General features: G+C 73.8%; 48 protein-coding genes and 1 pseudogene (1 of these 49 only partly in view). 15 read left to right on the forward strand and 34 right to left on the reverse strand.

Annotation, left to right across the window (positions count from 1 at the left end):
- The 17 genes from carA to ACFI33_RS00585 all read right to left on the reverse strand — a co-directional run.
- Positions 1-1090, reverse strand: the 5' portion of a protein-coding gene (gene carA / locus ACFI33_RS00505; RefSeq protein WP_036336598.1) for a glutamine-hydrolyzing carbamoyl-phosphate synthase small subunit. Its footprint begins 95 nt before the window's first position; 1090 of the gene's 1185 nt are visible here — the first part of the coding sequence; the start codon lies at positions 1088-1090; its stop codon lies beyond the left edge, outside the window.
- Entirely contained in the window at positions 1087-1713 is a 627-nt protein-coding gene (locus tag ACFI33_RS00510; protein WP_145950604.1) for a PH-like domain-containing protein, read from the reverse strand. The genes carA and ACFI33_RS00510 overlap by 4 nt, the downstream gene beginning before the upstream one ends.
- The gene (locus ACFI33_RS00515) at positions 1710-3089 is read right to left on the reverse strand and encodes a dihydroorotase (RefSeq protein WP_036313718.1); all 1380 of its coding nucleotides are present in this window, start codon (positions 3087-3089) and stop codon (positions 1710-1712) included. Before ACFI33_RS00515 ends, ACFI33_RS00510 begins: the two co-directional genes overlap by 4 nt.
- Positions 3086-4069 (reverse strand): aspartate carbamoyltransferase catalytic subunit, encoded by a 984-nt coding sequence (locus ACFI33_RS00520; RefSeq protein ID WP_036313715.1) that lies wholly within the window; start codon positions 4067-4069, stop codon positions 3086-3088. The genes ACFI33_RS00515 and ACFI33_RS00520 overlap by 4 nt, the downstream gene beginning before the upstream one ends.
- A gap of 3 nt (positions 4070-4072) precedes the next feature.
- Entirely contained in the window at positions 4073-4681 is a 609-nt protein-coding gene (gene pyrR / locus ACFI33_RS00525) for a bifunctional pyr operon transcriptional regulator/uracil phosphoribosyltransferase PyrR (RefSeq protein WP_036313707.1), read from the reverse strand.
- Between the two features lie 169 nt (positions 4682-4850).
- Positions 4851-5303: a transcription antitermination factor NusB gene (gene nusB, locus ACFI33_RS00530; RefSeq protein ID WP_119217262.1), complete on the reverse strand. Its 453-nt coding sequence runs from the start codon at positions 5301-5303 to the stop codon at positions 4851-4853.
- The gene (gene efp / locus ACFI33_RS00535; protein ID WP_002857030.1) at positions 5296-5859 is read right to left on the reverse strand and encodes an elongation factor P; all 564 of its coding nucleotides are present in this window, start codon (positions 5857-5859) and stop codon (positions 5296-5298) included. Before efp ends, nusB begins: the two co-directional genes overlap by 8 nt.
- Positions 5860-5979: 120 nt before the next feature.
- Positions 5980-7149 (reverse strand): 3-dehydroquinate synthase, encoded by a 1170-nt coding sequence (gene aroB / locus ACFI33_RS00540; protein WP_095346497.1) that lies wholly within the window; start codon positions 7147-7149, stop codon positions 5980-5982.
- Positions 7146-7757, reverse strand: a complete 612-nt coding sequence (locus ACFI33_RS00545; protein ID WP_240967061.1) for a shikimate kinase — start codon at positions 7755-7757, stop codon at positions 7146-7148. Before ACFI33_RS00545 ends, aroB begins: the two co-directional genes overlap by 4 nt.
- 89 nt (positions 7758-7846) lie before the next feature.
- Positions 7847-9082 (reverse strand): chorismate synthase, encoded by a 1236-nt coding sequence (aroC, locus tag ACFI33_RS00550; protein ID WP_170747795.1) that lies wholly within the window; start codon positions 9080-9082, stop codon positions 7847-7849.
- 79 nt (positions 9083-9161) lie between these two features.
- Entirely contained in the window at positions 9162-10085 is a 924-nt protein-coding gene (locus ACFI33_RS00555) for a shikimate dehydrogenase family protein (protein ID WP_095353348.1), read from the reverse strand.
- On the reverse strand, positions 10085-11353 hold the full coding sequence (gene mltG / locus ACFI33_RS00560; RefSeq protein WP_041103688.1) for an endolytic transglycosylase MltG: 1269 nt from the start codon (positions 11351-11353) through the stop codon (positions 10085-10087). The genes ACFI33_RS00555 and mltG overlap by 1 nt, the downstream gene beginning before the upstream one ends.
- Positions 11350-11919, reverse strand: a complete 570-nt coding sequence (ruvX, locus tag ACFI33_RS00565; RefSeq protein ID WP_041103686.1) for a Holliday junction resolvase RuvX — start codon at positions 11917-11919, stop codon at positions 11350-11352. Before ruvX ends, mltG begins: the two co-directional genes overlap by 4 nt.
- Entirely contained in the window at positions 11879-14590 is a 2712-nt protein-coding gene (gene alaS, locus ACFI33_RS00570; RefSeq protein ID WP_152743867.1) for an alanine--tRNA ligase, read from the reverse strand. Before alaS ends, ruvX begins: the two co-directional genes overlap by 41 nt.
- The gene (locus tag ACFI33_RS00575; RefSeq protein ID WP_036336611.1) at positions 14587-14976 is read right to left on the reverse strand and encodes a hypothetical protein; all 390 of its coding nucleotides are present in this window, start codon (positions 14974-14976) and stop codon (positions 14587-14589) included. The genes alaS and ACFI33_RS00575 overlap by 4 nt, the downstream gene beginning before the upstream one ends.
- A 171-nt stretch (positions 14977-15147) precedes the next feature.
- On the reverse strand, positions 15148-15774 hold the full coding sequence (rpsD, locus tag ACFI33_RS00580; RefSeq protein ID WP_020621561.1) for a 30S ribosomal protein S4: 627 nt from the start codon (positions 15772-15774) through the stop codon (positions 15148-15150).
- A gap of 303 nt (positions 15775-16077) precedes the next feature.
- The gene (locus tag ACFI33_RS00585; RefSeq protein ID WP_036336613.1) at positions 16078-17475 is read right to left on the reverse strand and encodes a replication-associated recombination protein A; all 1398 of its coding nucleotides are present in this window, start codon (positions 17473-17475) and stop codon (positions 16078-16080) included.
- 52 nt (positions 17476-17527) lie between these two features.
- On the opposite strand from ACFI33_RS00585, the gene ACFI33_RS00590 reads away from it, so the two are divergent.
- Entirely contained in the window at positions 17528-18118 is a 591-nt protein-coding gene (locus tag ACFI33_RS00590) for a DUF1697 domain-containing protein (RefSeq protein WP_036336615.1), read from the forward strand.
- Between the two features lie 280 nt (positions 18119-18398).
- Positions 18399-18851: a D-aminoacyl-tRNA deacylase gene (gene dtd / locus ACFI33_RS00595; protein ID WP_036336617.1), complete on the forward strand. Its 453-nt coding sequence runs from the start codon at positions 18399-18401 to the stop codon at positions 18849-18851.
- 140 nt (positions 18852-18991) lie between these two features.
- Here the strand turns inward: dtd and aspS are convergent, their stop codons facing one another.
- Complete coding sequence (gene aspS / locus ACFI33_RS00600; protein WP_036336619.1) at positions 18992-20806, reverse strand: aspartate--tRNA ligase; 1815 nt, start codon at positions 20804-20806, stop codon at positions 18992-18994.
- 145 nt (positions 20807-20951) lie between these two features.
- Between aspS and ACFI33_RS00605 the strand changes: the two genes are divergently transcribed.
- Positions 20952-22253 (forward strand): APC family permease, encoded by a 1302-nt coding sequence (locus ACFI33_RS00605; protein WP_060973791.1) that lies wholly within the window; start codon positions 20952-20954, stop codon positions 22251-22253.
- Positions 22254-22312: 59 nt separating this feature from the next.
- Here the strand turns inward: ACFI33_RS00605 and hisS are convergent, their stop codons facing one another.
- Positions 22313-23689, reverse strand: a complete 1377-nt coding sequence (gene hisS, locus ACFI33_RS00610; protein ID WP_095694636.1) for a histidine--tRNA ligase — start codon at positions 23687-23689, stop codon at positions 22313-22315.
- Between the two features lie 174 nt (positions 23690-23863).
- Between hisS and ACFI33_RS00615 the strand changes: the two genes are divergently transcribed.
- Both ACFI33_RS00615 and ACFI33_RS00620 read left to right on the forward strand, forming a co-directional pair.
- Positions 23864-25402 carry a DUF349 domain-containing protein gene (locus ACFI33_RS00615; RefSeq protein WP_095694637.1) on the forward strand — a complete coding sequence of 513 codons (1539 nt, stop codon included), beginning with the start codon at positions 23864-23866 and terminating at the stop codon, positions 25400-25402.
- 85 nt (positions 25403-25487) lie between these two features.
- Positions 25488-26105, forward strand: coding sequence for a hypothetical protein (locus ACFI33_RS00620; protein WP_336574970.1), 618 nt, complete (start codon positions 25488-25490; stop codon positions 26103-26105).
- 11 nt (positions 26106-26116) lie between these two features.
- Here the strand turns inward: ACFI33_RS00620 and ACFI33_RS00625 are convergent, their stop codons facing one another.
- The 8 genes from ACFI33_RS00625 to ACFI33_RS00660 form a co-directional block, all read right to left on the reverse strand.
- Entirely contained in the window at positions 26117-28396 is a 2280-nt protein-coding gene (locus tag ACFI33_RS00625) for a RelA/SpoT family protein (RefSeq protein ID WP_036340297.1), read from the reverse strand.
- A 136-nt stretch (positions 28397-28532) separates the two neighbouring features.
- Positions 28533-29573, reverse strand: a complete 1041-nt coding sequence (gene secF / locus ACFI33_RS00630; protein ID WP_036317952.1) for a protein translocase subunit SecF — start codon at positions 29571-29573, stop codon at positions 28533-28535.
- Positions 29570-31396 (reverse strand): protein translocase subunit SecD, encoded by a 1827-nt coding sequence (gene secD / locus ACFI33_RS00635; protein ID WP_336574971.1) that lies wholly within the window; start codon positions 31394-31396, stop codon positions 29570-29572. Before secD ends, secF begins: the two co-directional genes overlap by 4 nt.
- 70 nt (positions 31397-31466) lie before the next feature.
- Positions 31467-31904, reverse strand: a complete 438-nt coding sequence (gene yajC, locus ACFI33_RS00640; RefSeq protein WP_144862042.1) for a preprotein translocase subunit YajC — start codon at positions 31902-31904, stop codon at positions 31467-31469.
- Positions 31905-31964: 60 nt separating this feature from the next.
- Positions 31965-32987, reverse strand: a complete 1023-nt coding sequence (gene ruvB, locus ACFI33_RS00645; RefSeq protein WP_095353336.1) for a Holliday junction branch migration DNA helicase RuvB — start codon at positions 32985-32987, stop codon at positions 31965-31967.
- Positions 32984-33628: a Holliday junction branch migration protein RuvA gene (ruvA, locus tag ACFI33_RS00650; protein ID WP_144879621.1), complete on the reverse strand. Its 645-nt coding sequence runs from the start codon at positions 33626-33628 to the stop codon at positions 32984-32986. The genes ruvB and ruvA overlap by 4 nt, the downstream gene beginning before the upstream one ends.
- A gap of 80 nt (positions 33629-33708) precedes the next feature.
- Positions 33709-34344, reverse strand: a complete 636-nt coding sequence (ruvC, locus tag ACFI33_RS00655) for a crossover junction endodeoxyribonuclease RuvC (protein ID WP_036317938.1) — start codon at positions 34342-34344, stop codon at positions 33709-33711.
- Between the two features lie 47 nt (positions 34345-34391).
- Entirely contained in the window at positions 34392-35153 is a 762-nt protein-coding gene (locus ACFI33_RS00660; protein ID WP_049147641.1) for a YebC/PmpR family DNA-binding transcriptional regulator, read from the reverse strand.
- A 99-nt stretch (positions 35154-35252) separates the two neighbouring features.
- Here ACFI33_RS00660 and ACFI33_RS00665 point away from each other — a divergent pair, with 99 nt between their 5' ends.
- Positions 35253-37346: a M3 family metallopeptidase gene (locus ACFI33_RS00665; protein ID WP_098092623.1), complete on the forward strand. Its 2094-nt coding sequence runs from the start codon at positions 35253-35255 to the stop codon at positions 37344-37346.
- Between the two features lie 6 nt (positions 37347-37352).
- On the opposite strand, the gene ACFI33_RS00670 is transcribed toward ACFI33_RS00665, so the two are convergent.
- Positions 37353-38753, reverse strand: a complete 1401-nt coding sequence (locus tag ACFI33_RS00670; protein ID WP_020627847.1) for an alpha/beta hydrolase family protein — start codon at positions 38751-38753, stop codon at positions 37353-37355.
- 87 nt (positions 38754-38840) lie between these two features.
- Here ACFI33_RS00670 and msrB point away from each other — a divergent pair, with 87 nt between their 5' ends.
- From msrB to ACFI33_RS00690, 4 genes are all read left to right on the forward strand, one after another.
- Positions 38841-39356: a peptide-methionine (R)-S-oxide reductase MsrB gene (gene msrB, locus ACFI33_RS00675; RefSeq protein WP_020627848.1), complete on the forward strand. Its 516-nt coding sequence runs from the start codon at positions 38841-38843 to the stop codon at positions 39354-39356.
- 75 nt (positions 39357-39431) lie between these two features.
- The gene (locus tag ACFI33_RS00680) at positions 39432-40046 is read left to right on the forward strand and encodes a DUF3000 domain-containing protein (protein WP_020627849.1); all 615 of its coding nucleotides are present in this window, start codon (positions 39432-39434) and stop codon (positions 40044-40046) included.
- Between the two features lie 71 nt (positions 40047-40117).
- Positions 40118-41368, forward strand: coding sequence for an HRDC domain-containing protein (locus tag ACFI33_RS00685; RefSeq protein ID WP_049147646.1), 1251 nt, complete (start codon positions 40118-40120; stop codon positions 41366-41368).
- A gap of 76 nt (positions 41369-41444) precedes the next feature.
- On the forward strand, positions 41445-43616 hold the full coding sequence (locus ACFI33_RS00690; protein WP_049147647.1) for a 3-hydroxyacyl-CoA dehydrogenase NAD-binding domain-containing protein: 2172 nt from the start codon (positions 41445-41447) through the stop codon (positions 43614-43616).
- A 41-nt stretch (positions 43617-43657) separates the two neighbouring features.
- Here the strand turns inward: ACFI33_RS00690 and ACFI33_RS00695 are convergent, their stop codons facing one another.
- The gene (locus ACFI33_RS00695) at positions 43658-44314 is read right to left on the reverse strand and encodes a hypothetical protein (protein ID WP_036382836.1); all 657 of its coding nucleotides are present in this window, start codon (positions 44312-44314) and stop codon (positions 43658-43660) included.
- Between the two features lie 94 nt (positions 44315-44408).
- On the opposite strand from ACFI33_RS00695, the gene ACFI33_RS00700 reads away from it, so the two are divergent.
- A complete protein-coding gene (locus ACFI33_RS00700; protein ID WP_020627853.1) occupies positions 44409-44921 on the forward strand; it encodes a Rieske (2Fe-2S) protein in 513 nt (170 codons plus the stop codon).
- 7 nt (positions 44922-44928) lie between these two features.
- Here the strand turns inward: ACFI33_RS00700 and ACFI33_RS00705 are convergent, their stop codons facing one another.
- The 4 genes from ACFI33_RS00705 to dxs are packed head-to-tail and all read right to left on the reverse strand — an operon-like array spanning position 44929 to position 48766.
- The gene (locus tag ACFI33_RS00705) at positions 44929-45258 is read right to left on the reverse strand and encodes a PLD nuclease N-terminal domain-containing protein (RefSeq protein WP_020627854.1); all 330 of its coding nucleotides are present in this window, start codon (positions 45256-45258) and stop codon (positions 44929-44931) included.
- The gene (locus ACFI33_RS00710; protein ID WP_049147649.1) at positions 45258-46232 is read right to left on the reverse strand and encodes an aldo/keto reductase; all 975 of its coding nucleotides are present in this window, start codon (positions 46230-46232) and stop codon (positions 45258-45260) included. Before ACFI33_RS00710 ends, ACFI33_RS00705 begins: the two co-directional genes overlap by 1 nt.
- A gap of 3 nt (positions 46233-46235) precedes the next feature.
- On the reverse strand, positions 46236-46754 hold the full coding sequence (locus tag ACFI33_RS00715) for a hypothetical protein (RefSeq protein WP_036382832.1): 519 nt from the start codon (positions 46752-46754) through the stop codon (positions 46236-46238).
- Positions 46751-48766 (reverse strand): 1-deoxy-D-xylulose-5-phosphate synthase, encoded by a 2016-nt coding sequence (gene dxs / locus ACFI33_RS00720; protein WP_049147652.1) that lies wholly within the window; start codon positions 48764-48766, stop codon positions 46751-46753. The genes ACFI33_RS00715 and dxs overlap by 4 nt, the downstream gene beginning before the upstream one ends.
- Before the next feature lie 501 nt (positions 48767-49267).
- Between dxs and ACFI33_RS00725 the strand changes: the two genes are divergently transcribed.
- The 4 genes from ACFI33_RS00725 to ACFI33_RS00740 all read left to right on the forward strand — a co-directional run bounded on the left by ACFI33_RS00725 (position 49268) and on the right by ACFI33_RS00740 (position 53233).
- Positions 49268-49855, forward strand: a complete 588-nt coding sequence (locus tag ACFI33_RS00725; RefSeq protein WP_036382830.1) for a YdhK family protein — start codon at positions 49268-49270, stop codon at positions 49853-49855.
- 89 nt (positions 49856-49944) lie between these two features.
- Positions 49945-52080, forward strand: a complete 2136-nt coding sequence (locus ACFI33_RS00730; protein ID WP_462623642.1) for a heavy metal translocating P-type ATPase — start codon at positions 49945-49947, stop codon at positions 52078-52080.
- Positions 52081-52091: 11 nt separating this feature from the next.
- Positions 52092-52427: a metal-sensitive transcriptional regulator gene (locus tag ACFI33_RS00735; protein WP_270618289.1), complete on the forward strand. Its 336-nt coding sequence runs from the start codon at positions 52092-52094 to the stop codon at positions 52425-52427.
- A gap of 182 nt (positions 52428-52609) precedes the next feature.
- On the forward strand, positions 52610-53233 hold the full coding sequence (locus ACFI33_RS00740; protein ID WP_044659994.1) for a CueP family metal-binding protein: 624 nt from the start codon (positions 52610-52612) through the stop codon (positions 53231-53233).
- Positions 53234-53569: 336 nt separating this feature from the next.
- On the opposite strand, the pseudogene ACFI33_RS00745 reads toward ACFI33_RS00740, so the two are convergent.
- Positions 53570-54332, reverse strand: a pseudogene (locus ACFI33_RS00745) (transposase); the annotation flags it as partial.
- Positions 54333-54452 lie beyond the last annotated feature (120 nt).

Genomic DNA, 54452 nt, shown 5'->3' on the forward strand with positions numbered 1-54452 from the left:
CCGCGGACTCCGGGTGGAACTGCACGGAGAAGGCGGGCCGGTCGAGCAGGCGCAGGCCCTCGACGACCTGGTCGTTCAGGGACCAGTGGGAGACCTCGACGCGGCCGAAGCGCGACTCCGGCGCCTCGATCGGCTCGCCGAGGGGGGCGGCCACGGCGAAGCCGTGGTTCTGGGAGGTGATGGCCACGCGGCCCGTGGCCTTGTCCAGCACCGGCTGGTTCGGGCCGCGGTGGCCGAACTTCAGCTTGTAGGTGTCGAAGCCGAGCGCGCGGCCGAAGATCTGGTTGCCGAAGCAGATGCCGAAGAACGGCAGGCCGGCGTCGAGGACCTCGCGCAGCAGCTCCACCTGGGCGTCTGCCGTGGCCGGGTCGCCGGGGCCGTTGGACAGGAAGACGCCGTCCGGGTCCACGGCGCGGATGCCGGCCAGGTCCGTGGCCGCGGGCAGCACGTGCACGCGGATGCCGCGGGAGGCCAGGTGCCGCGGCGTGGCGGCCTTGATGCCGAGGTCGAGGGCGGCGATCTCGGCGATCGGCTCGCCCTCCCAGCCGTGCTCGGCCGGCTCGATGACGTACGGCTGCTCCGTGGTGACGGACTCCGCGAGGCGGGCGCCGGCCATCGACGGCTGGGCGCGCACCTCCGCCAGCAGCTCGGCCTCCGGGCGGGCGGCGTGCTCGCCGGAGAACACGCCGGCGCGCATCGAGCCCTCGGTGCGCAGGCGGCGGGTGATGGCCCGGGTGTCGACCTCGCGGATCCCGACGACGCCGAACGCCTCGAGCTCCTCGTCGAGGGTGCGCTCGGCGCGCCAGTTGGACGGACGCCGGGCCGCGTCGCGGACCACGTAGCCGGCGGCGAAGATCGCCCGCGACTCGCGGTCGGCGTCGTTGACCCCGGTGTTGCCGATGTGCGGGGAGGTCTGCACGATGATCTGCCCCGCGTAGGACGGGTCGGTGAGGGTCTCCTGGTAGCCGGTCATGCCCGTGGTGAACACGGCCTCGCCCAGGGTGCGGCCGCGGGCGCCGTAGGCCCGGCCGCGGTGGACGGTGCCGTCCTCGAGGACGAGCAGGGCCAGGTCGTCGGTGGGGGTGCTCATCGGGGGTCTCCTTCTCCTGCGCGGCCGGCCGGGTCGGCCGGGGCGGGGTCGATGATGGTCTGCAGGGCGGCGAGGAGCCGGTCGCGGTCCTCGGGGCGGTCGGGGCGGAAGGCGGAGGTGAGTTCGACGTCGCCGAGGCGCCAGCCCCAGGCGACGAGCCCGCCCGGCTCGACGAACTTGCCGGCGATCCCGCCGGACAGGCCGGCCTCGACGAGGTCGTCCGCGGGGATGAACAGGTTGGCGGCCCCGGGGCGGAGCACGAGCAGGCCGCGGTGGGTGCCGGCGTCGTGGACCTCGAGGACGGCGCGCGAGCGCAGGCCCAGGCCGTGCACCGCCACGCGGTCCAGTCGGTCCTCGCCGCGCACCGTGCCCACGTGCATGCCCTCCGAGGACAGCGTCGGCTCGGCGTCGTAGAGGGCCGTCGGCACGGGGGCCGGGGCCGGGATCCCGGCCTGCGCCCGGCGGCGGGCCCGCCACCCGAGGGCCAGCAGGCCGAGCAGCACGAGGACGACGGCCAGGGTGCCCAGGGTCACCGGCAGCCACACGTCCGCGTAGTCCTTCGTCGGGGTCCGCGGCGGGACGGGACGGGCCGCCAGGGCGGCGGCCAGGGAGGTGATGCTCACGCGCGCTCCCCCGTCTCCGTCAGGGCCGGGTGGCGGTACGGCCGGGCGGGGGCGCCGTCGGCGACGACGCGGGCGCCGCGGTAGACCGTGTGGCGTACCGCGCCCGGCAGCTCCATGCCCCGGTACGGGCTGTTGCGGGACTTGGTCAGGTGCTGCTCGGGGTCCACGGTGCGGCGGGCCTGCGGGTCCACGAGCACGAGGTTGGCCACGGCGCCGACGCGCGGGACGCCGCGCTCGTCGGCCTGGCCCTGGTCGGTCAGGCCGGCGATCCGGGCCGGCGCCGTGGACATCACGCGGGCGACGCCGGCCCAGTCCATCAGGCCGGTGTCCACCATCGCCTGCTGCACCACGGACAGGGCGGTCTCGAGGCCCGTCATGCCCATCGCCGCGACCGTCCACTCGCACTGCTTGGTCTCGGCGGTGTGTGGGGCGTGGTCGGTGCCCACGGTGTCGATGGTGCCGTCGGCCAGCCCGGCGCGCAGGGCCATCACGTCGGACTCGCGGCGCAGCGGCGGGTTGACCTTGAACACGGGGTCGTAGGAGCGGACGAGCTCCTCGGTGAGCAGCAGGTGGTGCGGGGTGACCTCGGCGGTCACGGCCACGCCCTGGGCCTTGGCCCAGCGGATCAGCTCGACGGAGCCGGCCGTGGAGACGTGGCACACGTGCAGGCGGGAGTCCACGTGCTGGGCCAGCAGCACGTCACGGGCGATGATGGCCTCCTCCGCCACGGCGGGCCAGCCGGCCAGGCCGAGGACGCCGGAGAGCTCGGACTCGTTCATCTGGGCGCCGGCGGTGAGGTTCGGCTCCTGCGCGTGCTGGGCCACGAAGCCGCCGAAGGACTTCACGTACTCGAGCGCACGGCGCATCAGCACGGCGTCGTGGACGCACATGCCGTCGTCGGAGAACATCCGCACGCGGGCCTGCGAGTCGGCCATCGCGCCGAGGTCGGCCAGGGCCTCGCCGGCCAGGCCCACGGTCACCGCGCCCACGGGGTGCACATCGCACCAGCCCGCGTCCCGGCCCAGCCGCCACACCTGCTCCACCACGCCGGCGGTGTCGGCCGTCGGCGTCGAGTTGGCCATCGCGTGGACCGAGGTGAAGCCGCCCATCGCGGCGGCGCGGGTGCCGGTCTCGACCGTCTCCGCGTCCTCCTTGCCGGGCTGGCGCAGATGGGTGTGCAGGTCGACGAGCCCGGGCAGCAGCACCAGGCCGGCGCAGTCGACCTCCTCGGGGGCCGGGTCGAGGCCGGCGGCGTGGGTCGCGGCGTCCGGGCCGAGGGCGGCGATCCGGCCCTCGGCGACGAGCACGTCGGCGGTCTCGCCCGTGGTCAGGCGCGCGCTGCGCAGCAGCAGGGGGGCGGGGCTGGGGGCGCTCACGGGCGGACCTCCTGGTCGTGGTTGAGGACGAGGTGCAGGACCGCCATGCGGACGGACACGCCGTTGGCGACCTGCTCGAGGGCGGTGTTGCGGGGCGAGTCCGCCGCCGCCGGGCTGATCTCCAGGCCGCGGTTCATCGGGCCGGGGTGCATGACCACGGGCTCGTCGAGCAGGGCGCCCCGGCCGGCGGTGAGGCGGGCGAAGCGGTCATCGGTCAGCCCCCAGGTCCGGGTGTACTCCCCTGCGGACGGGAAGAAGGCGCCGCCCATTCGCTCGGCCTGGACGCGGAGCATCATGACGGCGTCGGGGCCGGCGTCGAGGGCCTCGTCCAGCGAGTAGGTGACCTGGCACGGCCACGCGGCCACGCCCACGGGCAGCAGGGTGGGCGGGGCGGCCAGGGTGACCTGTGCGCCCAGCGTGCTGAGCAGCCACACGTTGGACCGGGCCACGCGCGAGTGCAGGATGTCCCCCACGATCACCACGCGCATGCCGGTCAGGTCCCGGCCGACCAGGTCCTCTCCCGTCGCCGCGGCGAGGCGCCGGCGCAGGGTGAAGGCGTCCAGGAGGGCCTGGGTGGGGTGCTCGTGGGTGCCGTCGCCGGCGTTCACGACGGCGGAGCGCACCCAGCCGGAGTCGGCCAGCTGGCGGGCCGCGCCCGAGGACCAGTGGCGCATCACGATGGCGTCCGCGCCGATGGCCTCGAGCGTCTGGACGGTGTCCTTGAGCGACTCCCCCTTGGAGACGGACGACCCCTTCGCGGAGAAGTTGATCACGTCCGCGGAGAGCCGCTTGGCGGCGGCCTCGAAGGAGATGCGGGTGCGGGTGGAGTCCTCGAGGAAGAGGTTCACCACGGTGCGGCCGCGCAGGGCGGGCAGCTTCTTGACCTCGCGCTGGTTGACGGCGGCCATCTCCTCGGCGGTGTCGAGGACGGCGAGGGCGTCGGCGCGGGAGAGGTCGGCGGTGGACAGCAGGTGGCGCACGGCTCAACCCTCCCGGGTCGCGACACGGTCGACGATGCTCACGGCGTCCTCAGTGACCTCGCCGGTGCCCTCGGGGCCGTCGACCTCCATGAGCCGGACCTGGACGCGCTCGGCGGTGGAGGTCGGCAGGTTCTTGCCCACGAAGTCGGCCCGGACGGGCAGCTCGCGGTGCCCGCGGTCCACGAGGACGGCCAGGCGCACGGCGGCGGGGCGGCCCAGGTCGGCGATCGCGTCGAGGGCGGCCCGGACGGTGCGGCCGGAGAAGAGGACGTCGTCCACGAGCACGACGACGGCGCCGTCGAGGGGGACCTCGGGCAGGCGGGTGGGCATCGGGGTGCGGGCCGTGCCGCGGCGGAGGTCGTCCCGGTAGAGCGTCACGTCCACCTCACCGACGGCGGCGGTGGGGTCGAAGGCCGGCTCGATGCGGGCCAGCAGGGCGCCGAGCCGCCGGGCCAGGGGGGCCCCGCGGCGCGGGATCCCCATCAGGACGAGACCCTCGGCGCCCTTGTTGGACTCGAGGATCTCGTGGGCGATCCGGGTCAGCGCCCGGTCGATCTCGGACGTGGACAGCACGGTCCGGGCAGCACGAGGTGCGGCGGGGTCAGTTCCCATGCCGGCGCCTCCTTCCCCGCCTCACAGGACGGCTCTTAAAGGATGCGTGGTTCGTCCCGGGGCGCCGGTGGGCCCCCGCGCGGGACGTCGCCGACTCTACCAGCGAGGCCCGCCCCACGGCGCGGATGACGCGGTGCGGGACGGGCCTCGTGACGGAGCTCTCGGCGGCTCAGGCGAGCAGCGTCGGCTTGACCTGCTGCAGGCGGCCGAGCAGACCGTTGACGAACTCGGGCGAGTCGTCCGTGGACAGCTGGGCGGCCAGGGCGACGGCCTCCGAGATGGCGACAGCGTCCGGCACATCGTCCTGGAAGAGCAGCTCCCAGGCCCCCACGCGCAGGATCGCCCGGTCGACGGCGGGCATGCGGTCCAGGGACCAGCCGCGGGAGTAGGAGCTCAGGGCCTCGTCGATCCGCTCCTGGTCCGCGATGACGCCCTCCACGAGCCGCTGGGTGTAGTCGTTCACTTGCAGGTCGGTGCTCTCGCGGCGGGTGCGGATGCCCTCCAGCACGGTGGAGCCGCGCTGCTCGGCCTCGAACAGGATCTCCACCGCACGCTGCCGGGAGCGGCTGCGCGCCGTGGTCCCCCGCTTGGCAGCGGAGCCGGCGGAGGCCCGCTCAGTCATTGACGCGGCCGAGGTAGTCGCCGGTGCGGGTGTCGACCTTGACGCGGGTGCCCTGCTCGACGAAGAGCGGCACCTGGATCTCGGCGCCGGTCTCCACGGTGGCGGGCTTGGTGCCGGCGGACGAGCGGTCCCCCTGCAGGCCCGGCTCGGTGTAGGTGATCTCCAGGACCACGGACGCCGGCATCTCGAGGTACAGCGGCGTGCCCTCGTGCAGGGCGATGACGACCTGGGTGTTCTCGAGCATGTACTTCGCGGCGTCGCCGACCACGGCCCCGGGCACGGTGATCTGGTCGTAGTCCTTGACGTCCATGAACACGTAGTCCGCGCCGTCCTGGTAGAGGTACTGGTAGTCGGAGCGGTCCACGGTGGCGAACTCGACCTTGGCGCCGGCGTTGAAGGTCTTGTCCACGACCTTGCCCGTGGTGATGTTCTTCATCTTGGTGCGGACGAACGCGCCGCCCTTGCCCGGCTTGACGTGCTGGAACTCGGTGACGTTCCAGAGCTGGCCCTCCAGCTTCAGGACGGCGCCGTTCTTGATGTCGTTGCTCGTTGCCACGTGTGTGTGCTCCCGATCGGTCTCGCGGACCGTCACGGGTCCGCCTGCAGTGGGTGGGGTCTTGGATGTGCGCGGGCCAGTCTACGGGAGGCCCCGCGCGGGGCCGGGGTCAGCGGCGGCTCACTCTGCGATCTCCTGGTACGCCGCGAAGAGCAGGGACGCGTCCGGGATGTCCACGGTGGTGGGCTGCGCGAGCCCGTCCAGCAGGACGAAGCGCAGCTGGTCGCCGCGGTTCTTCTTGTCCCGGCGGATGCCCTCGAGCAGGGTCTGCCACCGGTCCCCACGGTAGGAGACGGGCAGGCCCAGGGCCGTCAGCACCGACCAGTGGCGGTCCGCGGTGGCGTCGTCGAGCCGGCCGAGGGAGCGGGCCAGCTCGGCCGCGAAGACCAGCCCCACGGACACCGCGGCGCCGTGGCGCCACTGGTAGCGCTCGGCGAGCTCGATCGCGTGCGCCATCGTGTGGCCGTAGTTCAGGGCCTCGCGGGCGCCCGACTCGCGGGGGTCGCGGGAGACGATGTCCGCCTTGACCCGGATCGAGCGCTCGATCAGCTCGCGCAGCCGCGCGGAGTGCGGGTTCTGGGCCTGGGCCGGGTCCTCCTCGATCAGGTCGAGGATCGCGGGGTCGGCGATGAAGCCGCACTTCACGACCTCGGCCAGGCCGGAGATCAGCTCGTTGGCCGGCAGGGTGAGCAGCGTGTCCAGGTCGGCCAGCACGCCGGCTGGATTGTGGAACGCCCCCACCAGGTTCTTGCCCTCGGCGGTGTTGATGCCGGTCTTGCCGCCCACCGCCGCGTCCACCATGCCCAGCAGGGTGGTGGGCATGTGCACGACGCGGATGCCGCGCAGCCACGTGGCCGCCACGAAGCCGGCCAGGTCGGACACGGCGCCGCCGCCCACGGAGACGATCGCGTCCGACCGGGTGAAGTCGTTCTGGCCGAGCACCTGCCAGCAGAACCCGGCCACCTGCAGGTGCTTGCCCTCCTCGGCGTCCGGGATCTCGGCGGTCAGTGCGGTCAGGCCCACGGCCTCGAGGTCGTTCTTGACGACGTCGCCGGTGGCCCGGAGGGCGCGCGGATGGATGACCAGCACGCGTCGGACGGTCGGGCCGAGCATGTCCGGCAGGCGCGCGAGCAGGCCCCGGCCCACCACCACGTCGTAACCGCCGTGCACGGCCGCCTCGTGGCCACCGGCCACGGGGATGACCGTCACGTCCTCGGGTGCGGCCGGAGCGGCCACGGGCGCTGCCCCCGGGGTCTCCTGCTCGGTGCTGTCCGGCTGACGGTCCGTCATGGGTGTGACTCACTCCTTCGGGGGCGGTGGGCGTCCCCCACGATACGCCAGGCCGCCTCGGCGGCCGTCAGGCCTGTGGTGTCGAGCACGAGGTCGGCGACCTGGCGGTACAGCCCCTCGCGTTCGGCGAGGATACGCCGCCAGGTCCCGGCGGGGTCTCCGGCCAGGACGGGGCGGCCCGCGCCGCCGCCCACGCGGCGCAGCGCCTCGGCCTCTCCGACCGCGAGGTAGACGACGTCGGAGTCCGGCCCGGCCAGCGCGCGGCGGGTGCCCGGATGCAGGACGGCGCCGCCGCCGCACGAGAGGACGCATGGGGCGGGTCGGCCGAGCACATGGCCGATGACGCGGGCCTCCTCCGCCCGGAACGCGGCCTCGCCGTGCTCGGCGAAGAACTCCGGGATCGGGCCGTGGACCTGGGCGAACAGCTCGTCGGAGTCCACGAAGGGCAGCCCGGTCAGGGCGGCCAGGGCCCGGCCGACCGTCGTCTTGCCGGCCCCCATCGGGCCGACGAGGACGACCCGGCGGGCCGGGCGCGCGTCCGGGTCCTCGTCGGCCGCGGCGGCCACCGTGGCCGCGGCCGTCAGGCGCGCCTCGAGGGCGCCGGTCATGCCCTCCCACGGGCACACGGTGACGGGCCCGGGGACGGGACGCGTGCTCGGGTCCGGTCCCGGGGCCGGCGCGGTCCCGGGGGTGTCGGTCACGGCAGGGGGTCGCCCATCGGGCCGTCCGCCACGGCGTCGGCGCCCGGCTCCGGCAGGGCGGGGACCGCGGCCTGGAACGCCCCGAGGTTGCGGCGCGTCTCGGCCACGGAGTCACCGCCGAACTTCTCGAGCATCGCGTCAGCCAGGACGAGGGCGACCATGGCCTCGGCGACGATGCCCGCGGCGGGCACGGCCGCCACGTCGGAGCGCTGATGGTGGGCCGTGGTCTCCGCGCCCGTGGCGACGTCGACCGTGGGCAGCGCGCGCGGCACCGTGGCGATCGGCTTCATCGCGGCACTCACGCGCAGCAGCTCGCCCGTCGACATGCCGGCCTCGATGCCGCCGGCCCGGTCGCTCGTGCGCCGGGGGCGACCGTCCGCGCCGCGGGCGATCCCGTCGTGGGCGGCGGAGCCGCGTCGGGCGGCCATGGCGAACCCGTCGCCGACCTGCACGCCCTTGATCGCCTGGATGCCCATCAGTGCCCCGGCCAGCCGCGCATCGAGGCGGCGGTCCCAGTGCACGTGGGAGCCCAGGCCGATCGGCACGCCGTACGCCAGCACCTCCACGACGCCGCCGAGGGTCTCCCCGGCGCGGTGGGCGTCGTCGACCTCGGCGACCATCGCCGCCGAGGTCCGCGGGTCGAGGCAGCGGACCGGGTCGGCGTCGAGGCGGGCCTCGTCCTCGGGGACGGGGAACGGGTGGCCCTCCGGCAGGGCCGCCTCCCCGAAGGCCACGGTGTGGGAGACGATCCGCACGCCGAGCTCGCCGAGGAAGGCGCGGGCGACGGTGCCCAGGGCCACGCGGGCGGCGGTCTCCCGGGCGGAGGCGCGCTCGAGGAGGGGGCGGGCCTCGTCGAAGCCGTACTTCTGCATGCCGGTCAGGTCGGCGTGCCCGGGCCGCGGGCGGGTGAGCGCCGCGTTGCGGGCCAGTCCGTCGAGCTCCTCCGCGGGGACGGGATCGGCGGCCATCACCTTCTCCCACTTGGGCCATTCCGTGTTGCCCACCTGGATCGCCACGGGCGAGCCGAGGGTGCGGCCGTGGCGGACGCCGCCGAGGATCGTCACCGCGTCCTGCTCGAACTTCATGCGCGCGCCGCGACCGTACCCCAGGCGGCGGCGCGCGAGCGCGTCCTGCACGTCCTGCGTCGTGACCGGGATCCCGGCCGGCAGTCCCTCAACGATTCCTGTGAGCGCGGGGCCGTGAGACTCCCCCGCTGTCAACCAGCGCACCATGGCGTGCAGTCTCTCACGCACGGGGGCCCGCGCCGTCACGTGTGACCGGACGGCACGCACCGGATCCGGCGTTCGACGCTCAGCCTGCGGCCGGTCCCAGGGCGTCCGCCGCGGCGCGCGTCACCGCCGCCCAGTCCGGCTCGGGCATCCCGGCCGCGGCGCGGGGCCGGGCCGTGAACAGCCGGACCTGCTCGATGCCCTGGTGCAGCAGCATGGACAGCCCGGACGCCACCGGACCGCCCTCCCGGGACCAGGCGGCCGCCAGCACGGAGGGCCACGGGTCGTAGGCCGCGTCCAGCAGGGGCGGGAGGGCGGCGTCGGCCGGCACGTGTGCGGCCAGGGCGTCCGCGGCGCGCGGCGGCAGGGTGGCGACGACGGCACGCAGCCCCGGTGCCCGCCGGAGCAGATCCGGCTGGCCGAGGGTCGCCCAGCGCAGCCCGAGCGCGTCGGCCAGGGCCGTCACCTCGGCGGCGCGCGCTGCGTCGCGGACGCCGAAGAGCACCGCGTCCGCCCCGAGCGTGGCGGCGGCGAGGACGGCCGCCGTCGCGGTCCCCCCGTTCCCGAGGACGCCGACGGTCCCGCCCCGGGCGGCACGGTCGAGGCCGGCCGCGGCGAGGGCGCCGAGGATGCCGTCCACGTCCGTGTTCTCGGCGTGGACGACCCCGGGGGCGGCGGGGTGGTCGCGCACGAGGGTGTTCGCGGTGCCCAGGAGCCGGACGCGGTCGCTGACGTGCCCGGCGGCGGCGACGACCGCCCGCTTCAGCGGCATGGTCACGGAGCAGCCGAGCCAGTCCTGGCCGCGGGCCGCGGCCAGGACTGGCTCGGCCGCGCCCGGGGCGCCGAGGTGTTCGGCCGCGAAGGCGAGCACCTCGTCCTCGCCCAGGTCACGGCGGCCGTAGTCGACGTCGAGGCCGAGGACCCGGTAGGCGGCCGCGTGCAGCACCGGGGAGAGCGAGTGGGCGATCGGCCGGCCCAGGACCGCCGCGCGCAGCACGGGGCGCATCAGCACACCCCCGGGTTGGACGCGCAGTAGCGCTGCAGGGTGCGCACGTGCTGCTGGTGCTCCTCATAGGTGCGGGAGAACTCGGTGTGGCCGGTGCCGATGTCCGTGGTCACCCAGTAGTAGGCGTCCGTCTCGGCCGGGTCGAGGGCGGCCTCGACGGCCGCGTCGGAGGGCATGCCGATCGGACCCGGCGGCAGGCCCGGGTGCACGTACGTGTTGTAGGGGTTCGAGGCGTCCTGCCGCTGGCCCGAGGTGAAGCTGAGGCTGCGCACTCCGAGGCCGTACGTGACGGTGGCGTCGATCTGCAGGAGCCCGTGCGTCTCGGTGTTGTCCGGGGCGAGGCGGTTCTCGATGGCGCCGGCGACCTGCTGGTAGTCCTGGGGCAGGGCCTCCGCCTCGAGGATGGAGGCGATCGTGAGCACGCGCTGCTGCTCGGCCGGGTCGCGGACGTCGAGGGCCTCGAGCTCGGTGAGGGTGGGCCGGACCAGGGCGTCGAGCACCTGCCCGGCGGTGGCGTCGACGGGGAGGCGGTACTCCCCGGCGTCGAGCCAGCCCTCGAGCGTGCCCGCCTCCCCGGGGACGCCGTAGCGGGTCGGGTCCTGGGCGGCGGCCTCGAGCTCCTCGCGGGGCAGCCCCGTGGCCTCGGCGACGGCGTCCAGCACCTCGGTGAGTCGCCGCCCGCGCTCCACGAGCACGTAGTGCACGGCCCCGTCCGTGGCACCCTGGAGCACCGCGAGGGCCTCGGCCGCGGGCATCCGCTCGCGCAGCACGAAGTCCCCCGAACGGACGAGACCGCTGCCCGTGTCCCTGGCGGCGCGCTCGAAAGCACGGGCGGAGCCCACGATGCCGGCCCGGTCCAGGCGGGCCGCCACGGAGCCCAGGTCCTCGCCCGGCTCCACCGAGAACGTCACCTCGTCGCCCTCGACGGCCGTGTGGTCGGGGCCGCTCAGGAAGCCGCGCACGATCAGCCCGACCACGACGGCGAACGCCACCAGCACCGTGCCCAGCACCAGCGCGGTCCGCCGCCGGCCGGCGCCGCGGTCGACCCGCGAGGCCGGGTGGGACCCGGTGCCCCGGCGGCGCAGGAGCATGCGAGGCCGGCGTGGGCCGGCCGCGCCGACCGGCTGGGACGGGGCGCCGACGTCGGCCTCGTCCGCCTCCTCGTGGGCGAAGCCGAACACGTCGAGGTCGTCGTGGACGTCGGCCTCGTCGTCGAGCAGATCGTCCCAGTGGTCCTCACGCCGAGCGTGCTGGTGGTCGCCGGTCACCGGATCGGCTCCCGGTCCTGGCCGGCCCAGCGCCCGGTGCGGCGCTGCTCGTCCACGGCGGCCTGCAGGATCGCGACGGCGGCCGCCTGGTCGATCACGCCGCGGCTGTCCTTGACGGACCGGCCCGCGGCCCGCAGTCCGGCCTGCGCGGAGACCGTGCTGAGCCGCTCGTCGACGAGCCGGACCGGCACAGGGTGGCCCGCCTCGGCCAGGGCGGCGGCGACGGCGTCCGCGTAGTCGAGGGCGTCCTGCGTGGACGGCGTGTGCTCGCCCCGTAGATTCACCGGCAGGCCGACGTACACGGCGACGACGTCGAGCTCGCGTGCGTGGGCGACGAGCTCGTCCACGTCACGACGTCGACGCGCATCCCGCCGCAGGGTGGCCACGGGGGTGGCGATCAGGCCGTCGGGGTCGGCCGACGCGACGCCCACGCGGGCACGGCCGACGTCGACGCCGAGGGTGCGCCCCCGGCGCACGGCGTCGGTTGCCGCGTTGGCCCCGTCCTGACCTGCGCTCACGTCCGCCTCAGGCCGCGCGCACCGCGGCGACGACGGCGTCGAGCGCATCCCCGACGCGCGTGACGTCCTGGCCGCCGCCCTGGGCGACGTCGTCCTTGCCTCCGCCCCCGCCGCCGAGCACGCCGGTGGCGGTCTTGACCATGGCGCCCGCCTTGAGGCCGGCCGCGCGGGCGGCCTCGTTGGTCGCCACGACCACGAGGGGCCGGCCCTTGGCCTCGGCCGTGAGGGCCACGAGCACGGGGGTGCCCGCCGCGTTGCCGCCAGCCGACTCGATCCGGGCGCGCAGGTCCAGCGCGAGGGAACGCAGCTGGTCCCCGGCCACGTCGCCGACGTGGTGCGCCAGCACCCGCACCGCCGTCCCGGCGGAGGTCGTGACGTCCTGGGCCTGCCCGGCGAGCTGGCCGGCCTGGGTCTGCAGCGCCTGGGCCCGCAGCTCCGCGACCTGCTTCTCGGCCGCCTTGAGCCGGTCCAGGGTGGAGCCGATGCGGTCCTTGAGCTCCTCGGCCGGGGCCTTGAACATCTCCGAGAGCTCGGAGACAAGGGTGCGCTCCGCGGCGAGGTGGCGGAACGAGTCCAGGCCGACGAGGGCCTCGACGCGCCGGTTGCCCGAGCCCACGGACTGTTCGCCGAGCAGGGTCAGCGAGCCGATCTGCGCGGTGCGGCCCACGTGGGTGCCGCCGCACAGCTCGCGGGACCAGGCGCCGTCGATCTCCACGACGCGCACCCGGTCGCCGTACTTCTCGCCGAACAGGCTCATCGCGCCGAGTGCGCGCGCCTCCTCGAGGCTCATCTCCTGGGTGAGCACGGTGTGGTCGTCGCGGATGGCGATGTTCACCACGTCCTCGACCTCGGAGCGGGCCCCGGCCGAGAGCGACTCGGCCCAGCGGAAGTCGAAGCGCAGGTAGCCCTCCTTGTTGAAGGAGCCGGACTGGGTGGCCTCGGGGCCGAGGACCTGGTGCAGCGCGGCGTGCACCAGGTGGGTGCCGGAGTGGGCCTTCTCGCCGTCGAGGCGGCGCTGCAGGTCGATCGCGCCGAGGGCCTGCGCGCCGGCGGCGACCTCGCCGTCGAGGACCTTGACCCTGTGCACGGACAGCCCCCTCACGGGGGCCTGCACGTCGAGCACCTCGAGGCGGAAGCCGTCGCCGGTGATCAGGCCGGTGTCCGCGGCCTGGCCGCCGGACTCCGCGTAGAACGGCGTGGCGTCCAGGACGAGCTCGAGCTCCGTGCCGGCGCCCGCGGACGGGACCTCCTCGCCGTTCTGCAGCAGGCCGCGCACCACCGACTCGGTGGTGTGCTCGGTGTAGCCGGTGAAGTGGGTCTGGCCTTCGGCGCGCAGGCGCTGGTACACGGCCGTGTCCGTGTGGCCGGACTTCTTGGCCTTGGCGTCCGCGCGGGCGCGGTCGCGCTGCTCGGCCATGAGGGCGCGGAACCCGGCCTCGTCCACGGCGACGCCGGCCTCCTCCGCGATCTCCAGCGTCAGCTCGATCGGGAAGCCGTAGGTGTCGTGCAGCTCGAACGCGTCCGGGCCGGCGATGCCGCCGCCCGCCGAGCGGGCCTGGCCCACCGCGGCGTCGAGGCGGGCCGTGCCCGCGGCGATGGTCCGCAGGAACGCCTTCTCCTCGGCGTAGGCGATCCGGGCGATGCGCTCGAACTCGTCCGCGACGACCGGGTAGGTGCCCTTCATCGCGTCCCGGGAGACCGGCAGCAGCTCGGGGAACACGGGCTCGGTGACGCCCATCAGGCGCAGGGCGCGGACGACGCGGCGGATGAGGCGGCGCAGCACGTAGCCGCGGCCCTCGTTGCCGGGACGCACGCCGTCGCTGATCAGCATCAGGGCCGAGCGCACATGGTCGGCCACCATGCGCAGGCGGACGTCGTCGTCGTAGTGCGGGTCGGCCGGGTCCTCGGTGGAGGTGTAGGAGCGACCGGCCAGCTGCGCGGCGCGGTCGAGCACGGGGCGGACCTGGTCCGTCTCGTACATGTTCTCCACACCCTGGAGGATCATGGCGAGCCGCTCGAGGCCGAGACCGGTGTCGATGTTCTTGTGCTCGAGCTCGCCGGCGACGTCGAAGTCGTCCTTCGAGCGCACCGCGGAGAGGCGGTACTGCATGAACACGAGGTTCCAGATCTCGATGTAGCGGGTGTCGTCCGCGGCCGGGCCGCCGTCGACGCCGTACGCGGGGCCGCGGTCGTAGAAGATCTCCGAGCAGGGGCCGCCCGGGCCGGGCTGGCCGGTGTGCCAGTAGTTGTCCTCCTTGCCCATGCGCTGGATGCGCTCGGGACGGACGCCCACGTCCTCGCGCCAGATGCGCTCGGCCTCGTCGTCCTCGCGGTACACGGTGACCCAGAGGCGCTCGGGGTCCAGGCCGAAGCCGCCGTCCTCGACCGAGGACGTCAGCAGCTCCCAGGCCATCGGGATGGCCGTCTCCTTGAAGTAGTCGCCGAAGGAGAAGTTGCCGCACATCTGGAAGAAGGTGCCGTGGCGGACGGTCTTGCCGACCTCCTCGATGTCCGCGGTGCGGATGCACTTCTGCACCGAGACGACGCGCGGGCTCGGCGGGGTCTGCTCCCCCAGGAAGTACGGGATGAACGGGACCATGCCGGCCACCGTGAACAGCAGCGACGGATCCGGCGAGACGAGCGACGCCGACGGCACCACGCGGTGCCCCCTGGACTCGAAGAAGGCGGTCCAGCGGCGGGCGATCTCCTGGGACTTCATGCGGGGGTGTCCTTCTGCGTGGTGGTGGTCTGGGGGCGGGCGGCGCCGTGCGACGGCGGCTCCACGGTCTCCCCGGAGATGATCGGCCCCGTGTGGGGCAGGTAGGGCGCGGCCCAGGGGGCCTCGGCGCGGACGCGCTCGGCCAGGCGCCGGGCACCGTCCTGCAGGGCGGCCGCCGCGGCGTCGGCGGCGGCCTCACCGGCCTGGCGGGCCAGACGCTCCGGGTCCAGGCGGGCGGAGAACCCCGCACGCCCCCCAGCGGAGCCGGGGCCCGACGTCGGCGCGTCGGCCCCGTCCGCGGCCGGGTGGGCACGGTCACCGAGGGCGCGGTGTGCGAACCAGCCGGATGCGGCGCCGGCGCCGACGAGCAGCAGCGAGCGGAGCATGGCGGGGGCCTCCTTCGGACGGCAGGGATTCCGGCCCCACCTTACCGGGCGCGGCGCCGATCCCCGGCGGTGGGCCCGGGGGACGCCGCAGGCCCGGCCACCTCCGAGAGGTGACCGGGCCTGCGGGACGCGCGGGGCGCCGTCGTCCGGGACGGAACCGGACGCGGCGGATCAGCGCGCGTAGTACTCGACCACGAGCTGCTCCTCGCAGGTCACGGGGACCTCGGAGCGCTTCGGGCGACGGGTGAGGGTGGCGCGCAGCTTGTCGATCTCCACGGTCAGGTAGCCCGGGGTGGCGGGCAGGACCTGCTGGTGGGCGCCGGCGGCGGCCAGCTGGAAGGGGACCATCTTCTCCGAGCGCTCGTGCACGTGGATCATCTGGCCCTCCTTCACGCGGAACGAGGGGACGTCCACGCGCTTGCCGTCCACCAGGATGTGGCGGTGCACGACGAGCTGGCGGGCCTGCTGGATGGTGCGGGCGAAGCCGGCGCGCAGCACGAGGGCGTCGAGGCGCTGCTCGAGGAGCTCGACCAGGTTCTCACCGGTCAGGCCGGCGGTGCGCTTGGCCTCCTCGAAGTAGCGGCGCATCTGGGCCTCGCGGATGTTGTACTGGGCGCGCAGACGCTGCTTCTCCTTGAGGCGCACCGCGTAGTCCGAGTCCTGCTTGCGGCGGGCGCGGCCGTGCTGGCCGGGGCCGTACGGACGACGCTCCATGTACTTCTCGGCCTTGGGGGTCAGCGCGATGCCCAGGGCGCGGGAGTGCCGCACGGTGCGGCGGGTGCGAAGGTTGCCACTCATGGTGGACCTGCCTTTCCTTGACGTGCGGCACGGTTCGGGTTTGTCTCGAGGTCTCGTCCGGGCGCCGGGGCGTACGGGTCAAGGGGACTCGAACCTGGCCTCCCCGCGATCCTGAGGAGAGCTGAGGGGCGTGCCGCCGCCCGTCATCCACTGATGCGCTGCGCGTCCCTCGCCCGGGCACGCGGGTGTCCCGTGGACCGTTCGAGGGGGATGCGTCCGGGGCGCAGCGCCTGCCAGACAGCGGACCACTCTACCAGAACCGGGTCGGCGCCCACGCTCTGGCGGGCGGGAGGGCGCCCGCCGTCATTCACCGCGGACGATCCGGCGCAGCGCGGCCACCTGCTCGGCGAGCCGCTTCTCGTGGCCGATGGGCTTGGGCCGGTAGTAGTCCTTCCCCACCAGCGGGTCCGGGGCGTACTGCTGACGCGCCACGGCGTGCGGCTCGTCATGGCTGTAGACGTAGCCCTGGCCGTGGCCGAGGGCTGCCGCACCGGGGTAGTGCGCGTCCCGCAGGTGCGCGGGCACCGCGCCCGTGTGGCCGGCCCGCACGTCCGCGATCGCCTCGTTCACGGCGGTGTAGCTCGCATTGGACTTCGGCGCGGTGGCCAGATGCGTCACGGCCTGCGCCAGGATGATGCGTCCCTCCGGCATGCCGATCAGCTGCACGGCCTGGGCGGTGGCCACGGCGGTCTGCAGCGCGGTCGGGTCGGCCATGCCCACGTCCTCGGACGCGGAGATGATCAGCCGCCGGGCGATGAACCGGGGGTCCTCCCCCGCCTCCAGCATCCGGGCGAGGTAGTGCATCGACGCGTCCACGTCCGATCCGCGGATGGACTTGATGAAGGCGCTGATCACGTCGTAGTGCTGGTCGCCGTCCTTGTCGTAGCGCTGGACGTGGTGGTCCATCGCCTGCGCGGCATCCTCCTCCGTGACCGCGACGGCGCCCTCCCCCGCCCGGCCGGCCTCCCGCGCCTTGTCCAGGGCGACGCCGGCCGCGGCCTCCAGCACCGTGAGCGCCCGCCGCGCGTCGCCGCCGGCCATCCGCACCAGGTAGTCCCGCGCGTCGTCCTCGAGCACCACGGCCCCGTTGAGCCCGCGCTCCTGGGTCACGGCACGGTCCAGCAGCCCGACGATGTCGTCGTCCGTGAGCGGACGCAGCGTGAGCAGCAGCGACCGGGAGAGCAGGGGTGCGATCACCGAGAAGGACGGGTTCTCCGTGGTCGCCGCCACGAGCACGACCCAGCGGTTCTCGACGCCCGGCAGCAGCGCGTCCTGCTGCGCCTTGGAGAAGCGGTGGATCTCATCGAGGAACAGGACGGTCGTGCGGCCGTAGAGGTCGCGTTCGCGCTGGGCCTGCTCCATCACCTGCCGCACGTCCTTCACGCCGGCCGTGATGGCGGACAGCTCCGTGAACGTGCGCCCGGGGGCGCGGGCGATCACGTGGGCCAGCGTCGTCTTCCCGATGCCCGGCGGCCCGTACAGGATGACCGAGCTCGGTCCCGCGGCGGAGTCCGGATCGGGCTCGGCGAGCTTGCGCAGCGGGGAGCCCGGCCGCATGAGGTGCCGCTGACCCAGCACCTCATCCAGCGTGCGCGGGCGCATGCGCACGGCCAGCGGTGCGCCGGGGTGCGGGGCGGCCACGGTGCCGGCCGGGCCGTCGTCGTCGGCCCCGGTGTGCGCGGCGCTGAAGAGGTCGTCCATCGGGTCCAGGGTAGTCCTCGGCCCGCGGGCGCGTGGGTGGCATCATGGCCGCATGAGCCCCGCCGCCCCGCGCGCCGACCACACCCACGTCCTGCTGCTGCGCGGGATCAACGTGGGCCGGAGCAACCGTGTCGGCAAGGACACGCTGATCCGCTGGGCCCAGGCCGCCGGCGGGGAGGCGGTCACGACCCACCTGGCCAGCGGCAACGTCCTGTTCCGGGCGTCCTCCGACGCGGCCGCGGAGGGCGTGCGGCAGGGGTTCGCGCGGCGGGCGCGTGAGGAGGGCGGCCTCGACGTCCCCGTGGTCCTCGTGGACGTGGGCACGCTCCGGCGCGCTCTGGAGCTGCACGACGCGCTCCCCTGGGCCGGCGGCGAGCCGAAACGCACCCAGCTCACCGTGCTCGAGGACGACCCCGCACCCGAGGCGGCCGCCGCCCTGGCCGCGCTCGACCACGGGGACGGCCGACCCGCGGGGCCGGATCGCACGGCCCTGGAGGGACGGCTGCTGTGGATGCGCTGCGCCACGGGGATCGCCGACTCCCCGCTCACCCCGGCCCGCCTCGACCGGGCGCTGGGGGTGCGCGGCACGGCCCGGAACCTCACGACGGTGCGGGTGCTCGCGGGGCTGCCGGTCAGGGACTGACCTCGGCGGACGGCACGCGGGGCGTCCGGCGCCGTCGACACCCGCGGGACACCGCGCGCTGGCCGACGGCTTCTCCGTCCACCCTGAGGGCACGTTCTCCGTGGTCGCCGTGACCTGGACCTCTGCGCTGCGGGCCTGACGTTCGTGCCGGCTGACGGGTCCCCCTCCGGCTCAGCCCCGGTGATCGTGGCCAACGAGGTCTCCGGTCCGGCCACCGTGTACGAGGTGAGCCCCGTCCGCGGGCGCGGAGCCCCGGGCGCGCCGATGGCAGGATGGCGGCATGCGTGCCGTTTGCCAGAGAGCCCAGTCCGCGTCCGTGACCGTCGACGGGAAGGTCGTCGGCTCGTTCGAGGGCGAGGGGCTGGTGATCCTGCTCGGCGTGAGCGTCGACGACACCGAGGCCGAGGCCGTGCAGCTGGCGGCGAAGATCGCCGGGCTGCGGATGCTCGACGGCGAGGTCTCACTCGTCGACGCCGGCGCGCCCGCCCTCGTGGTCAGCCAGTTCACCCTCTACGGGGACGTCCGCAAGGGACGTCGCCCGTCGTGGACCCGCTCCGCCAAGGGCGAGCAGGCGCAGCCGCTGTACGAGCGGTTCATGGCCGAGCTGGAGTCCTCGGGCGTGCGCGTGGAGCGCGGGGTGTTCGGCGCGATGATGGACGTCTCCCTCACCAACTCCGGGCCGTTCACGCTGATCGTGGACTCAGACGAGCTGTCCGGGCCACGGCGCGGCTGAAGCCTGCTCGCAGCACGCCGTCCGTCCTGGATCTGTTGCGGAGACGACCCTTCCGGCTCCTCAGACGAGGCCCGGAAGGGTCGTTTCCGCAGCTGATTCCCCGCACCCGCCCCGATGGCGTGGCCCGCCGCGGGCCCGGGTCAGGCCTCCGACTCGGCCTCGGCCTGCTTCGGCTCCGGCTGCGCGTCGACGCCGGCCTCCTTGCGCTGCTGGGCGGTGATGGGCGCCGGTGCGCCCGTCAGCGGGTCGAAGCCGCCGCCGGTCTTCGGGAACGCGATGACCTCGCGGATCGAGTCGGTGCCGGCCAGCAGGGCGACCACGCGGTCCCAGCCGAACGCGATGCCGCCGTGCGGCGGGGCACCGTACTTGAAGCCCTCGAGCAGGAAGCCGAACTTCTCGTTCGCCTCCTCCGGGGACAGGCCCATGACCTCGAACACGCGCTCCTGCACGTCCCGACGGTGGATGCGGATGGAGCCGCCGCCGATCTCGTTGCCGTTGCACACGATGTCGTACGCGTAGGCCAGGGCCGAGCCCGGGTCGGCGTCGAAGGTGTCCGCGAACTCCGGCTTGGGCGAGGTGAACGCGTGGTGCACGGCGGTCCAGGCGCCCGCGCCCACGGCGACGTCGCCCGAGGCCACGGCGTCGGCCGCCGGCTCGAACATCGGCGCGTCCACGACCCACACGAACGCCCAGTCGGCGTCCTTCGCGGCCACGCCGTCACCGGCATCGGTGAACAGCCCGCAGCGACGGCCGATCTCCACGCGGGCCGCACCCAGCAGCGCGCGGGACTCCTTCGGCTTCCCGGCGGCGAAGAACACGCAGTCGCCCGGGTTCGCGCCCACGGCGGCGGCCAGCCCGGCCTTCTCCTCCTCGGAGATGTTCTTGGACACCGGGCCGGTCAGCTCGCCGTCCTCCTGGATGAGCACGTAGGCCAGGCCCTTGGCGCCGCGCTGCTTGGCCCACTCCTGCCACGCGTCGAGGGTGCGGCGGGCCTGGGAGGCGCCGCCCGGCATCACGACGGCGCCCACGTACTCGTTCTGGAACACGCGGAACGGGGTGTCCTTGAAGTACTCGGTCAGGTCCGTCAGCTCGAGGCCGAAGCGCAGGTCCGGCTTGTCCGAGCCGTACTTCTCCATCGCCTCGGCGTAGGTCATGCGGCGGATCGGCGTCGGCACGTCCACACCGACGAGGGCCCACAGGGCCTTGACGATCTTCTCGCCGAGGGCGATCACGTCGTCCTGCTCCACGAAGGAGGCCTCGATGTCCAGCTGGGTGAACTCGGGCTGACGGTCCGCGCGGAAGTCCTCGTCGCGGTAGCAGCGGGCGATCTGGTAGTACTTCTCGATCCCGCCCACCTGCAGCAGCTGCTTGAACAGCTGCGGCGACTGCGGCAGGGCGTACCAGGAGCCGGGAGCCAGGCGGGCCGGGACGAGGAAGTCGCGGGCGCCCTCCGGCGTCGAGCGCGTGAGAGTCGGGGTCTCGACCTCCACGAAGCCCTCGCCGTGCAGCAGCTCGCGCGCCGTCCGGTTGACCTCGGAGCGCAGGCGCATGATGCGCGAGGGCTGCGGGCGGCGCAGGTCCAGGTAGCGGTGGCGCAGCCGGGCCTCCTCGCCGACCTCCACGTGCTCGTCCACCTGGAACGGCAGCGCGGCGGCGGTGTTGAGCACCGTCACGGTCTCCGCGATCAGCTCGATCTCGCCGGAGGGCAGGTTCGGGTTCTCGTTGCCCTCGGGGCGGCGCTCGACCGTGCCGGTGACCTGCAGAACCCACTCGTTGCGCAGCGGGTCGAAGTCCGCCTCGTCCCGCACCACAACCTGGGCGAAGCCCGAGGCGTCGCGCAGGTCCACGAAGGCCACGCCGCCGTGGTCTCGCCGCCGCGCCACCCAGCCGGTGACGGTGACGGTCTGGCCGATGAGCGAGGCGTTGAGCTCGCCGAGGGAGTGGGTGCGCAGCACGAGGATCCTCTCCGTCCGGTCGCCGGACGATGTGCGGGGTTCATGTGATGGTCGACGCCGTGTGATACGCCTGCGGGGCGGGCGCGCGCCGTTCCCGTCAGTCTAGTGCCCCGTCCACACTGCCCCAGCCCAGGAGGACCCCGTCATGACCGCCGCCCTGCAGCGCCGCCTGACCCTGCTCCACGCCGTCGCGATCGGCCTCGGCTCGATGATCGGCGCGGGCGTGTTCACCGCGATCGGCCTGGCGGCCGCGCTCACCGGCGGCCACCCCGGCCTGCTGTACGGGGCCCTGGCGGTCGCGGCCGTCGCGGCCCTGTGCAACGCCCTGTCCACGGCGCAGCTGGCCACCGTCCACCCCGAGTCCGGCGGCGCCTACGTCTACGGCCGGCGGCAGCTGCACCCGTGGGCCGGCTTCGTCGCCGGCTGGGGCTTCGTCACGGGCAAGACCGCGTCGGTGGCCGCGATGGCGGCCACCCTCGGCCTGTACCTCTTCCCCGACGACGCCGCCGCGGCCCGGTGGACGGGCGTGGCCGCCGTCGTCGTGCTCACCGGGGTGGCGATGGCGGGCGTGACGCGGACCGCGCAGGCGACGTTGGCGATCCTCGTGCCCGTGCTCGCCGTGCTCGTGTTGGCCATCGGCGCAGGCCTGGCGCGCGAGGCCCCCGGGGGCTCGGCCGCGGCGCTCGGCGTCGACTCCCCCGTGCAGGGCGTGCTCATGGGCGCGGGCGTCCTGTTCTTCGCGTTCGCCGGCTACGCGCGCGTGGCCACCATGGGTGAGGAGGTCATCGACCCCGCACGCACGATCCCGCGCGCCATCCTGATCGCCCTCGCCGTGACCGTGGCGCTGTACCTGCTGCTCGCCACGGCGCTGATCTCGGGCCTCGGGACCTCCGGGCTGGCCCGGTCCCCGGCGCCCGTGCGCGACCTGCTCGAGACCGCCCTGGGCTCCGGCTGGGGCTGGGTGGCGGTGGCCGGCGCCGCCCTCGCCGCGGCCGGGGCCATGCTCAACCTGCTGACGGGCATCTCCCGCACCGCCCTGGCCATGGCCCGCGAGTCCGACCTGCCCCGCCCCCTGGCACGGGTCCATGCGGGGACCGGCACGCCGTGGACGGCTCAGCTGACGGTGGCCGCGGCCGTGATCCTGCTCCTGCTCACCACGGACATCCTCACCGTGGTGGGCTTCAGCTCGTTCGGCGTGCTCGTCTACTACGCGGTGGCGAACCTGTCCGCCCTGACCCTGCGCGGGGACGACGACGGCCGCCGCCCGGCCCGGCCGCGCCCGCTGCGCCCGCTGCGCGTGCCCCGCGCCGTCAACGTCCTCGGCCTGGCCCTGTGCCTGCTGCTCGCCCTCAGCCTGCCGCCGATGTCCGTGGCCGCGATGGCGGGCGTGTTCCTGATCGGGGTGGGCGGGCGCGCGTTCGTGCGGGCCGGGCGCCGGGGCCGGTGAACCGACGCGCGGACGGGTGTCGGCGTCGCGCGCCGGGGCCGGCGCAGCGGTCCGCCCGCTCAGTCCTGCGCGCGGGCGACCTGCGGCAGCAGGTCCTCGGCCGGCGGGGTCCAGTCGGCCGGGTCCGCGGCGTGCTGCTCGCCGGAGCGGATGTCCTTGACCTCGTGGACCCGCGCGCCGGCATCGTCCCGGCCCATGAACCAGACGAACGGGATGCCGCGGCGATCCGCGTACTTGATCTGCTTGCCGAACTTCTCCGCGGACACCGCGACCTCCGCGGGGATGCCGCGCTGTCGCAGCAGGGCCGCGACGTCCTGGGCCTCGGACCAGTCCTCGTCCGCCGTCAGCGCCACGTACACCGCGGTCGGCACGGAGCGGGAGGCCACGGCCATCTGCTGGGACAGCATGCGCATCACCAGCCGCGTCACGCCGATGGACAGCCCGACACCGGGGAACACGCGGTTCCCCTTGGACGCGAGCGCGTCGTAGCGGCCGCCCGAGCAGATCGAGCCGAGCTGCTCGTGGCCCACCAGGACGGTCTCGTAGACGGTGCCCGTGTAGTAGTCCAGGCCGCGCGCGATGGACAGGTCCGCCACGGCGCGCCCGGGGGCGCGGCGGTGCAGGGTGGCGACGACGTCGGCCAGCTCGGTCAGCCCCTCCTCGAGCAGCTCGTGGGTCACCCCCAGGGCGCGGACCCGCTCGACGAACGAGGCGTCCGACGTGCGGATGTCCGCCAGGGCCAGCGCCTGCGCAGCCTGCTCGGGGCTCGCGCCGACCTCCTCCTGGAGCAGCCGCGCGACCTCCTCCGGGCCGACCTTCTCCAGCTTGTCGATGCTGCGCAGCACGCCGGCGGTGTCCTCCAGGCCGATGCCCCGGTAGAAGCCCTCGGCGAGCTTGCGGTTGTTCACGCGGATGAGGAAGTCGCCGATCGGCAGGGCGCCGAGCGCCTCGGCCATCACGAGTGCGACGTCGGCGTCGTACCGGGGCGAGAGGGCGCCGTCGCCGACGACGTCGATGTCCGCCTGGGTGAACTCGCGGGCGCGGCCCTCCTGAGGGCGCTCCCCGCGCCAGACCTTCTGCATCTGGTAGCGACGGAAGGGGAAGGCGAGGTGGCCGGCGTTCTCCACGACGTAGCGGGCGAACGGCACGGTGAGGTCGAAGTGCAGGGCCAGGCGCTTGGGGTCGGCCGGGTCCTTGGGATCGCGCCGGCCCGCGGCGACCTCCTCGTCCTCGGCCAGGCGGGAGACCGCGTAGACCTCCTTGTCCACCTCGCCCTTGCGCAGCAGCTGGCCCAGGGTCTCCACGGCACGGGTCTCGATGCCGGCGAACCCGTGCAGCTCGAAGGTCCGCCGCAGCGTGTCGAGCACGTGCTGCTCCACGAGCCGCTCGGCGGGCAGCCACTCGTGGAAACCGGACAGGGAGGCCTTGCGGGACATGGCGATCCTTCGAGACGACGACGGCGGGGACGCGCGACGGTCCCCCGCCGGCGCACCGGCCCATTCTAGGCGCGGGCGCTGTCCGGCCCGGTACGCTGGCCCTGTTCGTGTCCATCCCGACCGGCCGCATCCCTCGACGACTGCGTGCCGGCGCAGTCAGGGAGAGTTCCAGCGGTGACCAATCACATGCAGCCCGACGACCAGCAGTCCCCCGCCACCGAGGCCGCCCCCGCGTCGGCCGAGGCCGCCGAGCCGACCGTGCCCGCCGAGGCCCGGCCCGTCCCCGAGGTCGTCCCCGACGCGCCGGCGCACGGTGATTCCTCCCAGCCCGCCGAGGCGCCCGCCGTGCCCTCCCCGGCCGCGATGAAGAAGGCCAGCCCGGCCGCCGTGCGCCCCGCGACGCCCGCCGCCGCGTCCGCCGCCCCGACCCCCGTCGTGGCCCCGACCGTGCCGCCCACCCCGGTGGAGGAGGCCGCCAGGTTCGCCCGGGTGAGCGAGGACGGCCACGTCACGCTGCTGGACGGGCAGGAGGAGCACGCGGTCGGCCAGGTGCCGGACGCGAGCACCGAGGACGCGCTGGCGTACTTCGTGCGCAAGTACGACGACGTGCGCGCCCAGATGGCCCTGTTCGAGCAGCGCATCGCCGCCGGCGCCCCCTCGAGTGAGCTGGGCCGGGCGCTGGGTCAGATGACGACCGCGGTGAACGAGCGCCACATGGTCGGCGACATGGACGCCCTCCGCACCCGCCTGGCGGCCCTGGAGACCCTCCTGGGCGACTACCGCGCCGCGGAACAGGAGGCCCGGCAGGCCGCCCAGGCCGAGCAGCTGGCCACCCGCGAGGCCATCGTCGCCGAGGCCGAGACCTTCGCCCAGACCCCGGCCGAGCGGATGCCCTGGAAGACCGCGTCCAAGCGCATGACGGAGCTGTTCGAGGAGTGGAAGGCCGCCCAGAAGGCCGGTCCGCGTCTGGCCAAGTCGGTCGAGGACGACCTGTGGAAGCGCTTCCGCGGCGCCCGCACCGCGTTCGACAAGACCCGCCGCGCCCACTTCTCCCGGCTGGACGCCGCCTCGGCCGAGGCCAAGCAGGTCAAGGAGCGTCTCATCGCCCGTGCCGAGGAGCTGTCCACCTCCACCGACTGGGGCGTGACCGCCGGCAAGTACCGCGACCTGATGGACGAGTGGAAGCGCGCCCCCCGGGCCTCCCGCAAGGAGGACGACGCCCTCTGGGCCCGCTTCCGCGCCGCCCAGGACGTCTTCTTCGCCGCCCGCAAGGCCGCGAACCAGGAGATCGACCGCGAGTACGGGGCCAACCTGAAGGTGAAGGAGCAGATCCTCGCCGACGGCCAGAAGCTGCTCCCGTTCACGGACGTCAAGGCCGGACGGCGCGCGCTCAACGAGCTGCGCGGGCGGTGGGAGGATGCCGGCCGCGTGCCCCGCGGGGACGTCCGCCGGATGGAGGAGGGCTTCCGCAAGCTCGAGGACGCCCTCAAGCAGGCGGAGAACGAGCACTGGCGCCGCACCGACCCGGAGACCAAGGCCCGCACGAACTCCGCCCTCACGCAGCTCGAGGAGACCATCGCGGGGCTCGAGGCGGATCTCGCCCGGGCCCAGGCCCGGGGCGACCAGCGCGCCGTCAAGAAGGCCCAGGAGGCGCTCGACGCGCGCCTGCAGTGGAAGCAGGCCCTCGAGGCCTCGGCCTCCGAGCTCCGCTGAGCCCCACCCGTCTCGAGCACGCCCCCGCGGCCCGCCTGTCCACAGGCGGCCGCGGGGGCGTCCCCGTCTCTGGCAGGATCCGGGCATGACGACCGTGACGATCGAGGAGACCGCCCCGACCGGGGCACTCGTGCTGGCGGGCGACCCCTTCACGGAGCCGGAGCTGCAGGCGCTCGGCGCGCGGGGCGCCGTGCGGCCGCTGCTGCCCGGGGTGTGGGCGCGGCCGGACGCCGCGGACGATCCCGCGGTCCGGGCCGCTGCCCTGTGGACCCTCGGCGGCCCGCTCCTGGCCGCCGGCTGGACCGCGATCGGCCCGTCGGCGGCCTGGATCCTGGCCGGCGGCGCGGCGCCCGGGCGGCTGCACGCGGCCGTGCCGCACTTCCACCGGCGCCCCGCCGGCGGGGGCCTGCTGCCCTGGACGCTCACGCAGTCGGACGTCGCGGCCGATGCCACGGGCGTCGCCCCCGCCGAACAGGACGTGCTCCGCTTCGGCCCCGTGCGGGTCACCACGCCCGCCCGGACGGTCGAAGACCTGCTGCTCAGCGCCGACCCGGATGCGGCGCGGCGCGCGGCTGCCGTGATCGGCGCCCACGGCGCCGCCGGGCTGCGGGAGCGGCTGGCCCGCCGGACCCGCCGCGCCGGCGTCGTGGCGGCCCGGCGCCGGCTGGGCGCGCTGCTGACGGCGCTGGACGTCCCCGACTGAGGCCGGGAGGCTCAGGTGCGGTGCACGTCGAACACGCCGTCGATGCGGCGCACCGCGTCGATCACGTGGCCGAGGAACCGGGGGTCGCCCATCTCGAAGACGAACCGGCTCATCGCCACGCGGTCGCGGGTGGTGTTCACGGAGGCCGAGAGGATGTTCACGTGGTTCTCGGAGAGGACCCGTGTGACGTCGGAGAGCAGCGACTTGCGGTCCAGCGCCTCGATCTGGATCTCGACCAGGTAGACGGTGTCCCTCGACGGCGCCCAGCTGACCGGGGTGTGGCGCTCCGGCTCCTGCGCGAGCAGGGTCGCCAGGTTCGGACAGTCGACCCGGTGCACGGAGACCCCGGAGCCGCGGGTGACGAACCCGTCGATGGCATCCGGCGGCACCGGGTTGCAGCACCGGGCCAGCTTGGCCATGACACCGCCGTCGCCGTCCACGAGCACGCCGGCGTCGTTGGTGGCCCGCGCGGGGGCGCGCCGCGCCTGAGCCGGGACCAGCTCCTGCAGGTCCACCTCGCCGACGGTCAGTTCGCCCTCCGGCTCGGCCTGCGTCGGCGTCGGCGGAGCGAGGCGCTCCGCGACGCGTTCCTGCACGGACTGCGCGGACACGTGACCGTCGCCGAGGGCCACGAACAGCCCGTCGAGGTCCGCGTAGCCGAGATCCGTGGCCAGCTGCACCAGCTCCTCGCCGCCGAGCACGTGCTGCACGGTCATGCCGGCCTTGCGCAGCTGACGGGTCAGCGACTCGCGTCCCCGGTCGGCCTGCTCGCCGCGGCGCTGCGTGGCGAAGTGGTGACGGATCTTGGACCGGGCCCGTGGCGAGACCACGAAGCCCAGCCAGTCCCGGCTCGGGCCCGCGTCCTCGGCGCGCGAGGTGAAGACCTCCACGGTGTCGCCGTGGCTCAGCGGCGTGGACAGCGGGACGAGCTTGCCGTTGACCCGGGCACCGATGGTGCGGTGGCCGACGTCGGTGTGGATGGCGTAGGCGAAGTCCACGGGCGTGGAGCCGGCGGGCAGGGTGCGGATCTCCCCCTTCGGCGTGAAGACGTACACCTCGTCCGCCCCGATCTGGGTGCGCAGCGAGGCGAGGAACTCGTCCGGGTCCCGGGTGTCCGCCTGCCAGTCCATCACCGAGCGCAGCCAGGCCGGCGTGGCCTGCACCGGCGCCTGGCCCGCGGCCTGGGCCTTGTACCGCCAGTGCGCGGCGACGCCGTACTCGGCCTGGCGGTGCATCTCCTGCGTGCGGATCTGGATCTCCACCGGCTTGCCGCCCGGCACCATCACCGTGGTGTGCAGGGAGCGGTACATGTTCAGCTTCGGGACCGCGATGTAGTCCTTGAACCGACCCGGGACCGGGTTCCAGCGGGCGTGGATCGCGCCGAGCACGGCGTAGCAGTCACGCACGGAGTCCACGAGCACCCGGATGCCCGTCAGGTCGTGGATGTCGTCGAAGTCCTTCCCGCGCGTCACCATCTTCTGGTAGATCGAGTAGTAGTGCTTCGGCCGTCCGGTGACGGTCGCCCGGATCCGGTGCTCGCGCAGATGATCCTCGATCACGGTGCGCAGCGCCGCGATGTGCTTCTCCCGCTCCGGGTTCCGCTCCCCCACGAGGCGCACGATCTCCGCGTACATCTTGGGCTTGAGGGCGGCGAAGGAGAGGTCCTCGAGCTCCCACTTGACGGTGTTCATGCCGAGCCGGTGGGCCAGCGGGGCGTAGATGTCCAGGGTCTCCTGGGCCTTGCGCGCGCTGGACTCCGGGGAGACGTACCGCCACGTCCGCGCGTTGTGCAGCCGGTCGGCGAGCTTGATGAGCAGGACGTTCACGTCCTGGGCCATCGCGATGACCATCTTGCGCACGGTCTCGGCCTGCGCCGCGGCGCCGTAGGTCACCTTGTCCAGCTTGGTCACGCCGTCCACGAGGAGGGCGACGTCGGAGCCGAAGTCGGCGCGCAGGCGCTCCAGGGAGTAGTCCGTGTCCTCGACGGTGTCGTGCAGCAGGGCCGCCAGGAGGGTCGGGCCGGTCACGCCGATCTCGGCGAGGATCGTGGCGACCGCGACGGGGTGGGTGATGTACGGGTCCCCGGAGCGCCGCATCTGCCCCTCGTGTGCCGCGCGGGCGACCTCGAAGGCGCGGACGATGTCGGCCAGCTCGGTCTTGGTGGCTCGCTGCCGCACCGTGCGCATCAGCGGCTCGAGCAGGGGCGAGTACTCGGTGGCGTGCCGGCCGGTCAGGCGTGCGATCCGGCCGCGGGGCCGGACCGGGACGGGAGTGGGGTCCTGCTCGCTCATGGGCCACGCCTCCTGACTCGTGCGGCCCCGACCGCTCCGGCCGGGATGATCGGCGAGTCTACCCGCGCCCGTCCCGCCCCGCCCCAGAAAGACCGCCGGGCCCGGTGGCAGGTGCACCGGAGCCGCAGCGGCTCCGTCAGAGTCGCGCGCCGTCGTCCCAGGGGGCGACGTCGGGATCGGTGACCGCCTCTGAGGCACGCTCCCGGGCGGCGCGGGCCGCGGCCCGGGCGTCGTGGTCGCGCACGTCCGGGTCGTTGCGGCGCAGCAGGGCGTACAGCGGCGCCTGGAGGAACAGGGTGGACAGGGTGCCCACGATGATGCCCACGAACAGCGCGAGCGCGATGTCCCGCAGCGTGCCGGCACCGAGCAGCCCCGCGCCGATGAACAGGATCGAGCCGACCGGCAGGATGCCGACGACGGAGGTCGTGATGGACCGGACGAGCGTCTGGTTCACCGCGAGGTTCACGTTCTCGACGAAGGAGCGCTCCGGGTCCTCCTCGGCCCCGATCGTGTTCTCGCGGATCTTGTCGAAGACCACCACGGTGTCGTAGAGCGCGTACGACAGGATCGTGAGGAAGCCGATGATGGCCGACGGCGTGATCTCGAAGCCGGTGGCGCCGTAGATGCCGGCGGTCAGCGCGACCACGTAGAGCATGCCGAGCACGGCGGCCAGGGACATCTTCCAGGTGCGGAAGTACACGGCCATGAACAGGGTCACGAGCACCACGAAGATCACCAGGCCGATCAGGGCCTGCTGCGACACCGCGGCGCCCCAGGTCGGCCCCACGAAGGTCGAGGTCACCTGGTCCTGGCCGACGCCGTAGGCCTCCTGCAGGTTCGCGGCCACGGCTCGGGTCTGGGCGTCGTCGAGCTGCTCGGTCTGGACGCGCACGGTGCCCGGGGCGACGTTCGTGACGGTGGCGTGGCCGTCGGCCAGCACGTCGGTCACGGCGCGCTCGCCCGCGGCCACGTCGGTGGAGGCCGTCTGCGAGACGGTGAACTCGGAGCCGCCCCGGAACTCGATGCCGAGGTTGAAGCCACCGCGGAGGGCGGTCAGGCCGCCGGCGAGGACGAGCAGCAGGGCGGCGAGGGCGAACCACCGCCGCCAGCGCTGGATGAACGGGTAGGAGATGCGGCCCGAGTAGAGGGCGTTGCCCCAGTCGGCGAAGCGGTTCACTGGTCCTCCTCCTGGCGGCGTCGCTCGGCGCGGCGTCGCTCGGCGATCGTCATGGGCGGCGCGGTGCGCGAGCGGCGGCCGCCCCGGGCGGACGAGCCCGCGCGGGGGGCGCCCGTCGCGGCGAGCGGGCGCGGGGCGTCGGCGGCCGCCGCGTCGTCGGCGTCGGCCGGCTCGTCGGAGGCCTCCGCCGGGAGCCCGGTGCGGGGGGCGTGGGCGGGCTCGCGGAAGCGCCCGGCGCCCTGGTACAGGGACGGCCCGCCCAACAGCGACGGGTCCAGTCCGGACATCGGGTGTCCCTCGCCCACGAAGCGGGTCTGGGCCAACAGCACCATGAGCGGGTGGGTGAACATGAACACCACGATCAGGTCGGCGATCGCGGTGAGGCCGAGGGTGAACGCGAAGCCGCGCACGTTGCCGACGGCCACGAAGTACAGCACGACGGCGGCCAGCAGGTTCACGGCCTTGGACGCGGTGATCGTCCGCCGGGCGCGCTTCCAGCCCTCGTGCACGGCGACGGGCACGGTGTGGCCCGCGCGCAGCTCGTCCTTGATGCGTTCGAAGTAGACGATGAACGAGTCCGCCGTCAGACCGATCGCCACGATGAGCCCGGCGATGCCCGCGAGGGACAGGCGGTAGTTGTCCGTCCAGCCCAGGATCGCGATGGTCAGCCACGTCAGCACGCCCGCCACGATGATCGAGGCGAAGGTCAGCAGGCCCAGGGCCCGATACTGGAAGAACTGGTACACGGCCACGAGGCCGAGGCCGATCAGGCCGGCGATCAGGCCCCAGAAGAGCTGGTCCCGGCCGAGCGTGGCGGAGATCTGCTGCTCGGACTCGATCGAGAAGGAGATCGGCAGGGAGCCGTAGTTGAGCTGCTCGGCCAACTGCGCCGTCGTCTGCTCGTTCAGGGTGGGGCCGCTGATCTGCGCGCTGCCGTTGGTGATGACCACGTTGGACTGCGGCGCGGAGATCACGTCCCCGTCCAGCAGGATCGCGAACTGCTTGCGCGGGTCGCCCTCGGGGTACGGGGTGAGCTTCTGGGTGACCTCCGTGAAGGCCTTGGTGCCCTCCTCGTCGAACTCGATGTTGACGACCCACTGGTTGGTGGAGACGCCGCTCTGGGCCTGGGCCATGCCGTTGGACGCGCCCTTGATCTGGGTGCCCGGGATGACCACGGGGCCCAGGATGTACTTCTGGGCCGACGTGACGGCGCCGTCGGCGAGCTCCTCGGAGGGCTGGCAGGCGACGATCGCCCGGTCGGACGGCGGCGGGGGCGCGGCCGGGTCCCGCGGGGCGGTGCAGTCCGTGGCCTGGAACTCGGCCAGCAGGGCCGGGGTGACCCAGTTCGGGTCGTAGGCGTCGGCCGGCTCGCCGTCGGGCTTCGGCAGCTGGTCTTCGGGCAGGCGCTGGTCCTCGGGGGTGGCCTCCCCCGGGCCGGACTGCAGCACGGGGCGGAACTGCATGTCCGCGGACGCCTGGATCAGCCGGCGGGTCTCCTCGTCCGGGACCCCGGGCAGGGAGACGACCACGTTCTGGGAGCCCTGCGTGGCGACCTCCGCCTCGGCCACGCCGGAGCCGTCCACACGCTGGCGGATGATCTCCACGGCCTGGTCCAGCTGCTCGGGGGTGACGGACTCGCCCGTCGAGGTCTCGGGGGCCAGCACCATCTGCGTGCCGCCCTCGAGGTCGAGGGCGAGCTTGGGAGCCCAGGAGGCCGCGCCGGAGGCCACGCCCCCGCCGAGGATCGCGGCCAGGACCACGAGGAGGGCGGCCAGCCAGGTCAGGGTGCGCCCGGCGGAGCCGGAGGGTGTTCTCTTCGCCATTGCTCAGGTGCTTCCGTCACATCCGAGCGGCCCCGCCAGGCGGGGCCGCGTGTGCAGGGGTGGGTGGGCCTCAGGCCAGGTCGTCGCGGCGCGGACGCGGGTCGGCGTCGTCGGCGCGGTACTCGGTGCCGGGGGCGTCATCCCGACGCGACGGGTCCGTGGTGGGCGCGGCGGCCGCGGCGGCCGTCTCGGGCTCCACGACGGTGGTGATGCCCTGCAGGTGCACGTCCATGCGCGTGCCCGGGGCGGTCTCCAGCGTCACCCGCTGGGCCTCGGCGTCCACGGCCACGACGGTGCCGAAGATGCCGGCGCCGGTCATGACCTCGAGGCCCGGGGCGAGGGTGCTGCGCATCTGCGCCTGCTGCTGCTGCATCTTCTTGCCCTTGCGGAAGGAGAGGAAGAGCATCACCGCGAGCAGGGCGAAGGCGAAGAGCATGAGCAAGCTGCCACCGCCTCCCTGGGCCTGCTGGGCGATCACGGGCAGGGTCGCGGCGGTGGCGACGGGCATGGGGGACTCCTGATGCTCGGGGTGGGCGGGCCTGTCCAGTGTAGGGGCCCGCCCTGGGCGTCACGGCCCCGGCGTGGCCTCTGGAGCGGCGAGGCCCAGGTGCTCCCAGGCCCCCGGCAGCGCGACGCGGCCACGGGGGGTGCGCGCCACCATGCCCTCGCGGATGAGGAAGGGCTCGGCCACGGTCTCCACGGTCTCGGCCTCCTCCCCCACGGCGGTGGCCAGCGTGCTGAGCCCCACGGGCCCGCCGCCGAACGTGGTGCACAGGGCGGTGAGCACGGACCGGTCGAGCCGGTCCAGGCCCCGCCCGTCGACGTCGTACATGTCCAGGGCGGCGGCGGCGTCGTGCGGGCCGACCTCGGCCAGCCCCTTCACGAGCGCCCAGTCCCGCACCCGGCGCAGCAGCCGGTTGGCGATGCGCGGGGTGCCGCGCGAGCGCCGGGCGATCTGCCGGTACCCCTCCGTGGCCAGCCGCATGTCCAGCAGCAGGGCGGAGCGGCGCAGGACGCGCTCGAGCTCCTCCTCGGTGTAGAAGTCCAGGTGGCCCGTGAAGCCGAAGCGGTCGCGCAGCGGCCCCGGCAGGAGGCCGGCCCGCGTGGTGGCGCCCACGAGCGTGAAGGGCGGCAGCTCGAGCGGGATCGAGGTGGCGCCGGCGCCCTTGCCCACCACGATGTCCACGCGGAAGTCCTCCATGGCCATGTAGAGCATCTCCTCGGCCGGGCGGGACATCCGGTGGATCTCGTCGAGGAAGAGCACCTCGCCCTCGGTGAGCGAGGACAGGATGGCCGCGAGGTCGCCCGCGTGCTGGATCGCGGGGCCGGAGGACAGCCGCAGGGGGGCGTTCATCTCCGCGGCCACGATCATCGCCAGCGTGGTCTTGCCGAGCCCGGGCGGGCCGGAGAGCAGGACGTGGTCCGCGGCGCGGTCCCGCAGCCGGGCGGAGGCGAGCATGAGGTCCAGCTGCTCGCGCACGCGCATCTGGCCCACGAACTCGTCCAGGTGCTTGGGGCGCAGCGCGACCTCGAGCCGGCGCTCCTCCGGGTCGACGGCCGCCGCGGACAGCGGTGAGGACTCCGCGCTCATCGCCCGCCTCGCACCGCGCCGGCCATGCCGACGTCGCGCAGGGTGGCGCGCAGCAGCGCGGCGACGTCGCGGCCCTCGTCCAGCTCCGGGCGGGCCGCCACGGTGGCCTCGACGACCTTGAGCGCCTCCTTCTCGGACCAGCCCAGGCCGGCCATCGCCTGCACGACGTCGGCGTGCCAGAGCGCCTCGACGGTCGGCTCGGCGCTCGCCTCGGCCTCCGCCTCGGGCACCGGCTCCCCGGTGGGCGCGAGGCGGCCGGAGAGCTCGACGATGATCTTGCGCGCCATCTTCGGCCCGATGCCGGGCACGCGGGTGAGGGTCTTCTCGTCCTCCTCGGTGACCGCCCGGCGCACGGTCTCGGGGTGGTGGACGGAGAGGATCGCCAGGGCGAGGCGGGGACCCACGCCGTTGGCCGTGATGAGCACCTCGAACACCTCGCGCTCGTCGCGGTCCGCGAAGCCGTAGAGGGTCAGGGCGTCCTCCTTGACCACGAGGTGGGTCTGCACCGCCCCCGGCCGGCCCTCGTGCAGGGTGGACAGCGTCTGCGGGGTGGCGGAGAACTGCACACCCAGGCCGCCGACGGCGATGACCGCCCGGTCGAGGGCCACGTGCTCGACGGTGCCGCTGAGCGAGGCGATCATGAGGGGCCCTCCTGTCGGGACGGACGGACGCCGGTCGGCGCGGATTCGAACATATCATCGAACGCCGGCCCGGCAGCGGCCTACCGGCGACGCCCGCCGCCCGCCGAGCGCTCGGCGTCGAGCCAGGCCCGCTGCGCGGCGGTGAGCTGGCCCCGCGGGCGGGCGCGCGCGGGCGCCTTGGCGGCGAACTGCGAGCGCCCCGCCCGGGAGGCGAGGTCTGCGGTGTCGAGGCCGGTCTGGCCGGCGGCCGCGCCGAGGGCGGTGCCGCGCCAGCCGTGGGCGATGGCCAAGGCGAGGGCGTCGGCCGCGTCGGCCGGGCGCGGCGGGGCGTCGAGGCGGAGGATCCGGGTGACCATCGTGGTGACCTGCTCCTTGCCCGCATCGCCGTGTCCGGTGACGGCGGCCTTGACCTCGGAGGGGGTGTGCAGGCCCACGGGGACGCCGGCGCGCGCGGCCGCGGCGATCGCCACGCCCGCGGCCTGGGCCGTGCCCAGCACGGTCGGCGTGTTCGTGTTCGCGAACATGCGCTCGACGGCGGCGCGATCGGGCCGGTGCGCGGCGAGGACCGCGGAGACGGCCTCGTCGATGCGCAGGAGGCGCTGGTCCAGGGGGGCGGTGGGCGGGGTGCCCGTGACCTCGACGTGGACGAGCGCGGCCCGCCGTCGCGCGTCCACGTCCACCACGGCGATCCCGCAGCGGGTGAGCCCCGGGTCCACCCCGAGGATCCGGACGACGTCGGCGGGCCGGCGCGCGCTCAGCGCGATCAGTCCTCGTCGAGCTCGGCGAGGACCTCGGGGGCGATGTCCACGTTCGAGAAGACGTTCTGGACGTCGTCGAGGTCCTCGAGCGCATCGGCCAGCTTGAGGAAGGTGCGGGCGCCCGACGCGTCCAGGTCCACCTTCATGGTGGGGACGAACTCGAGCTCGTCGGACTCGTACTCCACGCCCGCCTCGTCGAGGGCCTTGGCCACGGACTGCAGGTCGGAGGGGTCCGAGAGGATCTCGAAGGAGTCGCCGGAGACGACGACCTCCTCGGCGTCCGCGCCGCCCTCGAGCACGGCCTCGAGCAGGCCGTCCTCGGTGTTGCCCTCGGTGGGCAGGCGCACGAGGCCCTTGCGCTCGAAGAGGAAGGAGACGGAGCCGGAGTCCGCCATGGTGCCGCCGTTGCGGGTGACGGCCGCGCGCACGTCCGCGGCGGCGCGGTTCTTGTTGTCGGTCAGGCACTCGACCAGCAGCGCCGAGCCCTGGGGGCCGCGGACCTCGTACATGATCTCGGCGTAGTCGATGACCTCGCCGGTCAGGCCGGCGCCGCGCTTGACGGCGCGGTCGATGTTGTCGTTGGGCACCGAGGCCTTCTTGGCCTTGGACACGGCCAGGTCGAGGGCGGGGTTGCCGGCGACGTCGGGTCCGCCGGCACGTGCCGCGACCTCGATGTTCTTGATGTACTTCGCGAACGCCTTGGCGCGCCGCGCGTCGATGACGGCCTTCTTGTGCTTGGTGGTCGCCCATTTGGAATGTCCTGCCATCACGCCTCCTCAGGTCTGGATCTCGTCTGCTGGCTCGACCGCCCAGTCTAGCGACGCCCGGTGGGGTGGCGCGGATCACGGCTGACTACACTCGCGCCCATGACCCACACCTCCGCGCCCTCCGTCCTGCCCGCCGACCACCCGCTGGCGACCCCCTCCGACCTGCCCTACGGGCTGCCCGACTTCTCCGCCGTCTCCGACGCGCAGCTGGCCGAGGCCGTGCGCGCGGGGATGGCGGCCCAGCGCGCCGAGGTCGACCAGATCCTCGGGGCGGCCACGGCGCCGACCTTCGAGAACACCGTCCGCGCGCTCGAGCTGTCCGGCCAGCTGCTGCGCCGCTCCGCCGCCATGTTCTTCACGCTCGTCGGCTCGGACGGCACGGACGCGCGGCAGGCCCTGGCCGAGGAGCTCTCCCCCGAGCTCGCGGCCCACGAGGACGCGATCCTGCTGGACCCGCGGCTGGTGGCGCGCGTCGCGGCGATCGACGACGGCGGCCTCACGGGCGAGGACGCCCGCCTGCTGGAGGCGCTGCGCCTGCGCCTCTCCCTGGCGGGGGCGGACCTGGACGACGCCGCGCGCGAGGAGCTGCGCGGGATCAACACGGAGCTGGCGTCCCTCTCGGCCGCCTACACGCGCCGCCTCGTCGCGGACACCGCGGCCCGCGCCGTGCTCGTCACGGACCGCGAGCGCCTGGCCGGTCTGAGCGAGGACGACCTGGCCGCGGCGGCGGGGGCGGCCGCCGAGGCGGGGCACGGGGACGGGGACGCGGCGGCGGGCCCGTGGCTGCTGACGCTGTCCCTGTTCACGTCGCAGCCGTGGCTGGCGTCCCTGCAGGACGAGGGGATGCGGCGCGAGGTGTTCGAGGCGTCGACGGGCCGGGGCGGGGCCGGGGAGCACGAGACGCTGACGACGGCGATGGCGATGGTGCGGCTGCGGCTGCGCAAGGCGCGGCTGCTGGGGGCGCAGAGCTGGGCCGAGCAGGCGCTGAAGGACCGGGCGGCGCCGTCGACGGCGGCCGTGGAGGAGCTGCTGGCCGCGATGGCGCCGCGGGCGATGGCCAACGCGCGGGCGGACGCGGCGACGGCGGCGGCGCACGCGGGCCGGACGGACGCCGAGGTGGCCCCATGGGACTGGCCGGCGCTGTCCGCGGCGTACGCGCGGGAGGAGTTCGCGGTGGACGCGGACGCCCTGCGCCCGTACTTCGAGCTGGACCGGGTGCTGACCGAGGGCGTGTTCGCGGCGGCGACGGCGCTGTACGGGCTCACGTTCGCCGAGCGCCCGGAGCTGGCGCGGCACCTGTACCGCCCCGGGATCCGGGTGTTCGAGGTGACGGGTGAGGACGGTGCCGGGGTGGGTCTGTTCGTCGCGGACCTGTTCGCGCGGCCGACCAAGTCGGGCGGTGCCTGGATGCACACGGTGCGGGACATGGCGGACGCCCTGGGCGAGCGCCCGGTGGTGTTCACCACGATGAATGTGCCGGCCCCGGCGGCGGGGCGTCCGGCCCTGCTGACGCTGGATGAGGCCACGACGCTGTTCCACGAGTTCGGCCACGCCCTGCACGGGCTGCTGGCCCGGGGCGAGTACGCCTCGCTCACCGGGACGAACGTGCCGCGCGACGTCGTCGAGTTCCCGTCGCAGGTCAACGAGGTGTGGCTGCGCGAGCCGTCCCTGCTGGCCGCGTACGCGCGGCACGTGGAGTCGGGCGAGCCGCTGCCGGCGGGGACGCTGGAGCGGCTCGAGGCGGCGGACCTGTGGGGCGAGGGGCACCGCACGGTCGAGTATTTGGGCGCGGCGCTCGTGGACTGGGCCTGGCACTCGCTGACGGAGGAGACGGTGGACGCCGCCACGGCCGACCCGGCCGCGTTCGAGCGCCGGGTGCTGACCGAGGCGGGCATCGACCCGGACCTGGTGCCTCCGCGCTACGGCACCGGCTACTTCAAGCACATCTTCGGCGGCGGCTACGCGGCCGGGTACTACTCCTACGTGTGGGCCGAGGTGCTGGACGCGGACGCCGTGGAGTGGTTCCGCGAGCACGGCGGGATGACGCGGGAGAACGGCCGCCGGTTCGCGGACGAGCTGCTCTCGCGGGGCGATACGCGTGACCTGCTGGAGTCCTACCGCGCGTTCCGTGGCCGGGACGCCGAGCTCGAGCCGCTGCTGCGCCGTCGGGGGCTGGCGGACGCCGCGGCCTGAGCGCGGTCAGCGCCCCCGGCCGCCGGGGCGGGGGGCGCTGAGCACGGCGCGCAGCCAGCCGCGCACGGTGGTGTCCCACTTGCGCGGGTCCACGTTCTGCTCGCGGGTGTGGCGGGCCTGGTGGAAGCGGACGAACCGCACGAGGTCCGGGTTGCGCTCGGCCAGGTCCTGCGAGGGGCCGACGGGCACGTACTCGTCGTCCTCGGAGTGCAGGATCAGCGTGGGCACACGCACGTGGTCGGCGCGGGTCACCCAGTCCAGGGCCTTGAGGTCCACGGGGGCGGCCAGGCCCGTGATGAACCGGCCGGCCCGGTTGGCCAGCAGCCACTGGCCGAGCAGGCCCACGGCTTCGGGGATCCGGTTGAGCCGGGCCTGGTGGCGCAGCACGTCCACCCAGTCGATGACGGGGCCCGTCAGGACCACGCCGCGCACGTGCGGGGCCAGCGGGGAGCGGTCCACGGTCTGCAGCACCACGGCCCCGCCCATGGACCAGCCGAAGAGGACGACGTCCCGGGCGCCGTGGTCGAGGGCGTAGCGGATGGCCGCCTCGACGTCCTCCCATTCGGTGGTGCCGAGCCCGTAGCGGGCGTCGGCGGCGTCCGGGGCGTCGCCGTCGTTGCGGTAGGAGATCAGCAGCGACGTCATGCCCAGGCGGCGGGCGGTCGGCACGGCGCGGATGCCCTCGTTGCGGCGCGCGCCGCGGCCGTGGACCATCACCGCCCACAGCCCCTCCGCGGGACGGGGTTCGCCGTCCTCGCTGGGGTCCGGCTCGATGCGCCATGCGCGGGCGTGGCCGCCGGGCACCGGCACCTGCACGTCCTCGGCGTCGAGCCCGGCGTCGGCGGGGGTCGGGTAGACGAAGCCGGTGAACCGGCCCCGGGTCGCCGTCGTCAGATCGCCGGAGAAGACCTCCTCGACCGCGCGCTGCACCGTGCCGTCCCGGGGGTCGAAGGAGGTGATCTCCCCGATGCGGGCGCATCCGGCGCCGTCGTCGAACGTGAGGGAGTACTGGCCGGGCACGGTGGTGTACTCGTCGGCCTGCAGGATCACGTCCTGCCCGGCGGGCGTGTCGACGACGGCGAGGATCGGCGTGGACTCGGCGTGGCGGCGCACGGGGGTCACCACGGTGCGGGCGAACACGCCTGCGAGCGCCGAGCTCGCCCCGGCCAGCACGAAGGCGGAGGCCGCGGCGACGCTGAGCACGGGCGGGGCCCAGCGGGCCACCGGGGAGGCCACGGCCACGCCGCCGCGCACCGATCCGGTGACTCCGCGGCGGACCAGGCGGCCCGCTCGGCGGACGCGGGAGTCGCGACCCCCGGCCCGCCGGGCTGCCACGGTGACGGCGGCGGCCAGGGCGGGCGGCAGGTCGGCGGGGTGGGGACGGGGACGGCGGGGTCGTGCGGCCATGCGCGCCATTGTCCTCCACGGGCGGGCGCGCCCGCCAATGCGACGCCGGTCGGGAACACGACGGCGCTCCGGACCGTTGCACCGGGCATGACCGAGACTCCCCACACCCCCCATGACGGCCCCACCCCCGACCCCGCGCGGGACGTCCCCGCTCCCGAGCAGACCCTGGCCGCCCCGGGCGGCGCCCGCCTGACGGACGAGGAGTGGGCCCGACGGCTCACGCCCGAGGAGTTCCAGGTGCTGCGCCGGGCCGGCACGGAACGGCCCTTCACGGGCGAGTACTGGGACTCGCACGTGAAGGGCGTGTACGCGTGCCGGGCGTGCGGATCCGAGCTGTTCCGCTCGGACGAGAAGTTCGACGCGCACTGCGGCTGGCCCTCGTTCTTCGCACCGCTCGCGGAGGACCGGGTGGAGTACCTGAAGGACACCACCCTGGGCATGGAGCGGATCGAGGTGCGGTGCGCGGCGTGCGGCTCCCACATGGGTCACGTCTTCGCGGGCGAGGGCTATGACACCCCCACGGACCTGCGCTACTGCATCAACTCGATCTCGCTGCGCCTGGCCCCCGCCGACGACGCGGCGGCCCCGGACGGGGCGCGCTGATCCGGTGCGGGAGCGCCGTGGCGTCCACGGCGCGCCCCCGCGGCCCGCTGGGCCCCGCAGCCTAGGCTGACGGGCATGAGCGTGATCGGGCCCCGTCGCCTCTCCGCCGCCCCCGGGGCGGTCGAGGCGCCCGTGCCGCCGGGGGTGTTCCGGCGTGCCCTGGCGGACCTGCGCGATGCGCGGCCACGGACCGAGGTGCGGCTGCGGGAGATCCCGGCACCCGAGGGGCAGGCGCCCTTCGCCGTCGCCCTCGCCGCCGACGTGTGCGACGGGCCGGGCGCGACCGGCGGCGTGCTGGCCACGGGGCGGTTCGTCCTCCTGCACGACCCGGCCCCGGACGCCCGGTGGCCGGGAGGCTTCCGGGCGGTGACATGGATCCGTGCGAGCCTGGAACCGGACGTCGCACTGGACCAGCTGGCCGGCGCCGTCGCGTGGACGTGGCTCGTGGAGGCGCTCGAGCGCCGCCACGCCGAGCACTCCCACGCCGGCGGCACCGCGACGCGCAGCATCGCGGAGGGCTTCGGGACGCTCAGTGCGGCCCCGGACACCACCGACATCGAGCTGCGCGCCTCGTGGACCCCGGCCCCGCGGGACCTCGGCTCGCATCTCGAGGCGTGGTCGGACATGATCTGCGCGTTCGCCGGTCTGCCGCCCGAGCACGCCGCGGACGTCCACACGGCCGGCCCCTGACCGCGCGCCCGCGCCTCCGACACACCGGGCCCCGGCCCGTCCCCGCCCCGACCTCCCCGAACAGGAGCAGCATGACCGACGCCCCCGAGACGGCCGCCCCGGACGCGCCCCCGCGGCTGATCGCCACACCGGCCGGTGGAGTCCCCCGGCTCACCGACACCCGCGCGGGCCTGGAGGCCTGCGCCGCGGCGCTCGCCGCGGGGACCGGGCCCGTCGCCATCGACGCGGAGCGCGCCTCCGGGATCCGGTACGGCCAGCGGGCTATGCTCGTCCAGCTCAAGCGCGAGGGCGCCGGCATCTGGCTCGTCGATCCCGAAGCCCTCGACGGGCTGGCCCCGCTGCAGGAGGCCCTCGCGGGCGTCGAGTGGATCCTGCACGCGGCCAGCCAGGACCTGCCCTGCCTGGCCGAGCAGGGGCTGCGCCCCGATCGGCTGTTCGACACCGAGCTCGCGGCCCGGGTGTCCGGCCTGCCGCGCGTCGGCCTGGCCGCGGTCCTGGAGGAGCTGCTGGGGGTCACCCTCGCCAAGGAGCATTCGGCCGCCGACTGGTCGGTGCGTCCGCTGCCCGAGGCGATGCTCACCTACGCGGCGCTCGACGTCGAGCTGCTCGTCCCGCTGCGCGAGGCCCTGGTCGCGCGCCTCGAGGCCGACGGCAAGCTCGCGTGGGCCGAGCAGGAGTTCGAGCACGTGCGCACGGCCCCGCCGCCCGCGCCGAAGAAGGACCCCTGGCGCGGCACCTCGGGCTCCCAGACGCTGCGCCGCCCCGTGCAGCGCGCGGTCCTCAAGCGCCTGTGGGAGGCCCGCGAGGACCTCGCCCGCCACCGCGACGTCGCCCCCGGCCGGCTCATCCCGGACCGGTCGATCGTCGCCGCCGCGGCCGCCCAGCCGCGCACCGTCCCCGCCCTGCGCCAGACCTCCGGCTTCCACGGCCGCGCCGCGAGCCGCGAGGCCCCGCGCTGGATCGCCGCGATCCGGGCCGGCGTCGAGGACGCCGAGCGGGGCGAGGCCCCCGCGGCGCAGATCCGCACCGGGGACGGCCCGCCCCCACCCCGGGCCTGGAAGGACCGGGACCCGGTGGCGGACCGCCGCCTGCGCACGGCCAAGGCCCGCGTCGCCCGACGGGCCGAGCAGCTGGGGATGCCCACCGAGAACCTCCTCACCCCGGACACCCTTCGGCGGATCTGCTGGACCCCGCCCGCCCCGATCACCCCCGAGACCGTCGACGCGTTCCTGACGGAGCGGGGCGCGCGCCCGTGGCAGGTGGAGAACGTCGGCGCGATCGTCACGGTCGCGCTCCTCGACCCCGATCCCGCCGGCGCCTGAGCCCCCGACGCGGCCGGCCGGATCGGTCCGTCGCGTCGCGTCGACGCGGAGGCTACTCGCCGGTAGTGTGACCCGCATGACATCCGTTTCTCTTGCTTCCTTCGACCACCTGCCCGCCCTGGCCCCGGATGAGGTCGTCACCACCGTCACCGTGACCGACCACGCCCTGCCCGAGGGTGCGGGCACGCTCGCGCTGCTCACGCTGGACAACGGGCAGGGACCCCGCCGGCCCGCGACCCTGGGCCCGGCCACGCTCCTCGGCCTCGGCCGGGTGCTCGACGAGCAGGCCGCCCGGGCCGCCGCGGGCGAGATCCAGGCCCTGGCCGTGACCGGTGTGGAGGGGACCTTCGCGGCCGGGGCGGACCTGTCCCTGATCGCGGGCCTCACCGACGACGTCGGCCGCGACCTGGCCCTGCTCGGCCACGCCGTCTACGACCGGCTCGCGGCCCTCGAGATCCCCACGGTCGCGCTCGTGAACGGCCTCGCCCTCGGCGGCGGCCTCGAGCTGGCCCTGGCCGCCGGACACCGCGTGGTGGCCGCCGATGCGAAGGGCTTCGGCCTGCCCGAGGTCCGGCTCGGCCTGATCCCCGGCTGGTCCGGCGTGTGGCGCGTGCCCCATCTGATCGGCCCGGAGGCCGCCGTCGACGTCGTGCTGAAGAACCCCCTCGACGACAACCGCATGCTCGACGCCCGCGCGGCGCACGGGCTCGGCCTGATGGACCGGATCGTGGAGGGGGACCTCCTCGACGCGGGCCTCGAGCTCGCCGCCGCCCTGGTCGCCGGGGACGAGTCCGTGGCGGCCGAACTGGCCGCCCACCGCGACCGCGACGTGTCCGACGCCGCCTGGGACCGCGCCCTGGCGGCGCTGGAGCGGCTGCAGGCCGCTCGCCCCGGACGCCACCTGCCGGCGCGCCGTCACCTGGAGGACCTGTTCACCGGCGCCCGCACGCGCACCCGCGCCGAGTCCGCCCAGGCCGAGGCGGACGCCCTCGGGACGCTGCTGCACTCCCCCGAGTTCCGGCGCACCGTGTACGCGTTCCTCGGCCTCGTCCAGGGCCGCGCCAAGCGCCCCGCCGGCGACCCGGGCCGCGAGCTCGCCCGCGAGGTCCGCAAGGTCGGCATCGTCGGTGCGGGCCTGATGGCCGGCCAGCTCGCCCTCGTCTTCGCCCGGCACCTGCGGGTGCCCGTCGTGATGACGGACATCGACGCCGAGCGTGTCGAGCGCGGCCTGGCGGGCGTGCGCGCGCAGGTCGAGAAGATGGTCTCCCGTGGACGGCTCTCCGCCGAGGACGGCGAGGCCCTGGCCGGGTTGATCACCGCGGACACGGACAAGGCGGTGTACGCGGACGCCGACATCGTCATCGAGGCCGTCTTCGAGGAGCTCGAGGTCAAGCGCACCGTCTTCCGCGAGCTCGAGGGCATCGTGCGTGAGGACGCCATCCTGATGACCAACACCTCGAGCCTGTCCGTGGCCGCCATGGCCGAGGTCCTCGAGCATCCCGAGCGCCTCGTGGGCTTCCACTTCTTCAACCCGGTGGCGGTCATGCCGCTCGTGGAGATCGTGCGGACCGAGGCGACGACGGACGAGGTCGTGGCCACCGCGTTCGAACTGACCCGCCGGCTCCGCAAGACCGGCGTGCTCGTCCACGACGCCACCGCGTTCGTGGTCAACCGCGTCCTGCTGCGCATGATGGGCGAGGTGCAGAACTCCTTCGACGAGGGCACCGACGCGCACGAGGCCGACCACGCGCTGGACCCGCTGGCCCTGCCGATGACGCCGTTCACCCTCCTGGCCATGGTCGGCATCCCCGTGGCCCAGCACGTGTCCGAGTCCCTCTCCGCGTCCTTCGGCGCGGAGCGCTTCCCGGTCTCGGCGAACCTGCAGCGCCTGATCGACGCCGGCAAGACCGCGATCTGGGCCAAGGACGTCCGCCCCGACCGGCGCGACGAGGAGGCCGCCGGCGCGACCGGCGAGCAGATCCCGGAGGCGACCGCGGCCCTGCTGGAGCAGGGCTCGACCCCGCAGACCTCCGAGGAGCTGCTGCGCCGGGTCGAGGACGCGCTGGCCGAGGAGATCGGCCTGCTCCTGGACGAGCGCGTCGTCGCGGCCCCCGAGGACGTGGACCTGTGCATGATCCTCGGCGCCAACTGGCCCCTGCACCTGGGCGGCATCACGCCGTACCTGGACGACTGCGGGGCCGCCGAGCGGGTGAACGGGCGGCGCTTCCACCCGGCCGCGCAGGCCTGACCGGCCCCGGCCGGGCCGTCCGCGACGGCCCGGCCCACGGCTCAGGCGATCGGCAGCCCGGCGAACGTCACCACGTGCGCGTCGAGCCCGGCGGTCGCCGCGGCCTGGTCGGCCACGGGGGTCGAGGCGGTGCCCCCGCCCCAGTCGGAGGCGACCACGGCTCCCTCGCGCACGAGGTGCGCCCCCAGCTCCACGCCGTCCGCGACGACGGCCACCCGCACGTCCGACCCGCCCGCGTCCGCCGGGCGCAGCTCGGCGCGGGGCACGCGCAGCCCGCCCTGCAGGGGCGAGGCCTCCTCGAGCCGGTCCACGGCGAGCGGGCCCTCGGCGGCCACCCGCGCGAGGAGGAGGTACTCCGCGTACGAGGGCAGCACCGCGGCGTCGATGCCGGCCCGCTCACGGTCGATGCGCACCCGCTGGGCTCCGGCGGAGTCCTCGTGGGTCGTCCATGCCCAGCCGTCCCCGTCGGGCGTGAAGCCGACCTGCGTCTGGGCGAGGTAGCGCTCGGGCAGTCCACCGCGGGCGGCGCGCTGGGCGGGCGTGGGGGCGAAGCCCATGCGGGTGGTCAGCACGCCGTCCTCCAGCACCCGGTGCAGGAAGCCGACGTGCACGTCGTCGAGGGTCACGGCCTCCCACCGCTCGAAGGGAGTGAGGTCGAAACGGGCGGCGCCGGTGGGGCGCGGGGCGGGGTGGGTCACGGCGGTGCTCCTGGGGCTCGGGGGTCCGTCCCCCCGATCCTCGCACCCGTCGGGCCCGGTCGCATCCGCCCTCGCCACGGGCGATAATGGGTCGATGACCACGCAGGACTCCCCCCTCACCCCGAACTCCTCCCGGTCCGGCTGCTGCGACGACCACGCCCGCCCGGACACCTCCCGCCGCACCGTCCTGGGCCGCGGCGCCGCCGTCGCCGCCGCGGGTGCCGGCACACTCGCGCTGGCCGGCTGCACGGACCGGCTGCGTGAGAAGGACACCGCGCAGGACCACTACACCGGCTCCGACGCCGTCGACGCGCTGCCCGCCGCCGAGCTGCCCGTGGGCGCCTCCCGGGAGGTGCAGGTGCAGGGTCGGACGCTGATGATGCATCGCGTGGACGAGACCACGGTGACCGCCTTCACCAACGTGTGCACGCATCAGGGCTGCCTGCTCCAGGTCGTGGACCGGCAGGAGGGCCCGGCCTACGCCTGCCCCTGCCACGGCTCGCACTTCGACGTCACCTCGGGGAAGCCGTTCGGCGGCCCGGCCCGCAAGGCCCTCATGGACTACGACGCGGCCGTCGTCGACGACCGCATCGTCGTCAAGCTCTGAGCCCGGCTCATTCCTCCGGCGCGCCGTAGCGCCGGCGCGGGGGCACCACGACGGCGGAGCGGTCGTTGGGGTCCCACGCCGGCTGCTCGCGCCGCCGCGCCGGGTAGTAGCGGTGCCGCCACCAGAACCAGATGAGCGCCCCCAGCACCGGCAGCAGCAGCATGAGGCCGACCCACGGCAGGCGCGCCCGGGCGTCCAGGGGGCTGCGGCCCAGCGAGACGAAGCCGGCCACCCACAGCGCACCGGCCACGACGGACACGGTCCAGCCCAGGGCGGCCTCCCCCGGCGTCGGCACGAGCGGGGTCGCGGCGGCCGCGCCGGTCAGCGCGCCGGCCATCAGAAGAGCGCGACCTTCTCCGGGCCCGGGAACAGGGCGTCCAGCTCGGCCAGGTCCTCCGCGGTGGCGAGCCAGTCGGCCGCCGCCGCGTTCTCCACGACCTGCGCGGGACGGGTGGCGCCGGCGATCACGGAGGACACCGGTCCCTGCGCCGCCAGCCACCCGATCGCGGCCTGGACCTCGGTGATCCCCCGCTCCCGGGCGAACCGGCCGAAGGCGGCCAGTTGCTCCAGGTCGGCGTCGGCCACCATGTGCTGGCGCACGTGGGACAGGCGCGAGCCCTCGGGGGCGTCGCCCTGCGAGTACTTGCCCGTGAGCAGCCCGTTGGCCAGCGGGAAGTACGGCAGGACGCCGAGCCCGAACTCGGCCGCCGCCGGGACCACCTCGAGCTCGGCCCGGCGGTCCAGCAGGTTGTAGTGGTTCTGCGCGGACACGAAGCGCTCCACGCCCAGCTCGCGGGCCACGTACTCGGCCTGGGCGATCTGCCACCCGGCCCGGTTCGAGTGGCCCACGTAGCGGACCTTGCCGGCGCGCACGAGGTCGTCGAGCGCGCGGAGGGTCTCCTCGATGGGCGTGGCCGGGTCCGGGGTGTGGAACTGGTAGAGGTCGATCCAGTCGGTGCCGAGGCGGCGCAGGGAGTCCTCGACGGCGCGCACGATGTACCGGCGGGAGCCCCGCGCGCCGCCGTCGTCGCCGGCGACACCGCCCATGTCCATGCCGAACTTGGTGCCGATCACCACCTCGTCGCGGCGGGCGCCCAGGGCGCGGCCGAGCCGCTCCTCGGACAGGCCGGGCTCGGCGCCGTAGACGTCGGCGACGTCGAAGAAGGTGATGCCGGCGTCGAGCGCGGCGTGGACGACGGCGTCGGTGCCGGCCTGCTCCAGCGTGGCGGTGCCGGGGCGGCCGAGGTTGTTGCAGCCCAGGCCGACGACGGAGACGGTCAGCCCGGAGCGGCCGAGACGGGTGTGGCGCACGGGTCAGCCCTCCTGCTCTGCGGTGCGGACGTCCACCTTGTTCGGCTGCACGCCGTCGGCGCGCTTGGCGGCCGCCGGGATCTCGGCGGCGGCCTTGCGGGCGTGGGGGGTCCGGACGCGCAGCACGAGGGCACCGACCTCCTCGACGACGTCCTCGACCTCGCCGAGACCGCGCCAGGCCAGCTGGTGGGTCACCTCGACGCGCAGCCGCTCGACGGTGCGCCGCTCGATCGCCGTGGCCTCCCGGCCGCGGAGCCGGTAGGCCACCGGCAGCACGGCGAAGGTCGCGGGGTCCGCCTCGGCGAAGCCCTCCTCCGCGCCCTGCGCCACGAACGCGGCCAGCAGCTGATCACCCTCGGCCTGGTCGGCCAGGGGCTGCTCCCCGACGGTGCCGGGCTGGCCGACCCGACCGTGGTGGACCACGAACTCCCCGGCCTCCGCGTCGGCCCATGCCTCGCGGTACTCGAAGAGCCGGGCGCCGTCGTCGCCGACGCTCTCACGGTACAGCCGGACGATGCTCATGCCTGCTCCTGGTGGTGGGGGGCGGCCGCGTCCTCGGGGACGGGCCGGGCGTACGGGACCTTGGCGCCGAGGACCTGGGCGACGGTGTCCTGGGTGATGCGCTGCGCCGTGAGGCCCACGCGGGCCAGCACCTGCTCGCGGCTGCCGTGGGCGAGGAACTCGACCGGCAGGCCGACCTCGTTCAGGGCGGTGTCCACGCCGGCCGCGCGCATCTCCTGCCGGATCCGCGAGCCGACGCCGCCGGCCCGCACCCCGTCCTCGAGGCACACGACGATCCGGTGGCGGGCGGCCGTGTCGATCACGGACCGGGCCACGGGCAGGACCCACCGCGGGTCGATCACCGTGGCGCTGATGCCGTGCCGCTCGAGCCGTTCGGCGACGTCGAGGCCGAGCTCGGCCATCGCGCCCACCGCCACGATCAGCACGTCCCGCTCGGCGCCGTCGCGCCCGCCGGCCTCGCCCCGCCGGGCGAGCACGTCCGTGCCGTCCGACAGCCGCTCCAGGGCGCGCACCGGCTCGCCGACCGAGCCCTTCGCGAACCGCACCACGGTGGGCGCGTCCTCGACGGCGACGGCCTCGCGCAGCTCCTCCCGGAGCGTGTCCGCGTCGCGGGGCGCGGCGATCCGCAGCCCCGGCACCGACTGCAGCAGGGCCAGATCCCACATGCCGTGGTGGCTCGGGCCGTCCGGCCCGGTGACGCCCGCGCGGTCCAGCACGAACGTCACGCCCGCACGGTGCAGGCCCACGTCCATGAGCACCTGGTCGTAGGCGCGGTTGAGGAAGGTCGCGTAGACGGCCACCACGGGGTGCAGACCGCCGAAGGCCATGCCGGCGGCCGAGGTGACCGCGTGCTGCTCGGCGATGCCGACGTCGAACACCCGGTCCGGATGGGCCAGCGCCATCGGGGCCAGGCCCACGGGGTTCTGCATGGCGGCGGTGATGGCCACGACGTCCGGCCGCTCATTCGCGATCGCGACCATCTCCTCGCCGAACACGGAGGTCCAGGACTGGGCCGTCGACGAGGTGATGGGCTCGCCCGTGGAGGGGTCGATCACGCCGATCGCGTGGAACTGGTCCGCCTCGTGCGCGACCGCCGGCGGATAGCCGTGCCCCTTCTCGGTCATCGCGTGGACGATCACGGGCCCGCCGTACGCCCGCGCGTCCTCCAGGGCCTCCTCCATGGCGGTGAGGTCGTGACCGTCCACCGGGCCGATGTACTTCATGCCCAGGTCCTCGAACAGGCCCTGCGGCGCCCAGAGGTCCTTGAGGCCCTTCTTCGCCGCGTGCAGCGGCCGGTACACCAGCTCCCCCGCGAGCCCGGCCTCCTGGAGGCGGCGCTTGAGGTAGTCGAGGGTCTGCTCATAGCGGTGGTGGGTGCGCACCTTGTCCAGCACCCCGCGGCGCAGTCCGCCCAGGTGCTCGGCGACACCGCCCACGGTGGGCGCGTACGAGCGGCCGTTGTCGTTGACGACGATCACCACGCGACGGTCCCGGCCGGCGGCGATGTTGTTGACGGCCTCCCAGGCCATGCCCCCCGTGAGAGCACCGTCGCCGATCACGGCCACCACGGTGCGGTCCCCCTGCCCGGTCTGCGCCCAGGCCCGCGCGATGCCGTCCGCCCAGGAGAGCGAGCTGGAGGCGTGCGAGGACTCCACCACGTCGTGCTCGGACTCGGTGCGGTCGCCGTAGCCGGACAGACCCCCCTCCTGGCGGAGCGTCGTGAAGTCCTGGCGTCCGGTGAGCAGCTTGTGCACGTACGACTGGTGACCCGTGTCGAAGATGACCGCGTCCTTCGGCGACTCGAAGACGCGGTGCACGGCCAGCGTCAGCTCGACGACGCCCAGGTTCGGTCCGAGGTGGCCGCCCGTCTTGGAGACGTGGGCGATCAGGTAGGCGCGGATCTCCGCCGCCAGCGCGGTCAACTGGTCCTCCGTGAGGGCCGACAGGTCCGCCGGGCGGGCGATCTGCGGCAGCAGCGGGGCGCCGGGGCTCGTGGGGGGCAGATGTTCCATGGTGCGACCAGCCTACTCCGCGGCTCCGCACCCGGGCGGGACGCGGGCGGCGGCCCGCGCGGGCGGGCCCCGTGGATCAGGCCTTCGCGGCGATCTGACGGAGCACGTACTGAGACATGCTTCGCTCTGCCTGGCGATAGTCGCACAGCTTCCGTCGGCTCTCAGGATCCCTGTCTCGATGGGACGCCCGACGATGCAACCGGACAAGACCAATTTCTCTTGGGTGATCGGCGGTACTGGGATCGTCTTCTCACCACGGTGATGTTCACGAGACGACGCAGCTGATCCCGTCACGACGGCGAGCGAGGTGAGCCCGTCCGTTCGGGCCTCGATTCCATCTGCGACCAGAGCCGCCGAGCCGATGTTCTCCATCGCAGCCTCAGCGCTGCCACCCCGGGTCGATTGGATCTTGGCCGGGCGATTCCACGCCCGCCGATCGACATCGACTTGATACCCGGGAGGGGTATAGCGTTGACTGGACCAGAACGAACAGGAGACTTCATGCGCAAGCACCTCATGACCACCGTCGCCGCAGGAGTGCTCGGAGGAGCGCTCGTGTTCACCGGCTGCAGCACCGGCGGCGGCCAGGACCAAGGGACCCCCTCGACGACCAGCCAGCACGAGGGCCACGGCAGCAGCTCTGACAGCGGCGGGATGGAGCATCCGATGGACGGCGGCCCCGCCCCCGAGGGCATCGAGACGGCTGCGTCGCCCACATACCCGGTCGGCACCGAGGTCACGCTCACCGCCGACCACATGGAGGGCATGGACGGTGCGAACGCGACGATCGCCGGCGCGTACGACACGTACACCTATGCGGTGGACTTCACGCCGTCCGCAGGCGGGGAGCCGGTCAAGGATCACAAGTGGGTCGTCCAGCAGGAGATCAAGGACGCCGGAGATGAACGTCTGGCCGACGGCACCGAGGTCACTCTCGAGGCCGAACACATGGAAGGCATGAAGGGCGCGAAGGCGACCATCGCCTCCTCCACCGAGGAGACCGTCTACATGGTCGATTACGAGTCCGACGGCATGACGATGACCAACCACAAGTGGGTCGTCGAGAGCGAGCTCAAGCCGGCCTCCTGAGCCGATCGCCGCGGGCGCGCTGAAGGTCCGCGGCGAAATACGACCCGATCGAAGGAAAGATCGGGGAATGACGAGGGGAAGCGAAGAGCATGACGGACCCGACCACGCATCACCATGACCACGCCGGCGTCGCGACCACCGAGTCCGGCCACCGTGACGACTCGCGCGCCGAGAACGAAGACCACACCATGGAACACGGTGACCACGCCGGGCACGGTCATCACGGCGGTGGTCACGCGGGCCACGGCGACCACGTCGGCCAGTTCCGGCGGCTGTTCTGGATCAACCTGATCATCGCCATCCCGGTGGTCGCGTTCTCCCCCATGTTCGCCATGCTCCTGGGCTACTCGGTCCCCAGCTGGGCGGGCTGGGTCGCCGCAGTCCTCGGCTCCGTCATGTACGCCTGGGGCGGCACCCCGTTCCTCACCGGTGCTGTCAGCGAGCTGAAAAGCCGCCAGCCGGGGATGATGCTGCTCATCGCGCTCGGCATCACCGTAGCGTTCCTCGCCTCCTGGGCCGCCACTGTCGGTCTCGTCCACCCCGAGCTCGAGTTCTGGTGGGAGTTGGCGCTGCTGATCGTCATCATGCTGCTGGGCCACTGGATCGAGATGCGCTCACTGGCCCAGACCACCTCGGCGTTGGACTCCCTCGCCGCGCTGCTCCCTGACGAGGCTGAGCGTATAGAGGGAGACGACGTCGTCAAGGTCGACCCGGCAGAGCTGCGCGTCGGCGACGTCGTCATCGTCCGGCCTGGCGGCAGCGTCCCCGCCGACGGCACCATCCTCGACGGCCGCGCCGACATGGACGAGTCCATGATCACCGGCGAATCACACCCCGTCGCCCGCGGCGAGGGCGAGAACGTCACCGCCGGCACCGTGGCCACCGACTCCGGCCTGCGCGTAGAGATCACCGCCACCGGCGACGACACGGCTCTGGCGGGCATCAACAGGCTCGTCGCCGAGGCGCAGGGCTCATCCTCCCGTGCCCAGCGCATCGCCGACCGGGCTGCGGCCCTGCTGTTCTGGTTCGCCCTCGGAGCTGCGCTGATCACCGCCGTCGTCTGGACGCTCTTCGGGCTCCCCGACGACGCGGTCGTTCGCACCATCACTGTCCTCGTCATCGCCTGCCCCCATGCGCTGGGTCTGGCGATCCCTCTGGTCGTGTCCATCGCCACCGAGCGCGCCGCCCGCGGCGGCGTCCTGATCAAGGACCGCCTCGCCCTGGAGTCCATGCGCCAGGTCGACGCGGTGCTCTTCGACAAGACCGGCACCCTGACCAAGGGCGAGCCCACCGTCACCGGCGTGGAGCCGACCGGCGGCCTGAATGCCGAACAGCTCCTCGCCCTGGCCGCCTCCGCCGAGGCCGACAGTGAGCACCCCCTCGCCCGGTCCATCGTCACCGCCGCCAAGGAGAAGGGCCTCGCCGTCGAACCGGCCAGCGGGTTCACCTCCTCCCCGGCGGTCGGCGTCACCGCGACGGTGGCCGACCATGAGATCCGCGTCGGCGGACCCCGTCTGCTCGAGGAGACCGGCCAGGACGAGATCGGTGTCGCCGACGAATGGCGGGCAGAGGGTGCGATCATCCTGCACGTCCTCCGCGACGGCAAGGTCATCGGCGGTCTCAAGCTCGCCGACGAGGTTCGCCCAGAGTCCCGCGACGCCGTCGATGCGCTCCATCAGCGCGGCGTCGAGGTCGTCATGATCACCGGCGACGCGGAAGCCGTGGCGAACGAGGTGGGAAGAGAGCTCGGCATCGACCGGGTCTTCGCCGGCGTCCGCCCCGAGGACAAATCCGCCAAGGTCGACCAGCTGCAGAAGGAGGGCAAGAAGGTCGCCATGGTCGGCGACGGCGTCAACGACGCCCCTGCCCTGGCCCAGGCCGACGTCGGCATCGCCATCGGGGCCGGCACCGACGTCGCCATCGCCTCTGCAGGTGTCATCCTCGCCAGCTCCGACCCGCGTAGCGTCCTCTCGGTCATCCAGCTCTCCCGTGCCGCATACCGTAAAATGAGGCAAAACCTGTGGTGGGCCGCAGGGTACAACTTGCTCTCTGTGCCGCTCGCGGCTGGCGTGCTCGCACCCGTCGGCTTCGTCATGCCGATGTCAGTAGGCGCGATCCTGATGTCGATCTCCACCGTCGTCGTCGCGCTCAACGCCCAGCTGCTGCGTCGCATCGACCTCGCCCCAGATGCCAGCACCCGCTCCGTCCTGGAGCACCAGAAGTGAAGGACGCACTCGTGACCACTGAAACTGCAGCCGATGAGACCGGTGCCGACACCGGAGCCCATCGGCACGGCTACATCAGTGACAAGGACCGTTACCGCAACCGCATGAAGCGCATCGAAGGCCAAGCCCGCGGCATCACGAAGATGATCGACGACGAAAAGTACTGCATCGACATCCTCACCCAGGTCTCGGCCCTCACCCGCGCCCTGCAGGGAGTGGCGACCGGTCTGCTCGATGACCACCTCAAGCACTGCGTGCTCGACGCCGCCAAGAAAGGCGATGAAGACGCGGCCATCGCCAAGATCCAGGAGGCCACCGACGCCATCAATCGCCTCGTGCGCTCCTGACACCATCCGATTTCGTCAACACAGGGTGCCTCGGACCGGTGGGCCCCAGATCAGGACAAGGCTCTTGATGTCTCCGGGCAGGCGTGCTTTGCACGTCGTCGCGCCCTTGGCACCGGCGAACTCGGGATGCCTTCTGTCTAACCTGACGACATGAACACGTTCACCTGAGAAAAGAGTTGGGCATGCCACTTGCCATTGTTGCTCCGATCCAGTCCTCCAGGAGCCGCCTGAGGATCTGCGCGGCCTTGACCGGTCTGGCGACCAGCGCCGTCCTCCTGCTCAGCGGCTGTGCTGATGCGGGACCGTCCGCTGATGCAGGATCCGATCACTCACTGGTGGTCGAGCACAATCTAGACGGATTGAATGCTCGCGAGATCATCAAGCGCCTCGACTCAACGAAGGTGACAGATCGCTCGTCTGAATTCATCGCGTCGATTGAACCGGACCAGCTTGTACTGACCGACGACCAGAACAATCAGACCACCCTGCCGATGCCAGAAGACGAATTCTACGTCTCTATCGCCCCGTATCGCAGCCAGACTCACGAATGCTACTTCCACAGCCTCACGACCTGCACCGGCGAACTCGCCAATACTGACGTCCACGTCACCGTGGTCGAGGCGACGTCCGGGGAGACCCTCCTCGATGAAACGCTGACGACGTACGACAACGGATTCGTCGGGGTCTGGCTGCCGCGTGGAATTGACGCTACTCTCACTGTCTCAGCTGAAGGCCGCACCGCGAAAAAGGCCATCTCGACCCGCCCCGACGACCCCACCTGCTTGACCGGTCTTCAGCTGGTTTAAGGCCCAGGTCTCATGCTCCTCTGCAGCGCCGACAGATCAGGCGTCGAGACGTCCCATCCTTGGACTCCCACAGGGTCTCGGCGTCCCGATGTGAGGATTCGCCCGAGAGCCGGCTTCAGAGTCATCGCAGGGCATCACCAGACCGGGCTGAAGCCTCGTCGACCAATATCAACCAGTGCCAACTGAAGAGCACTACATCGCTCACTCTGTTTCACGATGTGCATTTCGGGGGATCCTCTCTGTCCAGGTCCTCACGCTCATACCTGCCGGTGCTGAGCCTCGCCGAGCTTCTCGAGCACTTGACCTGGATCGTCGATCAGTTCGAACACGCCACTCGGGCGTGTCCGACAATGCCGTCGACCACGCGAGCACAGCATTCAGGACCACGGCAGCCCAGTACACGATCGCGTACTCGTCGTACCTGCTCGCCAGGCCCGGCCATTGCTTCAGGTGCGCGTCCTGGCGCTCGATCACGTTCCGGCCCGTGTAAGCCTCCGAGTCCAGGCCCACGGGTCGGCCGCCGGCCGAGCCGCGGCGTCTGCGGTGGCCCTGCTGGTCAGCCGGTTGGGGAGGACGGCCTTGATGCCACCGGCGCGCAGATGGGTGCCGATCGCCCGCGATGAGTACGCCTTCTCGCCCAGCACCGTCGACCAGCTGATGGGTCTTCGTGCTCAGCCCGCTCCGTGAGCGCCCGAGGCCGTGATCGGCGGGCTCTTCACGCGGATTCCTTGTCGTTCGATCCAGCCCCTCTGAGCCGGGTGGTGTTCCTCGCGTGCTGATGGGCGCGGGCGATCGTGGAGTCGACCGAGACCGACCAATCGATCAGGATTTCGGCATCCGCTGCAGGTGGTCCGTGTTGCCAGCACCGTGTCCCAGGTGCCCTCTTCGGCCATGCGGCCGTGCCAGGTCCACACTACTCAGCCAGGGCCCGGAGACCTCGGGCAGGTCCCGCCACGGGATCGAAGCACCTGTCCCGGTGGATGATGGCTTCGACCCTCGTGCGGTCATCGGCGAACGGCCGGCCCTGCCGGCCCGTGCAGGCGGGGAGCATCTGGAACCGGGACGTGTCTTCGAGGGCGCCAGCCGACCCTGGATTCATTGTCAGACACGCCCTAGGTGTTGTGGGTCATGAGGTTCTTGACATGGGTACCGGGCTGAGATGAGACGAGTGGGCCTCTCCCGCAGGATGGAAGTTCCTACACCACCGACCTGCCCGAGA

The organism is Micrococcus sp. PSi08, from assembly GCF_054960655.1.

What these genes read in the sequence shown, in the direction of transcription:
- pyrR (WP_036313707.1), bottom strand. Translation starts at nt 4,681, where the DNA reads ATGGGAACTGACCCCGCCGCACCTCGTGCTGCCCGGACCGTGCTGTCC.
- nusB (WP_119217262.1), bottom strand. Translation starts at nt 5,303, where the DNA reads ATGACTGAGCGGGCCTCCGCCGGCTCCGCTGCCAAGCGGGGGACCACG.
- aroB (WP_095346497.1), bottom strand. Translation starts at nt 7,149, where the DNA reads ATGACGGACCGTCAGCCGGACAGCACCGAGCAGGAGACCCCGGGGGCA.
- ACFI33_RS00545 (WP_240967061.1), bottom strand. Translation starts at nt 7,757, where the DNA reads ATGACCGGCGCCCTCGAGGCGCGCCTGACGGCCGCGGCCACGGTGGCC.
- aroC (WP_170747795.1), bottom strand. Translation starts at nt 9,082, where the DNA reads ATGGTGCGCTGGTTGACAGCGGGGGAGTCTCACGGCCCCGCGCTCACA.
- ACFI33_RS00555 (WP_095353348.1), bottom strand. Translation starts at nt 10,085, where the DNA reads ATGCGCCCCGTGCTGCGCGCGGCGGTCCTGGGCCGGCCGATCGCCCAC.
- ruvX (WP_041103686.1), bottom strand. Translation starts at nt 11,919, where the DNA reads ATGCGCTCGACGCCGTCGTCGCCGCGGTGCGCGCGGCCTGAGGCGGAC.
- alaS (WP_152743867.1), bottom strand. Translation starts at nt 14,590, where the DNA reads ATGAAGTCCCAGGAGATCGCCCGCCGCTGGACCGCCTTCTTCGAGTCC.
- ACFI33_RS00575 (WP_036336611.1), bottom strand. Translation starts at nt 14,976, where the DNA reads ATGCTCCGCTCGCTGCTGCTCGTCGGCGCCGGCGCCGCATCCGGCTGG.
- rpsD (WP_020621561.1), bottom strand. Translation starts at nt 15,774, where the DNA reads ATGAGTGGCAACCTTCGCACCCGCCGCACCGTGCGGCACTCCCGCGCC.
- ACFI33_RS00585 (WP_036336613.1), bottom strand. Translation starts at nt 17,475, where the DNA reads ATGGACGACCTCTTCAGCGCCGCGCACACCGGGGCCGACGACGACGGC.
- ACFI33_RS00590 (WP_036336615.1), top strand. Translation starts at nt 17,528, where the DNA reads ATGAGCCCCGCCGCCCCGCGCGCCGACCACACCCACGTCCTGCTGCTG.
- dtd (WP_036336617.1), top strand. Translation starts at nt 18,399, where the DNA reads ATGCGTGCCGTTTGCCAGAGAGCCCAGTCCGCGTCCGTGACCGTCGAC.
- ACFI33_RS00605 (WP_060973791.1), top strand. Translation starts at nt 20,952, where the DNA reads ATGACCGCCGCCCTGCAGCGCCGCCTGACCCTGCTCCACGCCGTCGCG.
- hisS (WP_095694636.1), bottom strand. Translation starts at nt 23,689, where the DNA reads ATGTCCCGCAAGGCCTCCCTGTCCGGTTTCCACGAGTGGCTGCCCGCC.
- ACFI33_RS00620 (WP_336574970.1), top strand. Translation starts at nt 25,488, where the DNA reads ATGACGACCGTGACGATCGAGGAGACCGCCCCGACCGGGGCACTCGTG.
- ACFI33_RS00625 (WP_036340297.1), bottom strand. Translation starts at nt 28,396, where the DNA reads ATGAGCGAGCAGGACCCCACTCCCGTCCCGGTCCGGCCCCGCGGCCGG.
- secD (WP_336574971.1), bottom strand. Translation starts at nt 31,396, where the DNA reads ATGGCGAAGAGAACACCCTCCGGCTCCGCCGGGCGCACCCTGACCTGG.
- yajC (WP_144862042.1), bottom strand. Translation starts at nt 31,904, where the DNA reads ATGCCCGTCGCCACCGCCGCGACCCTGCCCGTGATCGCCCAGCAGGCC.
- ruvB (WP_095353336.1), bottom strand. Translation starts at nt 32,987, where the DNA reads ATGAGCGCGGAGTCCTCACCGCTGTCCGCGGCGGCCGTCGACCCGGAG.
- ruvA (WP_144879621.1), bottom strand. Translation starts at nt 33,628, where the DNA reads ATGATCGCCTCGCTCAGCGGCACCGTCGAGCACGTGGCCCTCGACCGG.
- ACFI33_RS00660 (WP_049147641.1), bottom strand. Translation starts at nt 35,153, where the DNA reads ATGGCAGGACATTCCAAATGGGCGACCACCAAGCACAAGAAGGCCGTC.
- ACFI33_RS00665 (WP_098092623.1), top strand. Translation starts at nt 35,253, where the DNA reads ATGACCCACACCTCCGCGCCCTCCGTCCTGCCCGCCGACCACCCGCTG.
- ACFI33_RS00670 (WP_020627847.1), bottom strand. Translation starts at nt 38,753, where the DNA reads ATGGCCGCACGACCCCGCCGTCCCCGTCCCCACCCCGCCGACCTGCCG.
- msrB (WP_020627848.1), top strand. Translation starts at nt 38,841, where the DNA reads ATGACCGAGACTCCCCACACCCCCCATGACGGCCCCACCCCCGACCCC.
- ACFI33_RS00680 (WP_020627849.1), top strand. Translation starts at nt 39,432, where the DNA reads ATGAGCGTGATCGGGCCCCGTCGCCTCTCCGCCGCCCCCGGGGCGGTC.
- ACFI33_RS00685 (WP_049147646.1), top strand. Translation starts at nt 40,118, where the DNA reads ATGACCGACGCCCCCGAGACGGCCGCCCCGGACGCGCCCCCGCGGCTG.
- ACFI33_RS00690 (WP_049147647.1), top strand. Translation starts at nt 41,445, where the DNA reads ATGACATCCGTTTCTCTTGCTTCCTTCGACCACCTGCCCGCCCTGGCC.
- ACFI33_RS00700 (WP_020627853.1), top strand. Translation starts at nt 44,409, where the DNA reads ATGACCACGCAGGACTCCCCCCTCACCCCGAACTCCTCCCGGTCCGGC.
- ACFI33_RS00705 (WP_020627854.1), bottom strand. Translation starts at nt 45,258, where the DNA reads ATGGCCGGCGCGCTGACCGGCGCGGCCGCCGCGACCCCGCTCGTGCCG.
- ACFI33_RS00715 (WP_036382832.1), bottom strand. Translation starts at nt 46,754, where the DNA reads ATGAGCATCGTCCGGCTGTACCGTGAGAGCGTCGGCGACGACGGCGCC.
- dxs (WP_049147652.1), bottom strand. Translation starts at nt 48,766, where the DNA reads ATGGAACATCTGCCCCCCACGAGCCCCGGCGCCCCGCTGCTGCCGCAG.
- ACFI33_RS00725 (WP_036382830.1), top strand. Translation starts at nt 49,268, where the DNA reads ATGCGCAAGCACCTCATGACCACCGTCGCCGCAGGAGTGCTCGGAGGA.
- ACFI33_RS00730 (WP_462623642.1), top strand. Translation starts at nt 49,945, where the DNA reads ATGACGGACCCGACCACGCATCACCATGACCACGCCGGCGTCGCGACC.
- ACFI33_RS00740 (WP_044659994.1), top strand. Translation starts at nt 52,610, where the DNA reads ATGCCACTTGCCATTGTTGCTCCGATCCAGTCCTCCAGGAGCCGCCTG.